The following is a 56,805-nucleotide window of genomic DNA, read 5'->3' on the forward strand; positions in this document are numbered from 1 at the left end:
GCGGGTTTCGGCCTGCAGGCCGAGAAGCATCCGGTGCCCGAGGCCGAGGTGCGCGCGGCGGGGCTCGAATCGATCTGCAACCTGATCGTGCGCCGACGCTACGCCGAGGGCGGCCCGGTGGTCGCGCTCAACGCGCACGGGGACGTGGTGCCACCCGGCGAGGGCTGGACGCACGACCCCTACGGCGCCGAGATCGTCGATGGGCTGCTCTATGGCCGCGCCGCGGCCGTGAGCAAGAGCGATTTCGCGAGCTTCACCTTCGCGCTGCGGGCGCTCGAATCGCTGGGCGCGCCGCTGCGCGGCGGTATCGAGCTGCACTTCACCTACGACGAGGAGTTCGGCGGCGAGCTGGGCCCGGGCTGGCTGCTCAAGCACGGCCTGACGCGCCCCGATCTGATGATCGCGGCCGGCTTCAGCTACGAAGTCGTGACCGCGCACAACGGCTGCCTGCAGATGGAGGTGACGGTGCACGGCCGCATGGCGCACGCCGCCGTGCCCGACACCGGCATCGACGCCTTGCAGGGCGCCGTGCGCATCCTGCAGGCGCTCTATGCGCAGAACGAGCGCTATCGCCAGGTCTGCTCCCAAGTGCCCGGCATTCGCCACCCCTACCTCAACGTCGGGCGTATCGAAGGCGGCACCAACACCAACGTCGTGCCGGGCAAGGTGGCGTTCAAGCTGGACCGCCGCATGATCCCCGAGGAAGACCCAGTCGTGGTCGAGGCCGAGATCCGCCGCGTGATCGAGGACGCCGCCGGCGGGGTGGCGGGGCTGCGCGTGGAAATCCGCCGGCTGCTGCTGGCCCGCGCGCTCAAGCCGCTGCCCGGCAACCGGCCGCTGGTCGAGGCCCTTCAGCGGCACGGCGCGGCCGTGTTCGGGGACACGCCGCCGGCCATGGGAACGCCGCTCTACACCGACGTGCGGCTGTACGGCGAAGCGGGCATACCGGGGGTGATCTACGGCGCCGGCCCGCGCACCGTGCTGGAATCGCACGCCAAGCGCGCGGACGAGCGCCTGGCGCTGGAAGACCTGCGCCGCGCCACCAAGGTGATCGCGCGCACCCTGCGCGACCTGCTCGCTGCCTGAGTGCCTCGAAGGGCCGCCCCGTCGAGCCGACGGGCAACGGCAAGAACCCCGCCGAGGCGGGGTTCCGGTTCGGTGCGCGGCGTCGGCGCTCCGCCGCCCCCGCGCAGGCGGGGACCCTGCGCCGGGCGCCGTGGTGCCTCAGCGCACCCGGCCGCGGCGGAACAGGTTGACGATGGCCAGCAGGATGATCGCGCCGACCAGCGACACCAGGATGGAGCCGATGCTGATGCCGTCGTTGATGGTGCCTACGCCCACCAGCGGCGAGATGATCCAGCCGCCGAGGAATGCTCCGACGATGCCCACCACGACATTCAGCAAGATGCCCTGATTGGCATCGGTTCTCATGACCAGGCTGGCCAGCCAGCCCACGATGCCGCCAATGATCAACCAGATCAGAAAGTTCATGCTCTCACTCCTATTCACGCCCTCGGCGCATTGTTGAAAGGGGGCCGCATCCCGGATGGAACCCGACCCACCTGCCACCTGACCCGGCAGCCGGTGGAACGAATATGGTGAGCGGTCCCAAGCGCGGGCGTAGTCGCCCACAAGGGCTCACCGTGCGTCCTTGGCGCGAGGCGCCGTCAGATACGCCCTACCTCTGCCACGGTCGGGGTGGGGATTCCTCCATGGATGGCCGGGCCGTGGCAGCCCACAATCTCGGCGCCACCGCAGTGCGCGCACAGGGTCGGCACCGAAATTGCTTTGCACTGCTGACTACGATCACCTGATTTCCGGAGAACACCGCATGACCAAGAGGCTCTTCCTCAAGACCACCGCCGCGCTCGCCTTCGCCGCCAGCCTGGGTGCCGCCCAGGCGCAGAACCTCACCCCGGTGAAGTTCCAGCTCGACTGGCGTTTCGAAGGCCCTGCCGCCCTGTTCCTGACCCCCGTGGCCAAGGGCTACTTCAAGGAGGCCGGTCTCGACGTGACGGTCGATGCCGGCAACGGCTCCGGCGGCGCCGTGACGCGCGTCGCCTCGGGCACCTACGACATGGGCTTCGCCGACCTTGCCGCGCTGATGGAGTTCCACGCCAACAACCCCGACGCGCCGAACAAGCCGGTGGCGGTAATGGTCGTCTACAACAACACCCCGGCCTCGGTGATGGCGCTCAAGAAGTCGGGCATCACCAAGCCGGCCGACCTGGCGGGCAAGAAGCTGGGCGCTCCGGTGTTCGACGCCGGCCGCCGCGCCTTCCCGATCTTCCAGAAGGCCAACAACATCGGCAACGTCACCTGGACCGCCATGGACCCGCCGCTGCGCGAGACCATGCTCGCCCGTGGCGATGTCGATGCCATTACCGGCTTCACCTTCACCTCGCTGCTCAACCTCGAAGCACGCGGCGTCAAGGCCGAAGACGTGGTGGTGCTGCCCTACCCGCAGTACGGCGTGAAGCTCTACGGCAACGTGATCATCGCCAACCCCAAGTTCCTGCGCGAGAACCCCCAGGCGGTGAAGTCCTTCCTGTCCGCCTTCGCCAAGGGCGCCAAGGACGTCATGGCCGACCCCGATGCCGCCATCCAGTACGTCAAGCAGCGCGACGGCATCATCAATCCCGCACTCGAGACGCGACGCCTCAAGCTGGCCATCGATACCGTGATCGCCAGCCCCGACGCGCGCGCCGACGGGTTCGGCCAGCTCAACCCCGGGCGCCTGTCGCTGATGGCCTCCCAGGTGTCCGACGCGTTCAACACCAAGACCCGGGTCAACCCCGACGCGGTCTGGAACGGCAGCTTCCTGCCGGGCAAGGCCGAGCTGAACGTGCTGCCGCCGGCCAAGCGATGAGGCTTGACGCGGGTGCCGCGGGGGCCACGCCCCCGCTTTTCGTCGATTTCTCGGACGTCTGGCTCGCCTACAACGAAGACATGCTCGCCCAGGGGCACTACGCGGTCGAAGCGATCGACCTGCAGGTGCGCCAGGGCGAGTTCATCGCCATCGTGGGCCCGTCCGGCTGCGGAAAATCGACCTTCATGAAGCTCGCGACGGGGCTGAAGATGCCCTCGCGCGGACGCATCCTGATCGACGGCCAGCCGGTCACGGGGCCGCTCAAGATCTCGGGCATGGCCTTTCAGGCGCCGTCGCTGCTGCCCTGGCGCACCACGGTCGGCAACGTGCTGCTGCCGCTGGAGATCGTCGAGCCCTACCGCAGCCAGTTCAAGCAGCGTCGGGCCGAGTTCGAGGAGCGCGCGCGCGCCCTGCTGCGCAAGGTGGGCCTGGGCGGCTACGAGGACAAGTTCCCCTGGCAGCTCTCGGGCGGCATGCAGCAGCGCGCGAGCATCTGCCGCGCCCTCATCCACGAGCCCAAGATGCTGCTGCTCGACGAGCCCTTCGGCGCGCTCGATGCCTTCACCCGCGAAGAGCTGTGGTGCATCCTGCGCGACCTCTGGACCGAGCAGCGCTTCAACGTCATCCTGGTCACGCACGACCTGCGTGAATCCGTCTTCCTGGCCGACACGGTCTATGTCATGAGCAAGAGCCCCGGCCGCTTCGTCGTGCGCCGCGACATCGCGCTGCCGCAACCGCGGGAGCTGGAGATCACCTACACCAAGGAGTTCACCGACATCGTGCTCGAGCTGCGCGGGCACATCGGCGCCATCCGCCGAAACGCCGAGGTGACGCCATGAACGCCGCGGGACGCAGGCGCCTGGAGCGCTGGTCGCCCTGGGCGCTGCTGGTGCTCACGGTGGTGGTGTGGCAGGCGATCTGCTCGGCCTTCAACGTCTCCGAGTTCATCTTCCCCAGCCCCGCGCGCATCTGGGAGCAGCTGCTCGAGTTCCGCGGCGTGATCGCCGCGCACGCGTGGCGCACCTACTGGGTGACCATGGCGGGCTTCGGCCTCGCCATCGTGGTGGGCCTGATGCTCGGCTTCCTGATCGGCAGCTCGCGCCTGGCCTACGCGGCGGTGTATCCGCTCATGACGGCGTTCAACGCGCTGCCCAAGGCCGCGTTCGTGCCGATCCTGGTGGTCTGGTTCGGCATCGGCATCGGCCCGGCCATCCTCACGGCCTTCCTGATCTCGTTCTTTCCCATCATGGTGAACATCGCCACCGGCCTGGCTACCCTCGAGCCCGAGCTCGAGGACGTGCTGCGCGTGCTGGGCGCCAAGCGCTGGGACGTGCTGGTCAAGGTCGGGCTGCCGCGTTCCATGCCCTACTTCTTCGGCTCGCTGAAGGTCGCGATCACCCTGGCTTTCGTCGGCACCACCGTCTCGGAGATGACCGCGTCCAACGAAGGCATCGGCTACCTGCTGATCTCGGCCGGATCGGCCATGCAGATGGGTCTGGCCTTCGCCGGACTGGTGGTGGTGGGCGCCATGGCCATGGCCATGTATGAACTCTTCAGCTATGTGGAGCGGCACACCACGGCCTGGGCGCATCGGGGCTCGCAGAACCAGTGAAGCTGGCATGCAGATGAGCCGGCGCGGGAACCCTGCGCACCCGAACGCTGCGCACCAGGACGGGGCGCCGGCCGTGCCGTGCACCACCTGCGCGCGCAGGGCACCATGAGCTGGCACGCGCGGCTGCAAGTGCACTACGAGAACGCGTCGGGCCGCACCCGGGCGCGCTTCGAACACGAGGGGCCGCTGCGCATCCTGCAAAGCCTCTACCCCGAGGGCGACGCCATCTGCCACAACGTGGTGGTGCACCCGCCGAGCGGCCTGGTCGCCGGGGACCGCCTGGACATCGAAGTCGATGTCGACAGCGGCGCCCACGGCCTGGTCACCACGCCGGGGGCGACGCGCTTCTACCGCAGCACGGGCGAAGTGGCCGTGCAATCGGCCCGCATCACCCTGCAGCCCAATGCGCGGCTCGAATGGCTGCCGCTGGAGACGCTGTGCTACAGCGGCTGCCGCGCCGAAAACCGGGTGGCGGTCACGCTCGCCTCCGGGGCCGAGCTGATGGGATGGGACCTCACGGCGCTGGGCCTGCCCGCGGCGGGCCGGCCGTTCGTCGATGGCAGCGTGCTGCAGCAGGTCGCGATCGACGGGGTCTGGCTGGAACGGGGCATCGTGCGCGCCGACGACCACCGGCTGATGGACGGGCCGCTGGGTCTCGCCGGCAACCGGTGCCTGGCCACGCTCTACTTCGCCGCCGGCGACGCCCTCCCCCGCGAGCGGCGCACGGCAGCCCTGGAGCTCGCCCGCGAACTGATCGAAGCGCACCCCCTGGCCGCCCAGGCCGGCGCCACCGCGCCGCACGAGAGAGTGCTGGTGCTGCGGGTGCTGTCGCCCCTGGTCGAGCCCGCGATGGACCTGCTCACCCGGGTGCGCAATGCCTGGCGCATGGCGCTGTGGTCGCTGCCGCCGAGCCTGCCGCGCACCTGGGCCCTGTAGCACGCAACGCCGCTCGGATGCAGGCGCGCCGGTCCGTGCCCGCACGTGGGCCCCATTCCGCGACCGCCAGGACCGACACGCATGCCACGGCGGCAACGAGCGCGACGGCGGCCCGCGCTCGCCGACGCGGGGTCTGTCCTACGCCCGCACCCGCCATTCGGCACTGCATGCCGCAACCCTTTCCGGCGTCCAGGCCGCGCTGCCGTTCCTAGACTGGTTCCTCGTCTCACCGGGAGTCCACGATGAAGCACGCACGTACCAAGAAGCACAGCGGGCGCCGCGGCCTGCTCGCATTCGGCGCTGCCGCCCTGCTGGCGGTCGCCGCGTCGGCACAGGTTGCGAACCTGGAAAACCAGAGCGCCCGCGAGCAGTTGCAGGCGTGCCGCAGCGGCGCCACCTGGCAGGCCCGCGAAAACTGCGTCCGCGAGGTACAGGCGGCGCAGCAGGCCCGCCGCGCCGGCACGCTCGCAAGTGCCGAGCAGTACACCGCGAACGCCCTGGCGCGCTGCAACATCTACCGTGAGCAGGAGGACGTGATGGCCTGCCGCGGGCGCGTGATGGGCCTGGGCGAGGTAACGGGCAGCGTCACCGGTGGCGGCCTGCTGCGCCAGTACGAGTACCTGGTGCCGGCCGAGCCGCAGGCGGGCACCCCGCGCGATGCGGAAGCCGCCGGCGCGGCCCGCCCCGCTGCCAGCAGCGCCGACGCCGCCGCAAGCTCTGCCGCGTCCACCAGCACGCCGGCATCCGGCGCGCAGCGCAGCGCCCTGTCGCCCGAGGAGCAGCGCTCGCTGCTGCGGCCCGAGGACCAGCGCCGCATCATGGGCGCGGGCATCGGCGGTCCGCCTTCGTCGCAGCAGGCACGCCCGCCCGAACCCGTCCGCCCCTTGCAGCCGATCCTGCCGCTGTCGCCGGCGTTCCCCATGCGCTAGTGAGGGGGCGGCCATGCAAGATGATTCAGACCCGAAACGCCGCCCGCCTGACAAGGCCGAGCACGGCTACCGCAACGAGGTGAGCTGGGACGGCGGAGCCGGCCGCCAGCCCTACGAAAACCAGGACGAGGACAACAAGAACATCCCGGGCAGCCCCGAATACGCCGAGGGAGACCGGGGCGCGCGCTCCGGCGAGAATCTCGACCAGCTCGAAGAGGTCAAGCGCAAGCCCTGAGCCTCGGCCGGCGAACGATCCTCGCAATCTCCGTCCGCATCGGCAACCGTGCTTGAGCCTGCCCGCGCCAGGGGCTGCCGGACCCTTCTCCAACAGACGCAACGCGCCTTCGCCTCAGGCGACGAAGAGAGGTGCGTTCGCAGGCGCACCGACCGACGCCCGCACTGACAAAGGCGGCGCTTGCCGTGGGCTGCAGCAGAATCGGCTTCTTCGAGCGTCAGCAGAGAAAGCCTCCATGAAAGTCGTCCGCAGCAAGACCTTCACCGCCCCGCGCGCCTGGGGCGCACTCGACATCGCCGAGCTGGACGGCACCAGCGTGCGGCTGCACTGGACCGACCAGCCCTATCGCTGGCACGTCAACGACGGCGCAGAGGTGTTCGCGGTGCTGGACGGAGCGGTCGATATGCACTACCGCGAGGGCGGCGTCGAGCACGTCGCGCACCTCGCCACCGGAGATGTCTTCTTCGCCGACGTGGGATGCGAGCACGTGGCGCACCCGGTCGGCGAGGCGCGCATCCTGGTAGTGGAAAAGGCGGGCTCGGTCTAGCGGCGCAGCGCGCGATGCTCACGCAGCACATGTCCACCCTGCAGCTGCGCACCCCGGGGCGCGGCCTGGTCGAGATCACCGCCATGCTGCGCGAGCGCATCGCCGGCTGCGGCGTGCGCGACGGCCTCGCGACGCTGTTCCTGCGGCACACGTCGGCCAGCCTGCTGGTGCAGGAGAACGCCGATGCGCAGGTGCGGCGCGACCTCGACAACTTCTTCGCGCGCCTGGTGCCCGACGGCGACGCGCTCTTTCGCCACCGCAGCGAGGGCCCGGACGACATGCCCGCGCATGTGCGCAGCGCCCTCACGGCCACGCAGATCGCCATTCCGGTGGTGGACGGCCACCTCGCGCTGGGCACCTGGCAAGGCGTTTTCGTCTGGGAGCACCGCCTGCAGGGGCATGCGCGCGAGCTGGTGCTGCACGTGCTGGGCGAGGCCGCGACGCGGTAAGCGCGGGATCCTGCGCACGCCGCCGGCTGGCTCTACAAAAGCCGCGCACGTCTTGCACCGTGCAACAGGTGTAAGCCGCAATCCCTCCCAAGAATGCACGACGCGCGCTGTTGAGCTCGCGCTGGAGGAGGAATTCATGCACAAGACACCCCTGCGTGCGCCCCGGGCGCGCGTCACTTTCGGCTGCGGCATCGTTGCTGCCATGGCAGCAGCCCTGGTCGCCTGCGGCGGCGGCGGGGCTGCCGGCGAGGGCCCCAGCGGCGCGGGCGCCGTCGATCTCAGCGCCCCGGCCCCGGGCGGCGCTCCTGCCGGCAACGACGCGGCGAGCGCACCGGCCCCCCCGGAGCATCCTGCCAACGACACCCCGGTCGTCAGTACCCGCGAGGCACCGCAGCTCGGCGGCTGCGAGCTGTTTCCGCCCGAGGCGGTGTTCAACACCCGCATCGACGACCCGCAGCGCTTTCCTGCGCACCCGCGCAGCGCTGCCTGGATCGCCTCCATCGGGGTAAACACCCCCTTTCGCGCCGACTGGTGGCGCGGCGAAGACCCCGACCGGCTCGACAGCTACTTCGGCATGCCGATCAACGTGCTGGACGGGCAGCCGCACAGCACCGACTGGGCCGTGCTGCAGTACGACTTCCGGCCCTCGGGCGTGAGCAGCGAAGTGGGGTGGCCGCACGAGAGTGACTGCGCGGTGGCGAGCGGCAACGGCTTCGACCTGGTGCGCGGCTGCAGCGCGGTGCCCGCCCCGGCGCGACTATTCCCTTTTCCCAAAGAGGCGCCCAAGCATGGCGGCGGCAACTGCAACGACCCCAACCGCTGCGGCGACCACCACCTCCTGGTGCTGGAACAGAACGCGTGCCGCCTCTGGGAGGCCTACTTCCCCTACAAGCTGGACGGGCAGTGGTATGGCCTCGCCACCGCCGGCTGGGACCTGAACTCGCTATCGATGCGGCCCGATACCTGGACCGCAGCCGGTGCCGCCGCCCTGCCCATCGCGCCCTTCATCGCCAAGGTGGCCGAGGCCGACACAGGCGAGATCCGCCATGCGCTGCGCGTGACCTTCCGCGACGCGGTGCTCTCGCGCGGCTACGACTGGCCCGCACGCCACGGCGCCGGCGGCGACACGCCCGGGGGCATTCCGTTCGGTGCGGTGCTGCGCCTGCGGGCGGACTTCCCCATTCCGGAGCACTGGGGCACACACGCCAAGGCGATCGCCACGGCCGCCAAGCGCTACGGGCTGTACGTGCACGACATCGGCGAAGACCTGTACGTGCCGGGCGAGCCCAGCGCCGGCTGGGACCCGGCGCTGTTCGGACAGCTGTCGACCATCCCGCTGTCGCAACTCGAGTTCGTGGACCTGGGCGCGATCACGCGCGACCCGCGCTTTTCGGTCGATTCGATGGCGGCGAGCTGGCGCTGAGGCCATGCGGGCACTGCTGCACCGCAGCGGAGCCTGCTGCCATTGCGGTCGCCCTCCTGCGGATGCGGCATTTACTGTTGAGCTGGCCGTCTTTTTTCTTGATACTGAATGCCAAATGGCTCGTTTTTGAAGAGCACTTGTTGACAGGGAGTTGCTCGGCGCGTTGCACACGCGTTCGCCGGAGGCTCTTTCATGCCCGTTTCCCTCGATGGTTCGCGTGCCGTCCTCCCCCACGCCGAAGGGCCTGCACCGGGAGCGGCGCCAGGCCCTGCGCCCGGCGCTATGGAGGTGGGAGGTCCGCCCGATCCTGCCAATGCCATGGCCGAAGCGCTCACGGATTGCTTGCTCCCGGGCTCCGAAGGTGCAGCGCTCGACGCCGCTCGGCACCTGCTGGCCTGTGTGTCGGGGAACTGCCTGCACCTGCAGGATCTCCCGGCGCATCTGGCCTTCCTTCCCTTCCACATGCCCGCGTCGGCATGGGGTCACCTGGAGGCGCATGCGCGCGATGCGGTTGCGGAGGGCCTCACCACGGTGCACCTGCCGCGACCGACCTCCGGCGAAGCACTGCAGGCGCTGTGCCTGGGGCTGAACGCCTTGCCCTCGTTGCGGCAGGCCGTCCTTCCGGTGCCCGCCCGCGGGCAGCACATCGACCTGAGCGGCCTTCCCGCGCGTGAGGGGGGCCTGTCGCTGCTGCTCGAGTGCGAGCACCCGGAGCCCCATGTACAGCAGCGGGGTGGTTGGCAGGTGCTGATTCCACCCGGCTGGGAGGCGCGTGCCTGCGGCGCGGCCGCTGGCACGGCGCACCTCGAAAAAGCGACGGTGCAGGTCGTTGCCGCCGACGGTGCGGTCTCTGCCGCGAAGACGCTGGCCGATTTCAACTATTTCCGCAGACCAGGCGATAGCAAGGGCGTCGTGCCCGACGGCCCCTTCGCATTCCTGATGTCCCCCGCCGAGGCCATGGCGAGCGTCAATCTCAATGGCGCAGCCGAGTTCTCCATCAGAGAGAGCAACGCGATCGGGCTGTGGGAGCCCCGAATCGTGTGCCGGCACCTGTCGGTTCAATGGCTGGCAGACCGCGCCGAGCACCTGCAGAACAAGACGGCGCACACTCCGGGCCGCTCGCATGCGGCGTCGGCCAAGCCGCAGCGTCACTCGATGGCGGCGTTCCGTACGAAGGCCGGCATAGAAGGCCACGTGCCCGTCTCCACCCAGACGCAGTTCGATGCCTGGTACAGCGGCCCGCCCGTCGCCACGTGCTCTCCGGCGGCGCTCGGCCGCAGCCTGCGCGCTCTGGCCATGGGCCTGCATGCGCCTGCCGCACGTCAGGTGCTCCTGGTCACCGCGACCCACGCAATGGGCGTCGAGTTGCAGGTGAAGGAAGGTGCCGGGGGACGCGCGGAATACGCGGTCCTGCTCTATGACCCCAACCGTACCGCCACACACCTGCGCCAGCGCTGCTCCAGCCTGGAGTCCCTGGCACGCGTGGACCTTGGCAAGCTCCTCACGCGGCCTGGCGCGCGGGATGCACAAGCGATGCTGGACGCGTACTGCGGACCGGACCAGCCACAGTTGGTGGCGCTGTATGAGCGCCCCTCGGCCGCTCGCGCCGAGTCGGCGGCTGCCACGGTGGTCGTCCTCGACGCACAGGAAGAAGCGCGGCTCTCGCCTGACTATCTCCATCAGATGCTCGAATTCGGCGTTCCCGACGAAATCCGCGCATGCGTGAGCGCAATGACGACGCAGCCGCCGCTCGATGCGGCCACCCTGAGCATGCGACTTGCCGCGGCGACGGACGGGTTGTCGGGCTACACCGTCATGATCAAGTCCCGTCGATGGACCGGCGCGGTCGGCTACGCACAGGCGATCATGCAAGCTCCCGGCCTTGTCGCCCGCCAGCGCTACTCGCTGCTGGCATCCCCACGGATGCCGTTCCTGCACAGAGCCCTCGACACTCCCATCGACCCGACGGCAGTGGCCGGCTTCGCCAGAGCCGTGCTGGGCGGCGAAGCGGGGGCCCTGGAATTCGCACAGCGCGTCAGTCTGCTCCAGATCCACCGCAGGCCAGCTCTACACGTCACTGTGCAGGCCGGGATGGATAGCGCGGACCGCGCGGCGGGCCGTCAAGCGGCGTACCACCTGGCACGGGAGATCGCGGCGTCCCCGGCGCTGGTCCTGCGGGAGAAATGTGTCTTGCTCGGCAAAAGGACTGGCGGCATTTTCAGCAAACGCAGCGCCGCCTCGGATGCCGTGCGCCAGGGCAATCCCGAAGCCGCGCTGGCGATGGTGGCGGGTGTTCTGGGCGCGGGTCAGGACCAGGCCACCACCCAGCGCCTGCTGTCCAGCCTTGGGCTCAACGTGCCGCGTCTGCTGCGCGCGCAGGTGCGGCAAGGCATCTCCATGGGCTCGCCGTGGCTTGGCCTTGTCTTGCAATCGCTGAACGACCGGCCAGTCGCAAGTGCGGCATACACCGACATAACAAGACTGGCGGCCAGCCAGGCGATCGCGCGGAGGACCCCAGCGCCCATCGACCAATGAGGGCTTGCGGCCGCAATCGCTGCACCGTGGCGCCCCGGCGTGTGCGGCGCACGATGCGGCCGTCGCTCGAGTGGGCAGGTGGTGCTCGCCAGACGCGCAAACGACGTCAGATGCCGACCAGCTGGCGGATGCCCTGCGCCTGCATCTGCGCGCCGGGGCCCCGGGCGACCACGGCGCCTCGCTCCATCACCGCGTAGTGGTCGGCGAGTTCCTCGGCGAAGTCGTAGTACTGCTCCACCAGCAGCACGGCTACCCGCTGGCCGTCGAGGCCCTCGCGCGCGAGCCTGCGGATCACGCGGCCGATGTCCTTGATGATGTTCGGCTGGATGCCCTCGGTGGGCTCGTCGAGCACCAGCAGCCGGGGCCGCGCAGCCAGCGCGCGCGCGATGGCCAGCTGCTGCTGCTGCCCGCCGGAGAGATCGCCGCCGCGCCGGTGCAGCATCTGCCTGAGCACCGGGAACAGCTCGAACAGCTGCGGCGGCACCGGCGTCGAGGCCGGCCGGCTGGCCAGCCCCATGCGCAGGTTCTCCTCGACGGTGAGCCGCGCGAAGATCTCGCGCCCCTGCGGCACGAAGCCGATGCCGGCGCGGGCGCGCTGGAACGGCGTCGCGCGGTGGATAGCCTGGCCCTGCAGCGTGATGCTGCCGGTCTTGATCGGCACCAGTCCCATGAGCGATTTGAGCAGGGTGGTCTTGCCCACGCCGTTGCGCCCCAGGAGCACCGTGACCTGCCCCTCGGGCACCTCCAGGCTCACGTCGCGCAGGATGTGCGAGCCGCCGTAGTACTGGTTGACGTTCTGGATGGAAAGCATCGCGTTGGATCTGTGATGGCGAAAGTTTCAGCGGCCGAGATACACCTCGATCACGCGCTCGTCGGCCTGCACCTCGTCGAGCGTGCCCTGGGCCAGCACCGAGCCTTCGCACAACACCGTGACGATGTCGGAGATGCGGCGGATGAAGCTCATGTCGTGCTCCACCACCATCAGCGAGTGCCGCCCCTTGAGCGACAGGAACAGGTCGGCCGTGCGCGCAGTTTCCTCGTCGGTCATGCCGGCGACCGGCTCGTCCAGCAGCAGCAGCCTGGGCTCCTGCATCAGCAGCATGCCGATCTCCAGCCACTGCTTCTGCCCGTGGCTCAGGGTGCCGGCCTGGCGCAGCTCGCTGCCGGCGAGATGGATGGTGTGCAGCACCTCGGCGAGGCGGTCGGCCTGGGCCGAGTCGAGCCGGTGGAACATCGCGGCGGCCACGCGCCGGTCGGCCTTGAGCGCGAGCTCCAGGTTCTCGAACACGGTGAGCTGCTCGAAGACCGTGGGCTTCTGGAACTTGCGGCCGATGCCGATCTGCGCGATGTCCGCCTCGCGGTGGCGCAGCAGGTCGATGGTGCTGCCGAAGAAGACGGTGCCGCTGTCGGGACGGGTCTTGCCGGTGATGATGTCCATCATCGTGGTCTTGCCCGCGCCGTTCGGTCCGATGATGCAGCGCAGCTCGCCCGGTGCGATGTCCAGCGACAGGCGATTGATGGCGCGAAAGCCGTCGAAGCTCACGCTCACGTCGTCGAGGTAGAGGATGCGGCCGTGGGTGAGGTCCACCTCGCCCGGCACCGCCGGCCTCGCGAACCCCGCCGCGCGCCCACCCGATGCGGTGGCAGGTTGCGCCCCGATGCTGCGGCCTGCCAGGCGTTGCGCGCCCAGGTCCATCAGGTGCGGCGTCATCGACTGCCCCCTTTGCCGCGCAGCAGCCCCATCACACCCTGCGGCATGAACAGCGTCACCGCGATGAAGAGCGCGCCCAGGAAGTACAGCCAGAACTCGGGCGCCGTGACGGTGAGCCAGCTCTTGGCGCCGTTGACCAGGAACGCTCCGACGATCGGCCCGATCAGCGTGGCCCGGCCGCCGACCGCGGCCCACACAGCGATCTCGATGGAATTGGCCGGGCTCATCTCGCCCGGGTTGATGATGCCCACCTGCGGCACGTAGAGCGCACCGGCGACGCCGCACATCACGGCCGAGATCACCCAGATCGTGAGCTTGTACTGCACCGGGTCGTAGCCGGAGAACATGACGCGCGTCTCCGCGTCGCGCACTGCCTGCAGCACGCGGCCGAACTTGGCGTTGACCAGCCATCGCGAGAACAGGAAGCAGCCGAGCAGCGTCACGCCGGTGAGCACGAACAGAACCATGCGCATGCCCGGGGTGGCGATGGCGATGCCGGCGATGCGCTTGAAGTCGGTGAAGCCGTTGTTGCCGCCGAAGCCGGTCTCGTTGCGGAAGAACAGCAGCATGGCCGCGAAGGTCAGGGCCTGCGTGATGATCGAGAAATACACCCCCTTGATGCGCGAGCGGAACGCGAAGTAGCCGAACACGAATGCGACCACGCCGGGCACCGCCACCACCAGCAGCAGCGTGGCGACCAGGCTGTCGCTCAGGGCCCAGTGCCAGGGCAGCTCCTTCCAGTCGAGGAACACCATGAAGTCGGGCAGCTCGCTGCCATAGCTGCCGTCGCGGCCGATCTGGCGCATGAGGTACATGCCCATGACATAGCCCCCGAGCGCGAAGAACAGTCCGTGCCCCAGCGAAAGAATGCCGGTGTAGCCCCAGATCAGGTCCATGGCCAGGGCACAGATGGCGTAGCACATGATTTTCCCGAGCAGGCCCACGGCGTAGTCGCTCAGGTGCAGCGGGTGCCCCGCGGGAACGACCAGGTTGGCGAGCGGCGCAAGGGCGCAGACCGCCACCAGCACGGCGAGCCATCCGGCCCAGCCGCGGCGCGAGAGCAATGGCGCGCGACCGCCGAGCGGGCTGGTCACGCCGGGTGAAGGAGTCCGGGTCAGGACATCGGGTGCGCGGTCCATGGAAGGCTCCGGGGCAGGTGCGGAACGGCCAGCGACCGCAGGGGGAATGTGAACGGCGCTCATGCGTCGGCGCTGCGACCGCGCACGGCGAAGATGCCCTGGGGACGCTTCTGGATGAAGACGATGATGAACACCAGCACCGCGATCTTCGCGAGCACCGCGCCGGCCCAGCCTTCGAGGAACTTGTTCAGCACGCCCAGGCCGAGGGCCGCATAGACGGTGCCTGCCAGCTGGCCGACGCCTCCGAGCACCACCACCATGAAGGCATCGACGATGTAGCTCTGGCCGAGATCGGGCCCGACGTTGCCCACCTGGCTCAGTGCGCAGCCCGCGAGCCCCGCGATGCCCGAGCCGAGTGCGAAGGCCCAGGTGTCGATGCGCGCGGTGTTGACGCCCATGCACGAGGCAATGGGCCGGTTCTGCGTGACGCCGCGCACGAACAGGCCCAGCCGCGTGCGGGCGATGAGCCACGCCATGGCCGCCAGCACGCAGGCCGCGAAGCCGATGATGACGATGCGGTTCCAGGGCAGCTGCAGGCTGCCGAGCACGACCACGCCGCCGCTCATCCAGCTGGGGTTCTCGACGCCCACGTTCTGGGCGCCGAACACGCTGCGCACCAGCTGCATCAGCATCAGGCTGATGCCCCAGGTGGCCAGCAGCGTCTCCAGCGGCCGGCCGTAGAGGAAGCGGATCACCCCGCGCTCGAGCACCGCGCCCATGAGCGCCGAGGCCGCGAACGCCGCCGGCACGGCCGCCACGAGGTACCAGTCGAAGGCGCCCGGCAGGAAGCGCTGGAACAGCCCCTGCACGACGTAGGTGGCATAGGCGCCGATCATCATCAGCTCGCCGTGCGCCATGTTGATCACGCCCATGAGGCCGTAGGTGATCGCCAGGCCGAGGGCCACCAGCAGCAGGATCGAGCCGAGGCTGATGCCGGAGAAAACCTGGCCGGCGCGGTCGGCCCAGGCCAGCGACGACTCGACGCTGCGCAGCGCCGAGCGGATGGCTGCCTTGATGGCCGGATCGTCTTCGACGTCCAGTCGCGACAGCAGCAGGGTCTTGGTCGATGGGTCGCGGCTCTCCGAGAGCGCCCGCGCCGCTTGCAGACGCCGGGCAGGCTGGTCGCTGGTGAGCATGATGGCCGCGCGCAGCAGTTCGAGCTGGCTGCGCAGGGCGGCTTCGGTCTCCTGCTTGAGCGCCTTCTCGATCAGCGGCAGCCGGGCCTCGTCGGGCTCACCGGCCAAAGCCTGGATGGCACGGGCCCGCAGGGTCGCGTCGGGGCTGGACAGGCGGATCGCCGCGACGGCGGCATCGATCTCGCCGCGCAGGCGGTTGTTGCTGATGACGTCCTCGGCACCATCCGGCAGCGTGGCTGCGGCTGCGGTGACGGCATCGAACACCTGCTCGCCGCGCACGATGAACACGCGCTCGCCGGCGGTCTTCACCGCATCGTCGGCCAGCGCCTGCAGGAAGTCGGCCGTGCGCGCATCGGCCGCGCCCGCGGCCTTGTGCAGCGCCTCGATGCGCGCGTCGGTCTCGCCGACGGCGATGGCGCGCGCTTCGTCGATCGTGAGCGCGTGCGCCACGCCGAACGACAGGAGCGCCGACAGCAGTAGAAGTTTCCGGAGCATGAAGAAGGTACGCAAGAAGAGGTGCGCCCCAGGGCCACCGCGGAGCCGGCTTCGCCGGGCCGCAGGTGCCGCCCCTTGGGGGGGAGGCGGCCACAAGGCCGCTTCGCGGGGGGTCAAAGGCTTGATTTGCCTGCCGGCTCGTCGGGCTTCTTGTCGTTGCCTGCGATGAAGGGCGACCAGGGCTTGGCCTTGACCGGGCCGGGCGTCTTCCAGACCACGTTGAACTGGCCGTCGGCGCGCACTTCACCGATGAACACCGGCTTGTGCAGGTGGTGGTTCTTCTCGTCCATCTTGGCGGTGAAGCCCGAGGGAGCCTTGAAGGTCTGGCCCGCCATGCCTTCGATCACCTTGTCGACATCGGTGGTCTTGGCCTTCTCCACCGCCTGCTTCCACATGTAGATGCCGATGTAGGTCGCTTCCATCGGGTCGTTGGTCAGCGGCTTGTCCTTGTGGCCGGCGATGTTCTTGGCCTTGGCATAGGCCGCCCACTTCCTGGTGAACTCGTCGTTGGTCGGGTTCTTCACGGACATGAAGTAGTTCCAGGCGGCCAGGTGGCCAACCAGCGGCTTGGTATCGACGCCGCGCAGCTCCTCTTCACCCACGGAGAAGGCGACCACCGGCACGTCCTTGGCCTTCAGGCCCGCGTTGCCCAGCTCCTTGTAGAACGGCACGTTGGAGTCGCCGTTGATGGTGGAGATCACGGCCGTCTTGCCGCCGGCGGAGAATTTCTTGATGTCCGCGACGATGGTCTGGTAGTCGCTGTGGCCGAAGGGGGTGTACTTCTCGTCGATGTCCGCGTCCTTCACGCCCTTGCTCTTGAGGAAGGCGCGCAGGATCTTGTTGGTGGTGCGCGGATAGACGTAGTCGGTGCCGAGCAGCACGAAGCGCTTGGCGCCGCCTCCGTCCTTGCTCATGAGGTATTCGACCGCAGGGATGGCCTGCTGGTTGGGCGCCGCGCCCGTGTAGAACACGTTCTTGGAGAGCTCCTCGCCTTCGTACTGCACGGGATAGAACAGCAGGCCATTGAGCTCCTCGACCACCGGCAGCACCGACTTGCGCGACACGCTGGTCCAGCAGCCGAACATCACGGCCACCTTGTCCTGTGTGAGCAGCTGGCGGGTCTTCTCGGCGAACAGCGGCCAGTTGGAGGCCGGATCGACCACCACCGGTTCGAGCTTCTTGCCGAGGACGCCGCCCTTGGCGTTGATCTCCTCGATGGCCATGAGCGCCGTGTCCTTGAGCACGGTCTCGGAGATCGCCATGGTGCCGGACAGGCTGTGGAGGATGCCCACCTTGATGGTGTTGCCCGATTGGGCGAAGGCGGCGGGCACGCCGGACAGCGCGGCGAGCGCAGTGGCGGCGGTGATCGCCTTGAGGGTGGAACGACGTTGCATGCGCACTCCTGGGGGTGGAAGAAATGGGGAGTCGCCGGAGCAGCGGACGGCTGCATTTCAGCGATGAGCCATCGTAGGAACCGGCCGGCACGCGGCCAATACGCCGCATGGCGTACGGCCCTCGCCGACGGACGCCGCCGCAGGTTCCCCGTGCCCTGTAGGAGGACGGCCTGACCTACGTCGGACGATGCGTCTGAAACACCTGGAATTGGTGCATTTGATTAGAGTTTTCCCTTGGATTCACGCTTGCTGCCTCTAGCGGCGAGCGAGGGCGACTGCACTCTGAAGGGAGGCGCGGGCTGCGGCCCGCGGGTTGCAACTCGATGGACAAAAGGATGGACATGGAAACGCTCGTCGTCTTCTCACACTTGCGCTGGAACTTCGTCTACCAGCGGCCCCAGCACCTGCTGTCCCGGCTGGCCCAGCGATGGCGGGTGGTCTTCATCGAGGAGCCGCTGCCCGGCGCCGACGAGAACCGGCTCGAACGCATCGCGCCGTGCCACGGCGTGCAGGTGTGGCGCCCGCATGTGCGCGGCGAGGCACCCGGGTTCCACGACGACCACCTGCCGGCGCTGCATCGCCTGGTGACCGAGGCGATGCGCGAGGAAAGGGTGACGGACTACTGGATCTGGTACTACACGCCCATGGCGTATCCGGTCGCCTCCGTCCTTTCCCCGCGCGGCGTGGTGTATGACTGCATGGACGAACTGAGCGCCTTCAAGAACGCACCGCGGCAGCTGCTGCAGCGGGAAAACGCGCTCTTCAAGGCTGCCGACCTGGTGTTTACCGGTGGCCCGAGCCTGTACAACGCGAAGCGCAGCCGGCACCCCAGCGTGCACTGCTTCGCCAGCAGCGTGGACGCCCTGCACTTCTCGCAGGCGGCGAACGACCATCCGCTCCAGGCAGGCCTGCCGGGCCCGCGCATCGGCTGGGCCGGCGTCATCGACGAGCGCGTGAATCTCGACCTCGTCGCCGCCGTGGCGGACGCGCGGCCGGATTGGCAGCTGGTGATGGTGGGGCCCATCGTGAAGATCGACCCCGCCAGCACGCCCAAGCGGCCCAACCTCCACTGGCTGGGCCAGCAAAGCTACGACGACCTGCCGGAGTTCATCTCGGGCTGGGACGTGTGCATGCTGCCGTTCGCGCTGAACGAGGCTACGCGCTACATCAGCCCCACCAAGATCCTCGAGTACATGGCCTGCGGCCGGCCCTCGGTCAGCACGTCGATCCGCGACGTGGTCGAACCCTACGGCCACTGCGTGGCGATCGCCGATACGCCCGAAGCGTTCGTCGCAGCGTGCGAGGAGATCCTCGCCCGCGACGAGCCGCAGCGCGCCGCACACGTCCGCGTGCTGTCGGAGGTGGTGGCGCGCACCTCCTGGGACAAGACGGTCCACGCCATGGCGTCGCTGATCGAAGAGGTCGAGGCGCGGCGGATGCCCGACGAGGCGGAGATCGAGCAGCCGTCCGTCGCGGTGCAGGGACAGCGCGCGCTCGCGGTCTGAGGGTGCGGGACGGCGCTTCCGTCACGCCGGGGTAGCGCCGGGCAGCGCCGCCAGCCCGTGCTCCGGTGCGCGCCGGTCAGGTCGCGTCCGGCGGCTTTGAGCACCCGGCGACACCGCGCAACTACGTGCACGATCGCCGCCCACGCGCGCTGCTTTCGCAGTGCAGCAGCCTGTCCCTGGCTGCTGCATCGGGCCGGCCGGCCGGCGCTGCGGGAACGCGTCGTCAACCTAGCGCAGCGAGATCCTGGTGCGGAACCGTCCTCTGTCCACTTCGTGGTCCGCCAGCTCGTCGAGCCTGGCGTAGGTCGATACCGCGACGTCGAACCGCACACCGTCCTTGTGAGCGCCTCCTTCGCGAAAGAATCGTCCTGCTGCGCGCCGACCTGGGCCTTGTCGATCCGCTGCAGGCGATCAGGCCGTCTGGCGGGCGTGGCCGATGGACTTCGCCGCCCATGACTGCAGCAGAACGCAGGTGATGGGGTGGCGTTTCTCGTTCACGAACCGCACCTGTCGCAGGAACTCGTCTCGCGCAATGACGCGTTGGTCGCAGGACATGGTGCGCGCTTGCGGCTCATCGAGGGCCAAGCGCATGAGGTGGTGCGCAATCCGCATGACTTGGTCGCCGCCGATGACCTTTTCCGGCTCGAGCGCCTTGACTGCCGCGTCGAGCTCGTCGTCGAGCTGTGTGCATACGGCTGCGACCTCCTGGCGGGCGGCTTCCAGCTCTTCATTCGACAGCTTCACGATATCGACGGCGCCGGACACCATCTTGCAATCGCGCAGGCGCTCGGTGGATGCCGCACTGCCGTACTGCCGCAGCATCGACAGGCGCAGTGCCGAGAGCCACCGGATGCGCTCGTCGCGGGCCGTCGCGATGGCGAGGTCGTAGGGCGCCGGACCGGAACACCAGCAGCACAGCACGGCGAGACAGCGGGCCGACCGTGATGGCTTGCTCGTCGCCGGTGGATGGCGCAACGCGTCCGTTCGCGAGGGTGACAGAAGCTCGGCGACGGAACTCCTGCGAAGCGATGGGGCGCCCGACAGTCCGGGCGCTGGGGCGAGGTGGCTCGATGCGATCATGATTTCTCCCTGGGGCGTGTACAGCGTCGAAGCGTGAGGCGCAGGTGGCGTAGTGCCCTGCGCGACGCCAACGCGTCGATCTGCCCACGTGAGGAACGCGCAGAGCTGCGCTGCGCCTGACCGCAGCTGACGGTGTGCGCCGACGGGCGGGAACGTGGTGAGGCCGGGCGCGCGGGCCCGGCTCATCGCCCGGGGCTGGGGCTCCCCTGCCGGCCCGCCGCGGCCGCGTCCGGCATGCGGGCTCGAAGCCAGAGAGCAAGACAGTCAGCGGCCAGGCGCGGCCTGGCCCAAGGCTTCCACCTGCACCATCAGCAGGCGGAGGTGTTCGAGCAGGACCGGACGGCCTCGTGTGCCAGCGCCGGAGTGCGCGCCGAGCGCCGCTTTCCAGTGCCCTTCCCACTCGCCGTCCGCGATTCCGAGCTCACGCAGGCTGGACCTGAAGGCTTCCTCCAGGCGCGTGCGCACGTGCAGCGCCGCGCGGTCCGTGTTTGCCCGGCCCGCGAGGACGAACGTTCCCGAACGGTCCACCGAGAGTTCGCAATAGCGCGCCGCGAAGGCGCTGGCGGACAGGCTCTCCAGGGAGGCGACGGGCAGCAGGCGTGCGCCCCGGCTGTGAAGAGACTCGGCGTTCGGTGCAGACGCAGGGTGTGGCGGCGCTTCACCCCACGCCATCACCGGACGAACGCTCCTCGAACGAATGGAGACTGCCTGCGGTTCCGCGGCGACCCGCTCTGGCCGCCGCACGCCTGCGAGGAAGCAACGGACGCGGGTCGCCCAGCTGCGTTTACCGACCACGGGCGCTGGGCCGGTCGGCTCCGCGCGCGGGCGGCTACCCGGCTCCAGCCCGGCGAACCTGCGGTATTGGGAAGAATGGATTGCATGCATGTCGGTCACCTTGAGAGGAAGAGAGTTACAAAGACCGAGGAGAGTGAAGCGAGACAGGTGCACCGGAGCGCAGCGCATCAAGCGGCGCCGCTGCGGTTCGATGCAAGCGCAACGGTACGGGAGTCGCGAGAAGAGGACGTGTCGCAAGCTGACGGCGCGCCGCGCGTGGATAGCGCGGCACCGCGCCGCAGGAGCCGTGCCGCGCAGAGCCGTGCCGTCATGCACCATGCATCGGACGGCGCAGCGATGCGCCCCCGCCCGTCGATCAGGGCAAGCGACTCACCGCCCCCCCTTGTTGTCGTCCGTACCGATCGCGTGGATCTGCACGGCCGGGCCTGGCATGTCCACCCCTGCGTTCTCCAGGACTGCCCCCACCACGTCCAGCACGTCCAGGAGTGCGGGAGCGCGATACCAAGCCGCCTTGCTGTCGGGCGGCGGTTGCAGGCGCATCATCAGCGTATCGACAAGCTCTTGTCGACGGGCGGCCCGCAGGACCCGATGGCCTGCAAGGCGCTCGATGCCATCGCTCGCATTGGCGGCCAGCGAGCTCGCCGCGTCGAGGCGTTCATTGAGCAGCTTGAGCGCAACGTCTGGAAGATCCTCTTCGTCGATCGACAGATCGCCGTTGGCACGCCAGTGTTCAACCGCGCGCAACTGCTTCGTGTCCTGCTCCTGCGCCCAGCCCTGTACAAAGCGCGTGCGTTCCTCCAACGCTTGCTGGCCGAGCCGGGCGATGTTCTCGCGCTCCAGGGCCAGGAGCTGAAGACGAGGGTCCGCACCACCCGAGGCCCCATAGCGCGCCTCCAGCTCGCTGCGCAGCCCGGAGAGCCAGCGCGCCCGCTCCTCGATGACGGCTGCGGCCGGCGCGGAGCGCGCACCGGTGCCGCCTTCGTCTGCACCTGCCACGCACCGGAAGCAGCACAGGGCGATCAAGCGCTGCCATCGGGATGCGACGGGGGCGGACGGGCGCGGCAAGGCCGCGACTTGTTCGAAGTAGATGGGCAGCGCGGGGCGCAGCGCAGGAGGGTTGGCTTCGGAGTGCATCGTTTCCAGGTAGATGCGGCACGACCCGGCGCACGGCGCGGCGGCTCGCCGCGATCGGGAGGCTAGATGCCGTTCCGGATCACGCTTGTCGCGACGCTGACGCAGCAGTGGCGCACTTCGTAGGGTGGCTCGGTAGCGGGCCCGCCTTTCTTCTGGAACCGGGCCTGTGTGGCCGGTACAGACAGTCGCACTGCCGGCACGAGGCCTTCAGGCCCGGACAGGGAGCCGCCCCAGGGCGGCGGCGGGCAAGCGGGTCGCCGCTTCACGCAGCGACATGCCTAACAACCCCCGTCGGGAGCACCTGCCCATGTCGGTTCACGCTTTCAGCCATCACCCCACACCCGCCTTCCCGCAGCTGACCCTGCACGACAAGAAGTCACGTCACGACGGGCCGAGTGTGGAGGCAGTGATCGGGTTCGACTCACCCAGCTCGGAGATGCGCAAGAAACTGGCTGCGAGCGCGAAAGCGTTGACCCAGCCTGTCGCCAAGAACGTGCGGGCACGTGCAACCGAACAGGCATCGCCGGCACGTTCGTACCTGTGCAACCTTCGCAGGACCCTCCTGCAGGAGGTCGATCCGAAACTGCTCGAATCGGCCATCCTGGACAAGAAGTCAGCGGCACCCCTAATCGTTCTTCTGCGACGCGATCCGGAGAATGCGGAGGACCTGCCTGGCGTCGATGCCAGCTTCATCGAAGAAGCCACCGCAGGCGCAGGCAAGGCCCTGCGCGACCTGCATGAGAGGGCCCACAAGGTAGCGGACCGTTATGCGTCCAAGGCGAAGCGCGAGGAACCCATTGCGGCGGCCGACCTTCCTCTATGCGCATACGGTGTGATCACCTACGCGATGGACGAAGTCGATACCGTCGCCGAGCAGCACCTGGGCAAGAACCACGCGGAAATGGTCGAGCTACTCCCGTCCGTCCGCGCCGACATCATCCAGCGCTACAACGCTTTCGTCGCCGCCATGGAAAACCCCAGCCACACGCAGCTGCAGCACGCTGCAGAAATGGTCATGACGCTGTACAGCCGATAAGGCGACGACTGAGTGCGGCGTGCGGCGTGCCGGTGCGCGGTGCCCCGCCCCTCAGCCCCCGAACTGCGGATGCAGCGATCGGACCCGGCGCATCGCCATCGCGGCGGCGGCCGTGCGGGTCTCCACGCCCAGCTTGGCAAACACGCGCTCCAGGTGCTTCTTCACGGTGGCGGGGCTCGCGCCCACGATGTCGGCGATGTCGCGGTTGATCTTGCCCTTGACCACCCAGTACAGGATTTCGGCTTCGCGCGCGGTGAGCCCGAAGGACAGGCGCATGGCCTCGATGGCGGCAGCGTCAGATTCCTCGCGCATGACGACCAGCCATTCACCGCCAGCTTCATCGTCGCCGGTCTGGCGGTGCAGGCGGAACGTCAGGCGGCGCGCGCCTCTTTCCGCCGTCAGGCGCGGCGGCTCGATGGAGCGGGCCGCGTCGGCGAGGTGCCGCTGCAGCCATTGCACGACCTCGCCCGGAGCGTGCGCCGGCCGGCGGCCCAGGTCTTCTGCGTAGTACGCGTGCAGCAGCGTGCGCGCCAGAGGGGTCTGCCACATCAGGCGCCCGTCGCTGGCGCGCAGGGTGATGCTGGCGTAGCCAAAGGCATCGAGCGCGTTGCGCGTCTGGCGCGCAAGCCGGGCGCCCTGCATGTGCACGTCCATGCGGGCAAGCACTTCCCTGGGCCTGATCGGCTTGGTGACGTAGTCCACGCCGCCCGCCTGCAACGCGGCCACGAGATGTTCGGTTTCGGTCAGGCCGGTCATGAAGATGATGGGGATATGCGCGGTGGCGGGCGAGCCCTTGAGCCGGCGCGCCACCTCGAAGCCATCCATCCCCGGCATCACGGCATCGAGCAGGACCACATCGGGAACCGCCTGCGCGGCGCGCTCCAGGGCCGCTTCGCCGCCGGTCGCCACCAGCACCGTGTAGCCCGACTCTTCGAGTGCATCGTGCAGCAGGGCCAGGTTGTCCGGCACGTCATCGACGATCAGGACCACGTCGGTATGAGAGCGGTCCATCACCTGGTCGAGTGCGTTCATCGGTGCGCCTCCTGCGCGGCATCGAGCCGGCGTGCCAAGGCATCGAAATCGAATCGGCGGGCGAGCGTGCGCAGCTGCTCGCAGAAGTCGGCGCTGCCCGGCTGCGCCGCCTCGATCTCGTCCAGCCGGTTCAGCACGCCCCGGCAGTAGCCCAGTTGCACGAGCGGTCGCAGGCTGGCCAAGGCGTGCGCGTCGGGCACGCCGGCCTGTGGCGCGAGGACAGCGTCGCGGTACTGGGTGCCCTGAGCAGCGGAATCGGGTGGTGCGGCGCTGCAAGACGAGGACGCGCTGGCAGGCGCAGGGTCGGCGGCAAGGGGTGCCTCGGCGCCTTCGGCCGCCGGCGGCGTCCAGCGCAGGTCCAGCGCATGCTGCAACCAGTCGAGCAGTTCGCCATGCCGAACCGGCTTGAGGATGAAGTCGCGCGCCGTGATACCGAGCGCGTTCTCGGCGCCGCGCTCGAACGCGTTGGCCGAGACGATGGCGACCTTCGGCGTGCGCGCGAGCGGCCGTTCGCGCAGCCGCCGCAGGGTCTCCCATCCGTCGATGCCGGGCATCGCAAGGTCCATCAGCACCACGTCGGGCTCCGGGCCGGCAGCGAGCATGTCCAGCGCATCCTGGCCGCTAGCGGCCGTGCGCAGCTCGAAGCCCAGCGGCTGCAGCAGCCGCACGAGCAGCTCGCGGTCGGCCTGCTCGTTGTCCACCACCAGCACCCGACGGCGGTTTCCGGCGTAGCCGCGCGGCATCGCACGGGGTCTAGCGCGGGGCGGCATCTGCGCGGCTTCGACCTGCGGCAGGAACAGGCGGACGCGAAAGGTGGCGCCCTGCCCGGGCGTGCTGGAGACGCCGAGCTCACCACCCATCAGGTCGGTGAGCATCTTGGCGATGGTCAGGCCCAGCCCCGCGCCGGGCGCGGACGGCACGACGCTCTCACCCCGCGCGAACGGCTCGAAGACCCGCTCGATCTCCTGCGCAGACATGCCGGGGCCGGTGTCCTCCACCTCGATCGACGCCATCTGGCGACGGTGCCGGATGCGAAAGCGCACCTGCCCCTGCGCGGTGAACTTGATGGCGTTGCCCAGCAGGTTGATCAGGATCTGCCGCAGCCGCTTTTCGTCGGCGCGCACCACCTCGGGCAGTGCGCCCTGCGCCTCGAACCGAAACGCGAGGCCCTTGGCCGCGGCCTGCAACTCGAACAGATCGGCGACCTCGTGGACGCAGTCGGCGAAGCGCATCGGTGCCGCCTCCAGCCGCAGCTTGCCGGCCTCGATGCGGGCGATGTCGAGCGTGCCGTCGATCAGCGAGAGCAGGTGCTCGCCGCCGCGGCGAATGACCTGCACCGCCTGCTGCCTGTGCGGCGGCACCTGCGTGTCTTCGGCCATGAGCTGTGCATAGCCGAGGATGCTGTTGAGGGGCGTGCGCAGTTCGTGGCTGATGGCGCTCAGGTAGCGGCTCTTGGCCTGGTTGGCCTGTTCGGCCGCGCGCTGCGCCGCTTCCGCCGTGCGGCGCGCCTCCTGCAGTGCCTCGTCGGTCTGGCGATGCGAATCGATCTCGCGCATCAGCAGGTGCGTCTGGCGATTGCTTTCCTCCTGTGCGACCTGGCGGGTGCGATGGGCCAGCACCAGCCACCAGGCCAGGATGCCCGCCACCACCAGCAGCGCGAGGTAGGCCTTGAGGAAGCCGGCGCCCAAGACCGTGGCCAGCGCCTCGGCCGCCTCGCCGCCCGCATCGAGCGCCGCCAGTTCCTGGCGCCACAGGAGCGCGAACACCGCGGCCAGCAGCGGCGCGATGACCAGCATCAGCAGCACGAAGTGCCCCAGCCCGGCGTCGAGGAAGGGCCAGGCTCGCCGCGGCAGCAGCCAGCGCAGCGTGGCGCGCCACTGCGCGGCCAGGCTCGCCTGCGGCTTGCACGCGTCGCCGCAGCGCGCGTCCAGCGTGCAGCACAGCGAGCAGATGCTGCCCTGGTAGGCGGGGCAGTGCGCCATGTCGGGCGTTTCGTAGTCGCGCTCGCACACCACGCAGCGCGCCGTGCGCGTCGGTTCCGCATCGACAGCCGCGGTGCGGGCGAGGTAGTAGCGCCCCCTGGTGGCCCACGCGATCAGCGGCGCGCTGACGAAAGCCACCACCAGCGCGATGAGCGCCGAGAAAGCCTGCGCACCCGGGCCGAACACGCCCAGCCAGGCCGCGACCGAGCAGGCCGAAGCCAGGCCCATGGCGCCCACCCCCACGGGGTTCACGTCCCACAGGTGCGCGCGCTTGAACTCGATACCCGGCGGGGACAGGCCCAGCGGCTTGTTGATCACCAGATCGGCGACCACCGCCATGAACCACGCGATGGCGATGTTGGCGTACAGCCCCAGCACTTCGCCGAGCGCGTCGAACACGTTCATCTCCATGAGCATGAAGGCAATGAGCGTGTTGAAGACGACCCAGACGACGCGCCCGGGATGGCTGTGGGTCACGCGCGAGAAGAAGTTCGACCACGCGAGCGAGCCCGCGTAGGCGTTGGTCACGTTGATCTTGAGCTGCGACACGATCACGAACAGCGCCGTGGCCGCGACGGCCCAGCCGTAGTGCGGGAACACGTATTCGTAGGCGGCCAGGTACATCTGGTTGGGATCGACCGCCCGATCCGCGGGCACCATGTGCGAGAGCGCCAGGTAGGCCAGCATGGCGCCGCCCAGCATCTTGAGCACGCCCAGCAGCACCCAGCCGGGGCCGCCGGCCAGCACGCCCGCCCACCAACGCCCACGGTTGCCAGCGGTGCGCGCCGGCATGAAGCGCAGGTAGTCGGCCTGTTCGCCCATCTGGGTGATGAGCGCGATACCTACGGTGAGGGCGGCACCGAAGTGGTGCAAATCGAAGCCAGCCGGGCGTCCCTTTTCACCACCGTAGTGCCAGATGCCGTCGAACGCACCAGGATCGCGCAGCCAGACGAAGACAAAGGGCACCACCAGCATCACCAGCCACAGCGGTTGGGTCCAGGTCTGCAGCCGGCTGATCGCCGAGATGCCGTGCGTGACCAGGGGAATCACCACCAATGCGCAGATCAGATAGCCCCAGACGGGCGGAATGTCCAGGGCGAGTTCGAGCGCATAGGCCATCACGGCGGCCTCTAGCGCGAAGAAGATGAAGGTGAAGCTGGCGTAGATCAGCGAGGTGAGCGTCGAGCCGATGTAGCCGAAGCCGGCACCGCGTGTGAGCAGGTCCATGTCCACACCGTGGCGTGCCGCATAGACGCTGATCGGCAGGCCCGCCAGGAAGATGATGAGGCCCGTCGCCAGGATCGCCCAGAACGCATTCAGGAAGCCGTGCTGCACCAGCAGCGTCGCGCCCACCGCTTCGAGGATCAGGAAGGAGGCCGCGCCGAAGGCCGTGTTGGCGACCCGGAAGATGGACCAGCGGCGAAAGCCCTGCGGGGTGTAGCGCAGCGCATAGTCCTCCAGCGTCTCGCGCGCCACCCAGCGGTTGTAGTCGCGGCGGACCTTCACGACGCGCTGGGGCGCGTCGCCGGCGGCACCATGTCGCGGCGCATCGCCGCAGCGCCGGGGGTGGATCGGGATGGTCGCGTTCACGAGCGGCAGGGTGCAAGTTCCGCGCCACTGGCGCACCGTGCGCCGCCGCGGGCGCCGCCGCGGGCGCCGCCGCGGGCGCCGCGGCAGAACCGCCGGACGGCTCCTCCCAGGTGAGCACTGGCATTGCATGCGGATCAAACTGAGTGGGCACGCGGCTTGCTCTATGGACTGCCATGGACCTCACCCCTCGCGAAAAGGACAAGCTGCTGCTGTTCACCGCGGCGCTGCTCGCCGAGCGCCGCATGGCACGTGGGCTGAAGCTGAATCACCCCGAAGCCGTCGCGCTGATCTCCGCCGCCGTGCTGGAAGGCGCGCGCGACGGCAAGACGGTCGCGCAGCTCATGAGCCAGTGCCGCGGCATCCTGCGGCCCGAGGACGTCATGGAAGGCGTTCCCGAAATGATCCCGGACATCCAGGTCGAGGCTACCTTCCCAGACGGCACCAAGCTCGTCACGGTCCACCAGCCCATCACCTGATCCGCACCACCACCTTCCCTGTTCAGAAAGCATTTTCATGAAGCATGCAATCCGCAGCCTCGCCACCTCGCCGCTGGCGCTGATCGCCACCGGAGCCTTCGCGCACGAGGGCCACGGCCTGCTGGGCGCGCACTGGCACGCCACCGACGCCTTCGGCCTGCTGCTGGTCGGCGGCCTCGCGGCGCTGGCGATCTGGTGGGGGCGTGGCGGAAAGAAATAACGCGAATAACGCGCTCCTTTCGCACGCCCGCCCACCCCGCCCACCCCGACGAAACCACAGGCCCCCATGCCCCTCCATCCCGGCGAACTCCTGGCGCAGCCTGGCGAGCTCACGCTCAACCCTGGCCGCCGCACCGCGACGGTGGTGGTGTGCAACACCTCACAGCGGCCGATCCAGGTCGGCTCGCACTACCACTTTGCCGAGACCAACGCCGCGCTCGATTTCGACCGCGAGGCAGCGCGCGGCATGCGCCTGAACATCGCCTCGGGCATGGCGGTGCGCTTCGAGCCCGGCCAGCAGCGAACGGTGGAACTGGTGGATTTCGCCGGCGCCCGCGTCGTGCACGGCTTTCGCGGCCTCGTGCAGGGAAGGCTCTGAGATGGCCACCATCACACGCCGCGCCTACGGCGAGATGTTCGGCCCCACCACCGGCGACCGTGTGCGGCTGGCCGACACGGCGCTCGTCGTCGAGGTCGAGGACGACTACACGCTGCGCGCCGGCGGCTGGGGCGAAGAGGTCAAGTTCGGCGGCGGCAAGACCATCCGGGACGGCATGGCGCAGAGCCAGCGCAGCCGCGCCGAAGGCGCGATGGACACGGTGCTGACCAACGCGCTGGTGCTGGACCACTGGGGCATCGTCAAGTGCGACATCGGCCTGAAGGACGGACGCATCGCCGCACTGGGCAAGGCCGGCAACCCCGACACGCAGCCGGGGGTGGACATCGTCATCGGCCCGGGCACCGAGATCATCGCGTGCGAGGGGCACATCGTCACCGCCGGCGGCATCGACAGCCACATCCACTTCATCTGCCCGCAGCAGATCGAGGAGGCGCTGGCCTCGGGCATCACCACCATGTTCGGCGGCGGCACCGGGCCGGCCACCGGAACCTTCGCAACCACCTGCACGCCGGGCCCCTGGAACCTGCAGCGCATGCTGCAGGCGGCGGACGCCTTCCCGATGAACCTGGGCTTCATGGGCAAGGGCAACGCGAGCCAGCCGCAGGCACTGCGCGAGCAGGTGGCGGCGGGCGCCATCGGGTTGAAGCTGCACGAGGACTGGGGCACCACGCCCAGCGCCATCGGCAACTGCCTGGACGTCGCCGACGAGATGGACATCCAGGTGGCCATCCACTCCGACACGCTCAACGAGTCGGGCTTCGTCGAGGACACGATTGCCGCCACGCGCGGCCGGGGCATCTGCGCCTTCCACACCGAAGGCGCCGGCGGCGGCCACGCGCCGGACATCCTGCGCGTGGTGGGCGAGGCGAACTTCCTGCCCTCGTCCACCAACCCCACCATGCCCTACACGGTGAACACGCTCGACGAGCACGTCGACATGCTCATGGTGTGCCACCACCTCGACCCCGCCATCGCCGAAGACTTGGCCTTCGCCGAGAGCCGCATCCGCAAGGAGACCATCGCGGCCGAGGACGTGCTGCACGACCTGGGTGCGATCAGCATGTTCAGCTCCGATTCGCAGGCCATGGGCCGGGTGGGCGAAGTCATCCTGCGCTGCTGGCAGACGGCGCACAAGATGAAGCTGCAGCGCGGCGCCCTGCCCGGGGACAGCGAGCGCCACGACAACGCGCGCGCCCGGCGCTACGTGGCCAAGTACACGATCAACCCGGCCATCGCGCACGGCATCAGCCACGAGGTGGGCAGCGTGGAGGCGGGCAAGTGGGCCGACCTGGTGATCTGGAAGCCCGCGTTCTTCGGCATCAAGCCGACCACCATCCTCAAGGGCGGCTTCATCGCCATGGCCGCCATGGGCGACCCCAACGCCTCCATCCCCACGCCGCAGCCGGTGCATTTCCGCCCGATGTTCGGCAGCTTCGGCGGCGCGCTTGCCCGCGGCTCGATCACCTTCGTGTCGCAGACCGCGCTCGATGCCGGCGTGCCGGCACAGTACGGCCTGGCCAAGACGGTGTCCGCGGCGCGCGACATCCGGCGCGTGCGCAAGCAGCACATGGTGCACAACGCCTATCTGCCGCAAATGGAGATCGATCCGCAGACCTATGCCGTGCGCGCCGACGGGCAGCTGCTGACCTGCGAGCCGGCGAGCGTCCTGCCGATGGCGCAGCGCTACTTCCTGTTCTGAAGGAAGCGCGCGATGCTGCTGGTAAACAAGCGCCTCCCGGGAGGCCAGGGCCTGGCGCCCGCGCTGGTGCGCCGCGCCCCGGCCATCGAACTCGACTGGGACCTGCGCCAGAAGAGCCGCTTCGACTGCACCGACTCGCAGGGGCGCGCGCTCGGCGTGTTCCTGCCGCGCGGCACCGCGGTGCGCGGCGGCGATGTGCTGGTCGCACAGGACGGCTCGCTGGTGCGCGTGCTCGCCGCGCCGCAGCCGGTGCTGGTGATCACGCCCTGCGCCGAGCACGGCAGCGCCTTCGATCTCACCCGCGCGGCCTACCACCTGGGCAACCGCCACGTGGCCATCGAACTGCGGCCCCACCTCCTGAAGATCGAACCCGACCACGTGCTCGCAGACATGCTGCGCGCCATGCACCTGCAGGTGCGCGAAGCGCTGGAGCCGTTCGAACCGGAAGGCGGGGCGTATGGCGGGCACGGCGCGCACGGGCACGGGCATGGACATGAGCATGGCGAGCACAGTGCGCACGGGCACCGGCACGGCTCGCACGGTCACGGGACCGAACACGGGAGCGGCCACGAGGACGGGCATGGACACGTACATGCTCTGCAACATGGCCGCGTGCACCAAGGCGCACAGGCCGCGACGCACGGGCCGGGCCCGGTCCGGCCGCCGGAACATCCCGACGCCGACCCGAGCGAGCACCCCGGCGAGGACCGGCCGCATCCCGGCGATTCACCGCACGAAGAGGTCCAGCCACAGGACCACCTCCATCCGCACGCGCGGCCGGGGCATGCACCGCACCGCCCCTGAAACGGCGGCCGATGCCGCCCTTCTGCAGCTGATCTGGCTCGCATCGCCCGCGCTGCCGGTCGGCGGCTTTTCCTACTCCGAGGGGCTGGAAGCCGCCGTCGATGCCGGGCTGGTGCGCGACGAAGGCACGGCCTGCGCGTGGCTGGCCGACCAGCTGCACCTGACGCTCGCGCGCAGCGACCTGGCCGTCGTCGCGCAGGCCGTGGCGGCGTGGCGCGGCGACGATACGCTGCGCATCGGCGAGCTCGATGCCTGGGTGCTGCGCACCCGCGAGAGCGCCGAGATGCGCCTGCAGGCCGAGCAGATGGGGCGCTCGCTGGTGGAGTGGCTCAAGACCGTGCAGCCCGCCGCGGCCACGCGCGCGGTGGCGCTCGGCCCCCTCACCTACCCCGTCGCCTTCGCGCTGGCGGCCTCCGCCGGAGCGGCCAGCACGCGGCACGTCGTGCTGGCCTTCGCCTTCGCCTGGGCCGAGAACATGACCCAGGCCGCCATCAAATCGGTGCCCCTGGGCCAGAGCGCGGGCCAGCGCATCCTGGCGCGGCTCGCAGCCGAAGCCCCCGCCGCCACCGACCGGGCCATGGCGCTCGGCGACGGCGAGCGCCAGGCCTTTTCCCCCATGCTGGCCATCCTCTCGGCCCGGCACGAACACCAGTACTCAAGGCTTTTCCGATCATGACCCACCTGCACCATGTCCCCCATCGCACCCGCACCCTGCCGCCGCTTCGCGTAGGCATCGGCGGTCCCGTCGGCTCGGGCAAGACCACCCTGCTCGAGATGCTGTGCAAGGCCATGCGCGCGCGCTGGGACTTGGTGGCCATCACCAACGACATCTACACCAAGGAAGACCAGCGCCTGCTCACCGTGAGCGGCGCGCTGCCGGCCGAACGCATCATGGGCGTCGAAACCGGCGGCTGCCCCCACACGGCCATCCGCGAAGACGCCTCCATCAACCTCGAAGCCATCGACCGCATGCTGGCCGAGTTCCCCGACGCCGACGTCGTGTTCGTCGAGTCTGGCGGCGACAACCTGGCCGCGACCTTCAGCCCCGAGCTGAGCGACCTCACCATCTATGTGATCGACGTGGCGGCCGGCGAGAAGATCCCGCGCAAGGGCGGCCCCGGCATCACCAAGAGCGACCTCTTCGTCATCAACAAGACCGACCTCGCGCCGCACGTCGGCGCCGACCTGGCCGTAATGGAAGCCGACACCCGCCGCATGCGGCAGGGCAAGCCCTACGTCATGACCAACCTCAAGACCCAGGCGGGACTCGCGCAGGTCGTCGAATTCATCGAACGCAAGGGCATGCTGCTCGCCGGCACGGCACAGCCGTCCTGAGCCGCACGCCCTGGCCCTGGCCTAGAATGCCGGCTCCGGAGGCGTGGCAGAGTGGTCGATTGCACCGGTCTTGAAAACCGGCAACGGGCAACCGTTCGTGAGTTCGAATCTCACCGCCTCCGCCACCAACCTCCGCCAAGTCATTGTCCGCAAAGCGATTTCCACGGTCGGGCTCGAGCAGTCCCACACACGATCCCCCGCTCTTGCAGTGGGACAGTGCGAGGTGGAACCGACTGCTCAAGCTCGCGGCCTGGCGGTTTCCTGCGGCCATCGACGCTTGCGCGCCGACTCCTGCGAACTGAACCTTGCCCCGTTCTCGCCTGTCACGGAACGCCGCTGCCCTGATACGAAGGCCGCGAACACTCAATCAGGTGTTCGGGTGGTCGCTTGCCACGGTGATCGTTCCGCTTCTCGTCGGCTCGCTGGTCCTGCTCTATGTCCAGGCGCGGCACGAGCAGCGCACTTCCCAGCACCAACTGCGAGTGCTCGCGAGGACGCTCGTGGCCGCGCTGGAGCGCGAACTCGACATAGAACGCGAGCAGTTGCAGGTCCTTGCTGCGGCCCCGATGGTGGACTCGGAGGAATGGCGCCAACTGCATGCCTTCGCCGTCAGAGTAGCGCAGCGGGACCCAGGCAGCGTGATCGGGCTCACCGGCCCCGATGGGCAGCAGATCTTCAACAGCGTCACGTCGTTGGATGCTCCTCAACCGAACCTGTGGCAACTCGGTCGCCAACAAAAGGAGGTTGAGTGGGAAGGTCGGACGTTGCCGCTCAGCTCCCAGTTGCTGTCGAAGCAGGTTTTCGAACGCAGAGAGGTGGCGTACAGCGACTTGTACTATGGCCTGAACACGCGACATCCAGCGTTGGCTGTATCGGTCCCTGTCGTGCGCGACGGACAGGTGCGATATGCCTTGACCCTGTCTTTTCGTCCTGAGCGGCTAGGGCGTCTGGTGGAGTCTGCCGTGGTAGAGCCTGGGCTTCGCGCAGTCATTGCGGACCGGCGTGGCATCGTGGTCGCAGCGAACTCCGCTGCGGCATCGAGATTGGCCGACAGAATCACGCCCATCTCGACCCCGTCCGGCTCGTTGGCCGGCACGTACGACGGAACCTCTCGCGACGGCACGAGTGTGCGAGGAGCTTACGCGGTGTCAACGAAGAACGGGTATGTGGTTCGCGTTTCGCGGCCCCGCGAGAGCGTTGCGGATTTCCTCCGTTCTTCAACGGCAGGCTGGGTCATCCTGGTCATGGCCGCACTGGGTGCAAGCATCTATATGGCAGCCGGGCTGGCTCGCCGTATCGGGCAACCGCTACGGGCCTTGGGTCAGGCGGCGAGCAGCGGCAGTGAGCCCACGCTCGGTGAGACGAAGGCGAACATCATGGAAATCAGGGTGCTCGCTCAAGCGTTGAAGCTGGGCGCGGACGCCGAACAGCATCGCCGCGAAGCCCTGATTCGCGAAGCCAAGCGAGCCGAAGCGGAACTTGCCTTGCGGCGTGCAGACCGACAGAAGGATGAGTTCCTCGCGACGCTCGCACATGAGCTGCGCAATCCGCTTGCGCCGGTACGCAGTGGAGTCTTCATCCTCAGACACCGCACCGCAGACGGTGCAAGCAAGAGAATCCTGGATGTCATGGAGCGTCAGCTCCAGCAGCTCGTACGCTTGCTTGACGATCTGCTCGATGTGGCTCGCATCAGCAGCGGGAAAATGGCGCTTCGGACGGAGCTGACCAGCCTCGCGACCGTAGTGGCGGCTGCGAAGGAGGCGACGCACGACCTGCTGCAGACCCGCAAGCAGCGCGTGCTCCAGGAAGGTCCATTCGACGGCGTACTGCTAAGAGCCGACCCAGTCCGCCTCGCGCAGGTCATCACCAACTTGCTCACGAATGCGGCTCACCACTCCCCTGCTGCCTCCGACATCAAGGTGGCGGTTCGGTGTGATGAGGACAAGGTCGTGGTGTCAGTCATGGATACAGGCATCGGCATCACAGCAGACCGGCTCGGCTCCATCTTCGAGATGTTCGCGACGACCGGTGCGCGCTCCGGTGACGGCAGCCACGCAGGCCTGGGAATCGGTCTGGGCCTCAGTAGAAAAATCGTCGAGATGCACGGCGGACGGATCTGGGCCGAGAGTGACGGGCCGGGACGTGGGGCAAGCGTGCACGTGCAGCTGCCTCGCGTACAGAACAGTTAGCCAACGCCACACGCACCGGCTTGTACGCACGGTGGACCGTGCATATTTGCGATTGGCGCCGCGACGTTCAGACCAGGCGCCGAGCGCCGAGTCCTACGAGCCACGGACCGGCATCGACATACAGTTCCCCAGCCGCCGTTGATCGGCTGTATGTACCTCATGGAGGGGGTCATGTCCTTCCCGCGCTGCCCTGCTGTCCGATCGCGTCGCACCATCGTTCGTACGCCGGACCTGCAATCCGATGTGGCAATGGATTGAACTCGTCCTGGGGGGCGCGGTGATCGCCGTCACCTTGCTGCCCTTGGTGCGCCTGAAGGTGTGGTGGGTGCGCATGTGGAGCTTTCCGCGGCTGCAGATCGGGGTGCTCGGCGCATTGGCACTTGCGGCTTTCCTGCACGGGCCGAAACAGCTCGCGCCTTGGCCGGCTGTCGTGTACGGCATGACCCTGGCACTGTGTGTCGCCTTCCACGCGGCCATGGTATGGCGCTATTCGCGATTCGCGCCGCGCGAGGTGCAAGCCAGCACCCTGGAAGACAGCGGGCAGCGGCTGACGATCGCCATCAGCAACGTGTTGCAGACCAACCGGCGTGCGGACCTGGTGTTGCGCGAGCTGAAGGCCGCCGGTGCGGACGTGGTGCTGTGCGTCGAGGTCGATGACTGGTGGCGCAGCCGCCTCGATGCGCTGTTGGAAACGCATCCGCACACGCTGCAGTGCCCTTTGTCCAACATGTACGGCATGGTGCTGTATTCGCGCCTGCCGCTGCTGCGGCCCCGGCTGGAGTTCCTGGTGCAGCCGGACATTCCATCCATGCAGGCTGTTGTCGTGCTTCGCAACGACGGCCGCGTGTGGATCAACTGCGTTCATCCGCGACCGCCGGCGCCGCAGGAGAGCCATACGTCCCTGCCGCGCGATGCCGAGCTGCTGTTGGTGGCGCGGCGGGTGCGTGGTGCCAGGCTGCCCGTCGTGGTTTGTGGCGACCTCAATGACGTTGCGTGGTCCCGCACCACGCGTCGCTTCCAGAAGATCAGCCGCCTGCTCGACCCCCGCAAGGGACGGGGCATGTTCAGCACCTTTCACGCGGGCCTGCCAGGGCTTCGGTTTCCGCTGGACCACATCTTCCACTCCGACTGCTTCCGCCTGGTGAGCTTGCGCAGGCTGCCGAATGTCGGCTCGGACCACTTCCCGGTCCTTGCCACGCTCAGCCTGGAGCCAAGTGCCGAGCGTGAACAGGAAGCGCCAGAGGCCGACGAGGAGGACATGCGCGAGGCGCGCGACACCATCGCCGCCGCCGGGCAGGCCGAGCGCCAGGCGGCGCCGCCGCAGCCACCCGGCGGCACGTCCCGGGTGTGAGAACCGGCGGTCGATTCCGGGGGCTTTCAGGACCTGTTGCGGTGTTTGACGGACACGATCGCACAGGCAAGGCGCCCGACGACCGGGCCGGTCGAACGTGCACCCCAACGGCACCTCCCCTTGGCCTCCACTGCGGCAGGGAGTGGGCTGTCGCGCGGGTAGGAGGCCGCGCACCAGGATCCGAGCGCCCGCCGGATACCTGGCGTACACGTGCTGCACGACAGTGTTCCTGAACATCCGGTCAGGCCGAACGCGAGCCGCCGACACAAGGAACCTCATGCACATCGGACCCCAGGAGTGGAAGCAACTACAGGACATGCGTCGCCCGGACGCGTCCGCGTCCGCCTCCGCCTCGGCTCTCGGCCCACTGGCGAGCCTGCACCATCGGCTGGCCAGCGCCCGCCCGGACGAAGCCACGCGCCACGAAGCTGCGCAGTTCTTGCAGGCGCAGATGCCAACCGCGGAACACGCGCCTTCGGACCTCCCCGACTCGCCCGGAGACCTGCTGCCCTGGATGGAGGCGAACACGCGGGACGTGCACGCGCGCTACGCCGACTACCTGGCCCGACGCAAGGCCGGTGGTCCCCGTCACTACTTCAGAACGCGTGCGCATGCGCTGTTCGTGCTTCGGAACATCGCGCCCACCAAGCTGGTGGACGGCGCCTGGCTCTACGGCCTGGTCCGGCACTGGCGCAACCCTCGCCTGTCGGACCTCGTGCGCACCTATGTCGAGGAACTGGGCGAAGGTTTGCCCGACAAGAACCACGTGCTGCTATACCGAAGCCTGCTGGCCCGGAACGCGCTCGACCCGCTGGACGACCTGCCAGACGAGCTGTGGCGGCAAGGTGCCATCCAGTTGGCGCTGGGCTGGAACGCCGAGGCGTTCCAGCCCGAAGTGATTGGCTTCAACCTCGGCTACGAGCAACTGCCGCTGCACCTGCTGATCACCGCGTACGAGCTGAACGAGCTGGGCCTCGACCCCTACTACTTCACCTTGCACGTGACGGTGGACAACGCGGGCACCGGGCATGCGCGGCGCGCCTGCCAGGCTGCGCTGGACCTGCTGCCGCGCATGGGCGACGTGAGCGCCTTCTGGCAACGCATGCGCACCGGCTTCCAGCTCGCCTGTGTCGGGCCCGGCACCGCCGACGTGATCGAAAGTTTCGACGTGGAGCAGGAAACGCTGCGCATCCTCGCGCGCAAGTCGGGCGCCGGGCACGGCGCGCACTCCGAGTATTGCCGCTTGCGCGGCCGCAGCATCAACGAGTGGCTGCGCGACCCCGCACAGATGCCTGATTTCCTGCAGGCGCTGGAATCTGCCGGCTGGATCGCCCGCGGGCGCCCGCCGGGCGAGAGCCGTTTCTGGCAGCTGCTGCAAGGCGAACGCGCCGAAATGTTCGGTGTTTTCTCCAGCTACGAAATGCAGGTGATACACGACTGGATCCGCGCAGATGGTGCGAGCGACGGCCGCGCCTGGAACGAAGCCGCAGACGAAGGCGCAACCCGCCGCCGTGCCACCTTTCGGGCGCTGGCGCGCAACACCCACTGCCCTCCCGTCGATGGGGGCGCCGACCTGCTGGACCCCGACCTGGCGGCACTGCGCGAGCGGCTGGCGGCCTCCGATGCGGCTGACCGCACCGCCGTGCTGGTCGAGGCCATGTCGCCCGCGACGCACTGGTCTCCAGCCGGGCTTGAAGCCACCCGCCAGTTCTGGGCCACGCTTTAGATTCGGATCGCCGCTTGAGGGTTCGCGAGTGACGCATGACGGCACCCGATGCCCGCGATCATCAGAAGAGTTGGATGGGGAATCGAAGGGCTGCCGATATCGTGCGACGGCTAGACTGATCCCATGAACCCCCGCGATCTTCTGGCGTGCGCCTCGGAGCCCATTCACCTACCCGGAGCAATCCAGCCTCATGGCTGCCTTCTTGTCTCGGACAGCGCTGGTCTGGTCTGCCAGGCCAGTGCGAACTCTCAGAGCTTCCTCAGGCTGGAACACGCTCCCCTTGGCCAGCACCTGCGGGCCATCCTGGGGGCACAAGTTGCTGATCGCTTGTCGCAGGGAGCACGTCACGACGCTGACGAGGGATTCCAGATCACGCGCGGGACAGGATCCTACTGGGTGACGCCGCACGACAGCGCCCCACTGACCCTGATCGAGATCGAGCCTGCGCAACCACAACTCGATGAGCACAAGGCCCGGGTGGCGCTGCGTCAAGTCGCGACGGTCACCTCGCACGAGCAGCTGCTACACGCGGCGGCCGACACCGTACGAGCCCTGACCGGTTTCGATCGGGTGATGGCGTACCGGTTCGATGAGGATGGCCACGGTGCGGTCGTCGCGGAATCTCGCGACCTAGACATGGACCCTTACCTCGGGCTGCATTACCCCGAGTCGGACATCCCGCGTCAGGCTCGCGCTCTCTACCTGCGCACCCCAATCCGATGCATTCCCGACGCTGCTTATCAGCCCGTCCCCATGGAGCCCACCATCCGACCTGATACGCAGCAGCCGCTCGACATGAGCGACGTGCTCCTGCGCAGCGTTTCGCCCGTCCACCTGGAGTACCTGCACAACATGGGGGTGCGAGCGTCCATGAGCATCTCGCTGGTAGTGGACGGCAGGCTGTGGGGGCTGATCAGCTGCGCCCATCGGACGGCAAAGCCGGTTTCGCCGGCGCTGCGCGCGGCCTGCGAGACGATCGGCAGGCTCGTTTCCCTGCAGCTGGGAGCATTCGCGGCTACCCGCCTCCAGCGGAGGATCGCCAGCGGCCGCGAGGTACTCGCGTCGCTGGATTCCACTCTCCGGGCAAGCGAAGGGAATGTCCTTACACGCATCTTCGCAGACCCGGTGAACTTGACTGAACTCGTCGGCGCGTCGGGAGCGGCGGTCGTGTTGGGAAGCTCCGATGTGCGCCGATACGGGCTCTGCCCGGCGGACGACGAGATCCGCGAAATCGCCGCCGCGAGCGCCAGAGCGGCACAAGAGGGAATCTTCGCCACGCGGCAGCTCACGACGCTCCTACCTACCGCGGGGCCGCTGGCCGAAACAGCGAGCGGCGTCCTGGCGATCCACCTGCCGGAGAAGGAAGGCAGCCTGCTGTGGTTCCGCCCTGAGGAGGTTCAAACCGTGAATTGGGGCGGCGACCCTCACAAATCTGCGGAGGTTGACCTGGATGCCGCCGGCGTACCAAGGCTGCATCCGCGCAGGTCCTTCGCCGTGTGGACGCAGCAAGTGCGCGGCCGCTCCCTGCCGTGGGATGAAGGGGACGTGACGCTCGCGGCCGATGTCCGTCGCACCCTCCTCGAGCACGATCTTCAGCGACAGGTCATGCTCCAGACAAAGGCGGTGCGAGCGCGTGATGACCTAGTTGCGGTCGTATCGCACGACCTCCGCACACCCGTGTCCATCGTGGCGATGCAGGCGGCCGTGCTACTGCGACTGGCGAACCAGGATAGCGGCGATCGCGCGGCGCGGCTGCTGGCAAGCGTTCAGGTCATCCAGAGATCTGCGGAGCGCATGACAACCCTGCTGCGCGACCTGCTCGATCTTGGAAAGATCGAGGCCGGCCGTTTCGAGCTTGTACCGTCACCCCAGACCGCATCCTCGCTGGTATCCGAAGCATGCGAACTCATGGAGCATTTGGGTACGGCGAAGGGTGTCAGCATCTATCGCGCCCAGGCGCCGCAGCTGCAGGTCCTCGCCGATCCTGAGCGCATCTTCCAGGTGTTTGCCAACCTGATCGGCAACGCCGTGAAGTTCACCCCAGGCGGAGGAACGGTGACGGTCGGGGCACAGAAGTCGGGCAGCGGTTGCGAGTTCTTCGTCAGGGATACGGGCACGGGGATGTCGCCGGAGCAACTTGAGCACGTCTTCGAACGCTACTGGCAGGGCCGGGCGTCCGCACCATCCTTGGAAGGTGCCGGTCTGGGACTCTACATCTGCAAGGGCATCGTCGAGGCGCACAGAGGACGAATGCGCGCTGAGAGCATCCAGGGCAGCGGCAGCGCGTTCTACTTCTGGCTTCCAGCTGCGTAAGGCGAAGGGCAGCCCAAGCAACCTGGCTCAGCTTCTCGGTGCCGCGCCGAAAAACAGATCCTCGGCGCGGAGTGCGTCGGACGTGACGAAACCAGCGGAGTTGCCAGCGCGGCTCAGCGTCGCCGCTGCTTTACCCATTCCTCGACCGCATCGCTGCCGCCGATCAGCTCCCCGTTTGCGAACAGCTGGGGCACCGTCTGCGCCTTCGCGATCGCGCCTAATGCGCGGCTGCGGATGCTGTGTGGCAACGGCACCTCCGCATAAGTGATTCCAGCCTCGGCGAGCAACCTCTTGGCCTTGGCGCAGAAGGCGCAGCCCTCGCGCGTGAGCAGCGCCACCTGGTCGGGCTCGCGCGCATCCTTGTTGACATAGCGCAGCAGCGTGTCGGCGTCCGACACCTTGAACGGGTCTCCTGGCTCCTCAGGCTCGACGAACATCTTCTCGACGGTGCCGTCACGCACCAGCATCGAGTAGCGCCACGAGCGCTTGCCGAAGTTCAGGTCGCTCTTGTCGACGAGCATGCCCATCTGCTCGGTGAAGGATGCGTTTCCGTCGGGCAGCATGAAGATGTTGTCGCACTCCTGGCTCTTGGCCCACGCCTCCATCACAAACGGGTCGTTCACGGAGATGCAGACCACCTCGTCCACTCCGTTCTGCCTGAACGTCGAGGCCAGCTCGTTGAAGCGTGGAACGTGGGTACTCGAACACGTTGGCGTGAAAGCGCCAGGCAACGAGAACACCGCCACGGTACGTCCCTTGAAGAGGGTGTCGGAGGTGATCTCCTTCCAATCGTCGTCCGCTCGGTAGCGGAACTTGACATGGGGGACGGGCTGGCCCTCGCGGGTAGGCTGTGGCATGGCTACGCTCTGGGGCGATGAAGGAGCTCGCATTGTGCGCCGGACGCGGCGCCCATGCCTGTCCACGCGCAGCCCACCGGCGGACCCGCCGGGCTCGGACGTCCCTCTAGGAGTGCTGCAGGGAATCCGGGAAAGCCTGGCTGTCGGTCGCCGCGTCGGCGGGACGCACCTGCCGCTCCAGGTCGGATCCCTGCCAGCTCGCTCCGCAGTCGAGGCAGGTGCAGGTCCGCGACCAATCGCGCAGGGCCCGCGCGTGGTGGCGACGCTCGACGGTGTGCGAGGTAAGCGATGCCAGTCCGAGCACCGCCGTGCCGGCGAGCCACCAGCCGGAGACCACGATGCCCGGAACGGCGCACAACAGCGCCGACACTCCCAGGTGATAGGCGCCTTGTGGCTTCTGTGGCGGCACGGCTTCGGGCGCCGCCGTGCGGCGCCTGGCATGCACCACGCTCATGAGTTCGCAGTTGTCACCGTGGCAGGAAGGACAGGTCATGGCGTGAGGGGGTCTAACCCCTGAGCTTGGACACTTGCACTGTGCCACCGTAGAGCAGCCGATGCCAGCCCTCGCGGCCGCCGGAAGTCTCTGCGTCGTCGCGAAACCAACGGTGGCGCCGGTGCGGCCTGCGCATGCTGCCGATGCCGATGCCGGCCCGCCGCGTGGCGCCGCATCGGTTCGGCTCCTGCGCCGTCGCGCGGGCCGGCCTGCCGTGCGGGAGCGCTACGGCCGCGATGCCCGCCGTTCACCCCGCCGTTCACCCCGGCGTGAACGCCTCGTGCACCGCACTCTGCACCCCGCCTCCTACCACGGGGCCGCCGCCGGCCACGGAGGCGGTCCCTTCGCGCCCACTGATCCTAGACGAGTGACTCTTCGGAAGCGGGAGCCACAGGCGCCGACGCCTCGGGTGCCAGCCGCACGCCTTCCCAGCGTCCGCCGGCGACCAGGTCGCGCACGAGTTGCTTGAATTCCAGCCGGACCGCGGCAGCACACGGCGACAGCTTCTCGGGCGGCAGCGCATAGAGGTAGTTGGCGCGGCTCATCTGCGCGTCGGAGATGCGCAGGGCGCGCCAGTCCTGCGGGTTGCCCAGCGCGTGGATGGCCGCCATGGGCTTGATCGTGGCGCCCATGCCGTCGGCCAGGCAGTGCATCAGCAGCGGCAGCGAATCGATTTCGGCCACCGCATCGATCACCTGGTTGGTCCGGTCGAACTCCACGGCGATACGGCGGCGCAGCCCGTGCCCCGGACTGGGCAGGACCAGCGGCAGCGCAGCAGTCTCTGCCATGGTCAGCGACTGGCGGTCCGCGGGAACCAGCGTGCTGCGCTTGGGCAGGACGACGAACAATTCTTCATCCAGCAGCGGTTCGACACTGAGCTCGGCGGCGGCCCGCGGGGCGAACAGCACCGCCAGGTCGAGCTGTCCGACACGCGTCATGTGCTCCAGGTGCCCGCTCAAGCCTTCGACCACGTTCACCATCACGCCGGGAAGCCGGGCGCGCATGTGCCGAATGAGCGTGAGGCCGAGCTGGCAGTTGGTGGTGGGCGCCAGCCCGAGCGTGACGCGGCCACTCAGCGCAGCCGTGTCCTGGCGGGCGACGGACACCGCCTGGTCCAGTTGCCGGAGGATGAACTTCGCGTGGTGGTACAGCGCCACCCCGTTCTCGGTGGCGCAGACGCCGCGCGACGAGCGCACCAGCAGCGACTTGCCGACCTCTTCCTCAAGCCGGGCGATGTGCTGGCTCAGCGCAGGCTGGGCGATGAAGAGCTGGCGCGAGGCCTTGGCCAGGCTGCCGCTCTCCACGATCTGAACGAAATAGCGCAACTGGCGCATGTCCATGGTGTTGTCTCCCGCCCCGGCCGCAAGGGCCCGGGCAATAAGCGCAAGTTATCGCCGGTGTCGCGAAACAGTATTTTCGCTGCAGCCTGCCGATCTCCACAATCGTCCGACCCCCTCACGTCCGGGCCGCGCCTGCCGCCCGGTCGGCGCTCGGCCGCAGGCGCGCGACGCGTCCTGAGGCGAACAGATCCTGCGTCTGCGAGGCCATTCATGTTGTACAGGAGCAAGAGATGAACGACAGCAGGCGCCGCGAGGCGGCGCTGGTGCAAACGATGGCCCGGCTGCCCTGGCGCGAGTACCCCGGTCACTTCGGCGGTGCGCTGTCCAAGGCCCTGGTGGACCCCGCCAACACCGGCACGAGCCGCATGGACTTCCGCATATCGCGTTACGCCCCGGCCGCGTACGTCGAGGAGCACACCCATCGCGTTCAGGAGCAGATCTATTACGTACTCGAGGGCGAGGGCGTGCTGACCACCGGCGCCGACAGTCACCTGATGCGCCCGCACGACTACGTGTACGTGCCTCCTGGCGTGCCCCACAGCTTCAGCAACACGGGCACCGCGGGCCTGGTGTTCCTCGTGATCACCACACCGTCGGACGACAAGGAGGAAGTGCAATGACGAATGCCGCCGCAACCACCGGTGCGGTCGCGCCGTCTGCCGAGCGCGTGCGTCACCTGATCGCAGGTGAATGGGTCGCCGGCGAAGGTGCCGACATTCCGGTGCTGGACAAGTACACGCTGCAGCCCTTCGCCAGCGTCAGCGAACCCTCCCCGCGCCAGCTGCAGCAGGCCGTCGATGCCGCCGCAGCGGCCTTCGGCCGGGGCGTTCCCAACGGGCACGATCGCGGCGCCGTCCTGGAGCGTGCCGCCGCTGCCTTGGCGGCACGCGAGGAGGAATTCATCCGGACCATGCGGCGCGAGGCGGGCTTCACCCGCAGCGACGCGAGCAACGAGATCCGCCGCAGCGTGAACACGCTGCGGCTGTCGGCCGAAGAGGCGCGGCGCCTGAGCGGTGAGGTCATCCCCATGGAGGGGGTCGCCGGACAGGCGGGTCGCATGGGATTCACGCTGCGCGTGCCGCTGGGCGTGGTGCTGGCCATCACGCCGTTCAATGCGCCACTGAACACCGTGTGCCACAAGATCGGCCCGGCGCTGGCCGCGGGCAACGCGGTGATCCTCAAGCCGTCGCTGCACACGCCGCTCACGGCCTGCCTGCTGGCCGACGTACTGATCGAAGCAGGCGTTCCGCCGGGCTTCCTGTCGGTGCTGCACGGCGCGGGCGAGACGGTCCGGCTGCTGCAGCTGGACCAGCGCATCCGCTTCTTCGCCTTCACAGGCAGCACCGAGGTGGGCCGCATCATCCAGCAGCAGGCCGGCCTGCGCCGCACGCAGATGGAGCTGGGCTCGATCGCCTTCACCATCCTGTGCGACGACGCGAATCTCGACAGCGCCCTGCCCAAGGTCGTCAACGCCGCCTACCGCAAGGCGGGCCAGGTGTGCACCTCGATCCAGTTGCTGCTGGTGCACGAGGGCATCGCCGCGGAAGTGCAATCGCGCCTGGAGACGATGGTGCGCGCGCTGCCCTTCGGCGATCCCGAAGACGCGGCCACCGTGGTGGGCCCCGTCATCAGCGAGCAGGCGGCGCGCCGCATCGAGGAGTGGATCGAAGAAGCCGTCGCGGCAGGCGCGCGGCGGCTGGTCGGCGGCCCGCGCCGTGGCGCCGTCGTGCCGCCGACGCTGCTCGCCGGCATCCAGGACACCATGCGCGTGGGCTGCAGCGAGGTGTTCGGGCCGGTGATGTGCATCGTGCCGTTCGCCACCTTCGACGAGGCCATCGCCCGCGTGAACGCCACGCCGTACGGCCTGGCCACCGGCCTGTTCACCAACCGGCTCGCCGACGCGTTCCGCGCCGCGCGCGTGCTGCAGGTCGGCGGCGTGCACATCAACGAAACCTCGAGCTCGCGCGTGGACGTGATGCCCTACGGCGGCTCCAAGGACAGCGGCTTCGGCCGCGAAGGCCCGCGCTACGCGGTGCACGAGATGACCGAGGAGCGGGTCGTGTCGATCGCGACCTGAGCCGGCAACCAGGCCGCCAGACAAAGGAAAGACCATGAGCAGAATGAAGGGTGGCGAACTGATCGCCGACTATCTGGTGCAGGAGCAGGTGCCGTACATCTTCGGCATCTGCGGCCACGGCAACGTGGGCATCCTCGACGCGCTGTACGACCGCCGCGACAGGATCCAGCTGATCTCGCCACGCCACGAGCAATGCGCCGGCCACATGGCCGACGCCTACTTCCGGGTCAAGCACAAGCCGGTCGCGACGCTCACCTCCACCGGACCGGGCTCGGCCAACATGGTGATGTCGCTGGCGACGGCGCTGTCCGACTCGTCGGCCTTCATGGCGATCACCTCCAACGTGCCGACCTCACAGCACAACCGCGCGCCGTTCCAGGAGCTGTACAAGCACAACCAGGCCGACTTCGCGCAGGTGATGCGCCCGGTCGTCAAGCGCGCATTCCAGCCCTCGCGCGTGGACATGCTGCCGCTGGCCCTGCGCCAGGCCATGGACACCATGGTCACGGGCCGGCCCGGTCCGGTGAACCTGGACATTCCCTACAACGTCTACCAGGAAGAAGACGAGGTCGAGCTGCCGCCGCCGTCGCACGTGCACCGTGCACACCGGCCGGGCGCCAGCGCCGAGGACATCGATGCCGTGCTGGACCTGCTCGCGCAGGCGCAGCGGCCGGTGATCTTCATCGGGCACGGAGCCACCCTGTCCGAGGCGGGCGTCGAAGTCACCGAACTGGCCGAACGCCTCGGCATCCCGGTGATCACCTCCCCCAACGGAATGGGCTGCATCCGCGGCGACCACCCGCTCGCCCTGGGCTTCATCGGCCGCAATGGCGCCTACCCGGCCAACGAGGCGGGCCGCCGCTGCGACCTGGTTCTCACGCTGGGCACCCGCTTCGACGACCGCAGCGCCTCCAGCTGGCACGCAGGCTACTCGTGGAACTTCCCGTCCACGCGCCTCGTGCACGTGGATATCGACCCGCAGGAGCTGGGGCGCAACTACGCCCCCACGGTGGGCCTCATTGCCGACGTCAAGGTCTTCACCCGCCAGCTGCTGGTGGCGCTCGATGCGCGCCCGTCCATCACGCCCGCGCAGTTCGGAGCCTGGGGCGAGCAGGTGCGCGGCTGGCAGCGCGAGTGGGAAGCCTTCGTGCGTCCCCACTTCGAAGACTCGACCAGCCCGCTGCGCCCCGAGTTCGTGGTCGGCACGCTGCAGAAGCTGCTGCCCGAAGACGTGATCCTGGCGCTCGATTCGGGCGTGCACCACAACTGGTTCATGCAGTTCTGGCAGGCCCGGCGGCCGCAGAGCATGCTCAACAGCTGGGGCTATTCGAGCATGGGCTTCGGCGTGTGCGGCGTGATGGGGGCGCAGCTGGCGGCGCCCGACCGGCCCTGCGTGGCCGTGGTGGGCGACGGCGGCTTCACGATGGCGCCTTACGTGCTGTGCACCGCCGTCGAATACAACCTGCCGGTCGTCTGGATCGTCTGGAACAACTTCGCCTGGGGTGCCATCCGCGACCTGCAATACGGCCTGTTCGACGGACGCGAGATCGGCACCGCCTTCTACAAGGGCGCTACCGGCGAGCGCTACAACCCGGATTTCGCGGCCTGGGCCCGCGCCTGCGGCGCCGACGGATACACGGTCACGCGTCCGCAGGAGCTGGGCGCGGCCGTGCAGCAGGCCCTGCGCAACAAGCGCCCCTGCGTGATCGACGTGCATGTGGACGCGGACGTCCGCCCACCCTCCACCGGCACCTGGCAGCTGCCCCCCATTCCCTACAAGGAGCCGGCTTTCGGCAAGCCGTGGCGGCCTTGATCGACAAGCAGGAAACGAACGCGATGGACAAGAAACTCGCCGTGGTCTTCGGCGGCTCCCGCGGCATCGGCGCCGCCTGCGTGCAGGCGCTGTGCGCGGACGGCTTCGAGCTGGCCTACACCTGCACCGGCGCGGCGCCGGCGCCGTCGCGGGTGGCGGGCCGGCAGGTGCGCGCCTACACCGCGGACATCCGCGATCCGCAGCAGGTGGCGCAGGTCTTCGAGGCGGCGGCACGCGACTTCGATGCGCGCCCGATCTGCGTGGTGGCCAATGCAGGCATCAACGTGCCGCCCGCACCCCTCGCGCAGTTCGACCCCGCGCGCTTTCGCGAGCTCGTCGAGGTCAACATCGTCGGTGCCTTCAACATCCTGGCCGAGGCGGCGCGGCAGGTCGCGGACGGCGGCAGCATCATTGCGCTGACCACCTCGATGGTGCGGGTCGCGATCCCGAACGTCGGGCCCTACACCGCGACCAAGGCGGCGGTGGAATCGCTGGTGCGGGCGCTCTCGCGCGAGCTCGCCGCCCGCAAGGTCCGCGTCAATGCCGTGGCGCCCGGGCCGGTCGATACCGACCTGTTCCGCGCCGGCAAGGACGAGGCGGCGGTGCAGCGTTCTGCCGCGCTGAGCCCGTTCAACCGGATCGGCACTCCCGACGAGGTGGCCAGCGTGGTGGCATTCCTCGCGTCCGGGAAGGCGTCGTGGATGCACGGCCAGGTGGTGCAGCCCAATGGCGGACAGGTCTGAGGCAGCGATGCGCCTTGCCGTCTTTACCAAGAACCGCAGCAACCCGGCATACGGCGCGGCCCGTCTCGGCGCCGATCGCGCCGCGGCGGCCGTGGGAGCCGAGGTGCGCCACTACGTGCCCGACACGCCGGACGATCCGGTGCAGCAATCGGCGCTGATCGAGCGCGCGCTGCAAGACCCGCCCGATGCGTTCGTGATTTCGCCGGTGCACGCGACGCGCGTGAACCCTGCCCTCGAGAAGATCGCGCGTGCCGGCATTCCCATGGTGGGCTTCGTCAATCCCATTCCGGTGGGCCCGAGCGTGAGCTACATCGGCGCCGACGATGTGCGGCTGGCCGATGCGTTGGCCGAGTACCTGTTCACGCACATCGCCGGCGACGGCAGCGTGCTCGTTGTCACCGGCCCGGCCGATTCGGTGACCAGCCGGGACCGCCTGAGCGGCTTCATGCAAGCCACTGCGCGGCACGGCGGCATCACCATCGCCGGCACGCTTGCGGGTGACTACGACCGTGCCGTGGCGCGTGCACGCACGGCCGCGTGGCTGCTGTCGCATTCGCCGCCCAAGGCGTGCCTGGTGGCCAACGACATCATGGCCGTTGGCGTGCTGGAGGCGCTGGACGACGCGGGAGCGCGAGCGGACGTGGTCGGCGTGAACGCGATCCCCGAGGCCATCCGCGCCATCGCGGACGGACGGATGCTGGCCACGGCCAATTTCAATGCCATGCAGATGGCAAACCTCGCCACCGAATGCGCCATACGGCACCTGCAGGGCAGGCCGGTACCGCAGTCGCTCGAGCTGCCGGTGGAAATCGTGGACGGCTCGAACTGGTCCGACCTGGACCGCCCCTACGAGGATCGGCCGGTGCTGCCCCTCGAACACTTCTGGAGACACGCATGAACCACCGCACTTTCCCGGCCTATTCGATCGCGCGCCGCACGCTGCTCGCGGGTGCACTGGCGGCGCTTTCCGGCGGCGTCCTGGCGCAGCAGGGCTATCCCGACAAGCCGATCCGCATCGTCGTGCCCTTCGCGCCCGCCGGCGCGGCCGACATCCTGGGCCGCATCCTCTCGGAGAAGCTGGGCGCGATGTACGGCCAGACCGTGGTGGTGGACAACCGCCCCGGTGCCAGCGGCCATGTCGGCGCGCAGCTGGCGGCCAAGTCGCCGGGCGACGGCTACACGCTGATGGTCGGCACCATCGGCATCCATGCGGCCCACGCCAGCTACCGCAAGCTGCAGTACGACCCGGCCGCCGACTTGCAGCCGATCGCGGTCCTGGGCGAGTCGCCCAACCTGGTCGTGGTGCCGGTCAATTCGCCCTACAAGACCTTCGGCGACCTGCTCGCCGATGCCAAGGCGAACCCCGGAAAGATCAGCTACGCCACGGCGGGTGCCGGCTCCTCGGTGCACATGGTCACGGCGCTGTTCGAGCTGAACGCGAACGTGAAGATGAACCACATCCCCTACAAGGGAAGCGGCCCGGCGCTGATCGACCTGATCAGCGGGCAGGTCAACGTCATGTTCGACAACATGTCGTCGTCGATCCCGCACGTGCGCGGCGGCAAGCTGCGCGTGCTGGCCGTGACAAGCGGCCAGCGCGATCCGCTGCTGCCGGACGTGCCCACCATCGCCGAATCGGGTGTGCCGGGCTACAGCGGAACGTCGTGGTGGACGCTCGCGGCGCCCCGCGCCACCCCGCCAGCCCTGATCGAGAAACTCAGCCGCGACCTGCACAAGGTGATGGCCACCCCCGACGTGAAGGCCAAGCTCACAAGCCTGGGCATCGCGTTTACCCCGCACACGCCGCAGCAGGCAGCCGCCTTCTTCGAGAGTGAAACCGAGAAGTGGAACCGCGTCATCGAAGCGGCGAAGGTCCAGCTGGACTGAATGCACCCCAACGAAGTTCAAGGAGACTGTGATGCTCAAGATTCTCACCAAGGCGCTCGCCTCGACGCTGATGCTCACCGCCGCTGCATGGAGCAGCGCACAGGAGGCCTACCCCAGCCGACCGGTCAAGATCGTCGTTCCCTACGCGGCGGGCGGCCCGGCCGACCTGATCGCGCGCATCGTCGGTGAACGGCTGTCGCCTCGCATCGGTCAGACGGTGGTGATCGAGAACAAGCCCGGGGCCGGCGGCCATACCGGCGCCGAGCAGGTGGCCAAGGGCCCGGCCGACGGGTACACGCTGGTGCTGACCACGATCGCGCACAACGGCGCCGTGAAGCTGTACAAGAACCTGCGCTACGACCCGACCACCGAGCTGGTGCCGGTGGCGCTGCTGGCCGAAAGCCCCAGCGTGCTGCTGGTGAACCAGACCGTCGCCGCGAACGACGTCAAGGAGTTGCTGGCGCTTGCGCGCAGCAAGCCCGGCACCATCAACTACGGCTCCGCCGGCAACGGCTCGGCGATGCACATGGCGGCCGAGCTGTTCAAGCACATGACGAAGATCGACTACGTGCACGTGCCCTACAAGGGCGGTGCGCCGGCCATGGCCGACCTGCTGGGCGGGCAGATCAACATGCTCTTCGAAAGCGTCGGCACGGCGCACCAGCACCTGAAGACCGGCAAGGTCAAGGCGCTGGCGGTGACCAGCACCCGCCGCAACCCGAGCCTGCCGGACGTGCCCACCATGGCCGAGGCCGGCGTGCCGGGCTATGCGTCCGTGCCCTGGTACACCCTCTCGGCGCCCCGCGGCACGCCGCCCGCAGTGGTCGCCAAGCTGAACACCGAGGTGAACGCGGTGCTGCGCATGCCCGACCTCGCCCAGCGTCTGGAGAAGCTCGGCGTCGAGCCACTGCCCGGAACGCCCGAAGACGCTGCGCGCCGCAATGCGCAGGAGACCGAGCGCTGGTCCGCGGTGATCCAGGCGGCGGGCCTGCAGGTCGAATGAGCGGACGCGCCGGCGACGCGGATTTCGACGTCGTGGTCGTCGGCGGCGGCGGCGCGGGACTCGCCGCCGCGATCGAAGCGCGCGTGGCGGGCGCCCAGGTGCTCCTGCTCGAGAAGAACCCTGCGCTCGGCGGCTCCACCGCCTGGTCCATCGGCTCCATCACCTCCACCGGGACGCCGCACCAGAAGCGCAAGGGCATCGTGGACTCACCGCAGGCGCACTGGGAAGACATGCCGGGATTCGCCGGCGATCTCGCGCCGCGCGACAACGCAGCGCTGCGGCGCATCCTGTGCGACGAGATCCCGGGCACCTTCCAGTGGCTTCTGGATGCGGGCGTCCGCTTCATGGGCCCGATGCCGGAGCCACCGCACCGGCAGCCGCGCATGCACAACGTGCTGCCGAATTCCCGCGCCTTCATCTACCACCTGGAGCGTCGCGCCCGCGCGCTGGGGGTGGAAGTCCGCACCGGTGTGGCCGTCGTGCAGCTCGAGCAGGATGCGAACGGGCGCGTCACCGCCGTCGAGACCGCCGCGGGCCAGCGCATCGCTGCGCGCCGCGCGGTGGTGCTGGCGGCCGGCGACTTCACGAACAGCCCCGAATTCAAGCGCCGGTTCATGGGCGAACAGGAAGCCCGCGTGCAGGGCGTGAACTCCACCGCCACCGGAGACGGCCAGCGCATGGCCGAAGCGCTGGGCGCACGCATCGTCAACGGAGACCTCGCCCTGGGCCCCGAGCTGCGCTTCGAGGCACCCGCGCGCGAGACCATGTTGCGCCGCCTGCCCCCCTGGCGCGCGCTGGCCGGGTTCCTCGCGTGGTCGGTCGATCACCTGCCTGCCTGGATGCTCCGTCCGATGATGATGAAGTTCCTCACCACCGCGCTGGCGCCTTCCACGGCGCTGTTCGAGGCGGGTGCGCGCCTGGTCAACGCGCGCGGCGAGCGCTTCGGCGATGAGCGCCACCAGCCCGCCTGGCGGGTGCCGGAACAGCCCGGCGAGCGCGCCTGGATCATCCTGGACGCCGCCCTGGCGCGCCGCTTTTCCGCCTGGCCGGATTTCGTGTCCACTGCGCCAGGGGTGGCCTACGCCTACCTTTCCGACTACCTGCGCAACCGGCCCGATGTGGCCACGCGGGCCGCCACCCTCGACGAGCTGGCCACCATGCTCGGAATGGACCGCGCGAACCTGCGCGCGAGCGCGCAGGCCGCACCGCAGGCGCTGGGCGCGGGGCCCTTCGTGGCCCTGGGGCCGGTGCGCTCGGTGTTCGTGCACGCCGAAGGCGGTCTGGTCGTGGACGCGCAGCACCGCGTGCTCGACCACGACGGGCGGCCCATCGACGGGCTGTATGCTGCGGGCTCGACGGGCCAGGGTGGCCTGCTGCTCAAGGGCCACGGCCACCACCTCGCCTGGGCCTTCGTCTCCGGACGCAGGGCCGGGCGCATCGCCGCGCAATCGCGCACCCGCGAGCAGCCCGCCCTGCCCTGCACCGCCGACGCACAAGAGCTTGTTCCTTGATGTCCTGAAAGCCTTCCGATGGTGAACCGACGCCCAGCCTGTGCCGGGCTTGTGGCCGGCCCGCAGGGCCTGCATGGGCTGCACGCGCAGCCGTCCTCCCGTCCCACCGGGCCTCTGAAGATCGCGGTGGCCTTCACGCCCGGCGGCTCGTCCGGCGTGCTGGCCCGCGCCATCGACTGAGGACGGGTCGCTCCGATGGAACTGCGGCAGCTGCGCTACTTCGTCCGGGTGGTGGAACTCGGCAGCTTCAGCCAGGCCGCCGCGTCGCTCGGCGTGGTCACCTCGGCCCTGAGCCAGCAGATCGCCCGGCTCGAAGGCGAACTCGCCACCCGGCTGCTCACCCGCTCTTCCACGGGCGTGCAGCCCACCGACGCCGGCGTGGCCTTCTGGCGCCAGGCACAGCTGGCGCTGCGGCATGCGGACGATGCCAAGCTCGCGGCGCAGCAGGCGCGCCTGTCGGGCCACGTCAGCGTGGGCCTCGCGCCGACCACATCGGGCGTGCTCGGGGTCCCCTTCATGCAGGCGATGCGCGAGCGTTATCCCGAGGTGCGCCTGCACCTGGTCGAGAGCCTCACCGGGCACCTGGTGCGCATGCTCCATGCCCGGCAGCTCGATCTGGCGCTGGCGTTCCGGCCCGACCTCGGCACCGCCTGGAGCGTCACGCCGCTGCTCACGGAGCAGCTGTTCCTGGTCGCCGCGCGCACCCTGCCGGGCCTGCCCACCGGCGCAAGCGTCCCGCTCGCCGAACTCACCGAGCTGCCCCTGGTGCTTCCCAGCGCCCACCACAACCTGCGCACGGTGGTGGACACCGCCTTCCAGCGGGCGCGCTGCCAGCCGCGCGTGCTTGCCGAGATCGACGGGCTTGCCATGCTCATGGACACGGTGCGTGCCGGCCTGGCGGCCACCATCCAGCCCGGCGCCGCCACCGCGCGCCTGCCGCGCGAGGAACTGATGCTCGTGGAACTGGACGATCCGCACGCGCAGCGCACCAGCTACCTCCTGGGTCTTGCGGAGGACGAGCTGTCGCCGGCGGCCCTTGCGGCGCGCCTCGTGCTCAAGGATGTCGCGCAGCGCCTGGTGCGCGATGGTGCATGGCTCGGCGCACGTCTTCACGATTCGTGAAAGCCCTGTGACCCAGCCGGGCTGGCGGCCGCGCGCGCCCGGGCCTACAGTGCGGCACCCCCGGTACCGAACCGGCCGGAGTGCGAACACAAGGAGTGCTGGCAAGGTGGTCGATGTCCTGGTGATCGGCGGCGGCAACGCCGCCCTGTGCGCCGCCCTCATGGCGCGGGAGGCTGGTGCCAGCGTGCTGCTGCTCGAAGCCTCTCCGCGCGTGTGGCGCGGCGGCAATTCGCAGCACACGCGCAACCTGCGGTGCATGCACGACGCGCCGCAGGACGTGCTGGTCGAGGCCTATCCTGAAGAGGAGTTCTGGCAGGACCTGCTCAAGGTCACCGGCGGCCAGACCGACGAGGAACTCGCCCGCCTGGTGATCCGAGCCTCCTCCACCTGCCGCGACTGGATGCGCCGGCACGGCGTGCACTTCCAGCCCTCGCTCTCGGGGGCGCTGCACACCGCGCGCACCAACGCGTTCTTCATGGGCGGCGGCAAGGCCCTGGTGAACGCCTACTACCGCAGCGCCGAGCGCCTGGGCGTGCAGGTGCGCTACGACACGCCGGTGGACCGCATCGAACACCGCGACGGGGTCTTCCACGCGGCCTGGTCGGGCAGCGAGCGCTTCACCGCGCGCAGCTGCGTGCTGGCGGCGGGAGGGTTCGAGTCGAACCTCGCCTGGCTGCGCGAAGCCTGGGGGCAGAACGAACGGGGCGAGTGGCCGGCCGAGAACTTCCTGATCCGCGGCACGCGCTTCAACACCGGCACCTTGCTGCGGCACATGATCGACACCGGCGCCGATGCGATCGGCGATGCGACGCAGGCCCACATGGTCGCGATCGACGCCCGGGCACCGCTGTTCGACGGCGGCATCTGCACGCGCATCGACTGCGTCTCGCTCGGCGTGGTCGTGAACCGCGAAGGCCAGCGTTTCTACGACGAAGGCGAGGACTTCTGGCCCAAGCGCTACGCGATCTGGGGGCGCCTGGTGGCGCAGCAGCCCGGCCAGATCGCGTATTCGATCATTGACGCCAAGGCGCCCGGGCGCTTCATGCCTCCGGTGTTTCCGGGCGTGAAGGCCGGCTCGCTCGCCGAACTCGCGCGCAAGCTGGAGGTGCCCGAAGCGGCGTTCCTGGACACCTTGGCGGCGTTCAACGCTGCCTGCCGGGTCGGAAGCTTCGATCACACCCGACTGGATGACTGCCACACCGAGGGCCTGAGCCCCGCCAAGACGCACTGGGCGCGACCCATCGACACGCCGCCTTTCTACGGCTATGCGGTGCGCCCCGGCGTGACCTTCACCTACCTCGGGCTGAAGGTGGACAGGCAGGCGCGGGTGCATTTCGGCGGGCGGGTGAGTCCGAACCTCTTCGTGGCCGGCGAAATGATGGCGGGCAACGTCCTCGGCAAGGGCTACACCGCCGGTGTCGGCATGTCCATCGGCACCGCCTTCGGCAGGATCGCAGGCACCCAGGCGGCAGCGGCAGCGGCCGCTGGCGTCGCGGGTGCGACGCACAAGGAGCAGCAGCATGTGGCGGCCTGAAACCCTCGACGCCCCACCGGGCGCACCGCAACGGCGGGTGATCCCGATCCAGGCGCTCACGCCCGCGGAGGACGAGGTCGCGCGCCAGATGCAGATCTGCAATGCCTGCCGCTACTGCGAAGGCTTTTGCGCGGTGTTCCCGGCCATGACGCGGCGGCTCGAGTTCGGCAAGGCCGACGTGCACTTCCTGGCCAACCTGTGCCACAACTGCGGCGCCTGCCTGCATGCCTGCCAGTACGCACCGCCACACGAGTTCGCCATCAACGTGCCGCAGGCCATGGCCCGCGTGCGCGGCCAGACCTACACCGACTACGCCTGGCCGCCCGCCCTGGGCGCGCTTTATCGCCGCAACAGCCTGGTGCTGGCCACCGCGCTGGCTGCGGGGCTGGCGCTGTTCCTGGCGTTGGCGGCGGCGTCCCATGGAGGGCTGTGGCACACGCCTGGGGCGGCGGGGTTCTACGAGGTCTTCCCGCATGGGCTCATGGTGGCGCTGTTCGCGCCCGTGTTCCTGTTCGCCCTCTTCGCGCTGGGCATGGGCGTGCGCAGCTTCTGGAAGGACCAGTCGCCCGGCGCGATCAGCCCGCCTGCGGCCGGCGAAGCAGCGCATGACGCACTGCGCCTGAAGTACCTCGACGGCGGCCACGGCGAAGGCTGCAACAACGAGGACGACCGCTTCACGCTCGCGCGGCGGCGCTTTCACCACCTGACCTTCTACGGCTTCCTGCTGTGTTTCGCGGCGACCGTGACGGGCACGCTCTACCACTACGCCTTCGGCTGGGTCGCGCCCTACGGCTTCGACACGCTGCCGAAGATCCTGGGCACGGTCGGCGGCGTGATGCTGGTCGCAGGGACCGCGGGACTGTTCCACCTGCACCGGCGGCGCCACCCGGAGCACGGCGCCCTCGAGCAGCGCCCCATGGACCTGGGCTTCATCGCCCTGCTGTTCCTCACCGGCCTGACCGGCCTCGCGCTGATGCTCGCGCGCGGCACGCCCGCGCTCGCGCTGATGCTCTCGCTGCACCTCGGGGCGGTGATGGCCTTCTTCCTCACCATGCCCTACAGCAAGTTCGCGCACGGCGTCTTCCGCAGCGCGGCCCTGCTGAAGTGGTCCATCGAAAAGCGCCAGCCCAGCCGGCTGGCCCTGGGGGACGACTGAATCCCGGCGCGCGGCCGCCAAGCGCGCGGCACGCGCTCACCTGGGCGGCACGCGCTCACCTGCGCGGAAGTCCGGTGACCGGCCGCTCCTCGAGGTGGACTTCCGAAGCAGTTGTGCCCGGAACGCCCCGGCGCAGGCTGAACCGCAGCCGCAGCCGCAGCCGCAGCCGCAGCCGCAGCCGCAGCGGCAGTGTGGTGGCGCAGCTGCCTTACCTCGTGGCAAACGCCTGGCGCGCGGCGGCGCGCAGCTGGTGGAGCCCCGGCAGATGGGCTGCCGAAGCGCGCCGGTAGATCAAGGCCAGCGAGGAGGCAGGAAGAGGCTGCTGCAGGCGCAGCACGTGCAGTCGCGCCGCAGCCAGGTGCTCCCGGGCAAGTTCGAGGGGCGCGATGGTCAGCCCCAGTCCGGCCGCGCTCAAGCGCACGTTGCCGTCGAGATGGGTCGCCTCGATCGCAGGCTGCGGCGGCTGGACACCCGCCAGATGGAACATCCCGTCCACGGCACGCCGCAGGTGGGTGGACGCGGGCGGCAGGATCCAGGGCAGCGCCAGCAGTTCACTCCAGGGAAGTCGGCGGCGCACAGGCGGGCAGAGCGCAGGCGCAGCCAGCACCACCACCTCTTCCTCCCGAAGCCGCTCCACCACCAGCGGCTCGGTGTTGGTGCCGGCGAAGTCGCCCGCCGCGTACAGCGTGATCAGCGCCTCGATCTGCCCAAGGAGAAGTTGCTCCAGCAGCAGCGAGAGGTGGCCGTCGCTGACTCGCACGACCAGGGGCAGCCGCGCCGCATCGACGCGCGGCAGCGCCGAAAGCAGTTGGGGAAGTACCCGCGCCACGATGTACGGCGAGGCCCCGAGTGCCAGGCGAGCACCTGGCAGCGGCTTCGCGTCGCCTCCGTCGGCGGCAAGTCCCTGCAGTTCCTGCAGCAGCAGGCGCGCATGGGCGATCAGGCGTTCGCCCCGGGACGTGGGAATCATCCCGCGCGGAAGGCGCTCGAACAGCACCGCGTCGAGCAGGGATTCAATTTCCCGCAGGGCCTTGCTCACGGCCGCCGCGGAGAGGTGCAAGCGCGTGGCGGCGAGGCGCACGCTGCCGCAATCGGCCACCGCACAGACCATTTCCAGTTGGCTGAAGCGCAGCCGCGCATAGCGCTGGTAGTGACTCATGAGGCAGGCGAAGTGTCAACCGAAGGTGAACGCA

51 protein-coding genes and 1 tRNA gene (1 of these 52 cut by a window edge) are annotated in these 56,805 nt (G+C 69.0%); 37 read left to right on the forward strand and 15 right to left on the reverse strand.

Features of this window, described 5'->3' with window-relative positions; genetic code table 11:
- On the forward strand, nt 1-1,086 hold the 3' portion of the coding sequence (locus tag WG922_RS04785) for a M20 family metallopeptidase (protein ID WP_340281041.1). 147 nt of this gene lie to the left of the window's left edge; only the last 1,086 of its 1,233 coding nucleotides appear in the window; the start codon falls outside the window, past its left edge; it ends in the stop codon at nt 1,084-1,086.
- A gap of 138 nt (nt 1,087-1,224) precedes the next feature.
- Here the strand turns inward: WG922_RS04785 and WG922_RS04790 are convergent, their stop codons facing one another.
- Complete coding sequence (locus WG922_RS04790) at nt 1,225-1,491, reverse strand: GlsB/YeaQ/YmgE family stress response membrane protein (protein ID WP_340281042.1); 267 nt, start codon at nt 1,489-1,491, stop codon at nt 1,225-1,227.
- 340 nt (nt 1,492-1,831) lie between these two features.
- Here WG922_RS04790 and WG922_RS04795 point away from each other — a divergent pair, with 340 nt between their 5' ends.
- The 10 genes from WG922_RS04795 to WG922_RS04840 all read left to right on the forward strand — a co-directional run bounded on the left by WG922_RS04795 (nt 1,832) and on the right by WG922_RS04840 (nt 11,535).
- On the forward strand, nt 1,832-2,869 hold the full coding sequence (locus WG922_RS04795) for an ABC transporter substrate-binding protein (RefSeq protein ID WP_340281043.1): 1,038 nt from the start codon (nt 1,832-1,834) through the stop codon (nt 2,867-2,869).
- The gene (locus WG922_RS04800; RefSeq protein WP_340281044.1) at nt 2,866-3,708 is read left to right on the forward strand and encodes an ABC transporter ATP-binding protein; all 843 of its coding nucleotides are present in this window, start codon (nt 2,866-2,868) and stop codon (nt 3,706-3,708) included. The genes WG922_RS04795 and WG922_RS04800 overlap by 4 nt, the downstream gene beginning before the upstream one ends.
- Nucleotides 3,705-4,481, forward strand: coding sequence for an ABC transporter permease (locus WG922_RS04805; protein WP_340281046.1), 777 nt, complete (start codon nt 3,705-3,707; stop codon nt 4,479-4,481). Before WG922_RS04800 ends, WG922_RS04805 begins: the two co-directional genes overlap by 4 nt.
- Nucleotides 4,482-4,586: 105 nt before the next feature.
- The gene (locus WG922_RS04810; RefSeq protein WP_340281178.1) at nt 4,587-5,417 is read left to right on the forward strand and encodes an urease accessory protein UreD; all 831 of its coding nucleotides are present in this window, start codon (nt 4,587-4,589) and stop codon (nt 5,415-5,417) included.
- 242 nt (nt 5,418-5,659) lie between these two features.
- Entirely contained in the window at nt 5,660-6,346 is a 687-nt protein-coding gene (locus WG922_RS04815; protein WP_340281047.1) for a hypothetical protein, read from the forward strand.
- A gap of 13 nt (nt 6,347-6,359) precedes the next feature.
- A complete protein-coding gene (locus WG922_RS04820; RefSeq protein ID WP_340281048.1) occupies nt 6,360-6,581 on the forward strand; it encodes a hypothetical protein in 222 nt (73 codons plus the stop codon).
- Nucleotides 6,582-6,816: 235 nt separating this feature from the next.
- Nucleotides 6,817-7,128 (forward strand): cupin, encoded by a 312-nt coding sequence (locus tag WG922_RS04825; RefSeq protein WP_340281049.1) that lies wholly within the window; start codon nt 6,817-6,819, stop codon nt 7,126-7,128.
- Between the two features lie 14 nt (nt 7,129-7,142).
- The gene (locus tag WG922_RS04830; RefSeq protein WP_340281050.1) at nt 7,143-7,577 is read left to right on the forward strand and encodes a secondary thiamine-phosphate synthase enzyme YjbQ; all 435 of its coding nucleotides are present in this window, start codon (nt 7,143-7,145) and stop codon (nt 7,575-7,577) included.
- A 136-nt stretch (nt 7,578-7,713) separates the two neighbouring features.
- Entirely contained in the window at nt 7,714-9,000 is a 1,287-nt protein-coding gene (locus WG922_RS04835; protein ID WP_340281051.1) for a hypothetical protein, read from the forward strand.
- A gap of 318 nt (nt 9,001-9,318) precedes the next feature.
- Nucleotides 9,319-11,535, forward strand: a complete 2,217-nt coding sequence (locus WG922_RS04840; RefSeq protein WP_340281052.1) for a ShET2/EspL2 family type III secretion system effector toxin — start codon at nt 9,319-9,321, stop codon at nt 11,533-11,535.
- A gap of 106 nt (nt 11,536-11,641) precedes the next feature.
- On the opposite strand, the gene urtE is transcribed toward WG922_RS04840, so the two are convergent.
- The 5 genes from urtE to urtA form a co-directional block, all read right to left on the reverse strand.
- Nucleotides 11,642-12,346 carry an urea ABC transporter ATP-binding subunit UrtE gene (gene urtE / locus WG922_RS04845; protein ID WP_340281053.1) on the reverse strand — a complete coding sequence of 235 codons (705 nt, stop codon included), beginning with the start codon at nt 12,344-12,346 and terminating at the stop codon, nt 11,642-11,644.
- Between the two features lie 27 nt (nt 12,347-12,373).
- Nucleotides 12,374-13,246, reverse strand: coding sequence for an urea ABC transporter ATP-binding protein UrtD (gene urtD / locus WG922_RS04850; RefSeq protein WP_340281054.1), 873 nt, complete (start codon nt 13,244-13,246; stop codon nt 12,374-12,376).
- On the reverse strand, nt 13,243-14,385 hold the full coding sequence (urtC, locus tag WG922_RS04855; RefSeq protein WP_340281055.1) for an urea ABC transporter permease subunit UrtC: 1,143 nt from the start codon (nt 14,383-14,385) through the stop codon (nt 13,243-13,245). Before urtC ends, urtD begins: the two co-directional genes overlap by 4 nt.
- 59 nt (nt 14,386-14,444) lie before the next feature.
- Nucleotides 14,445-16,016 (reverse strand): urea ABC transporter permease subunit UrtB, encoded by a 1,572-nt coding sequence (urtB, locus tag WG922_RS04860; protein WP_340281057.1) that lies wholly within the window; start codon nt 16,014-16,016, stop codon nt 14,445-14,447.
- 113 nt (nt 16,017-16,129) lie between these two features.
- The gene (gene urtA, locus WG922_RS04865) at nt 16,130-17,410 is read right to left on the reverse strand and encodes an urea ABC transporter substrate-binding protein (protein ID WP_340281059.1); all 1,281 of its coding nucleotides are present in this window, start codon (nt 17,408-17,410) and stop codon (nt 16,130-16,132) included.
- Between the two features lie 341 nt (nt 17,411-17,751).
- On the opposite strand from urtA, the gene WG922_RS04870 reads away from it, so the two are divergent.
- Nucleotides 17,752-18,915, forward strand: coding sequence for a glycosyltransferase (locus WG922_RS04870; protein ID WP_340281060.1), 1,164 nt, complete (start codon nt 17,752-17,754; stop codon nt 18,913-18,915).
- A 411-nt stretch (nt 18,916-19,326) separates the two neighbouring features.
- On the opposite strand, the gene WG922_RS04875 is transcribed toward WG922_RS04870, so the two are convergent.
- The 3 genes from WG922_RS04875 to WG922_RS04885 all read right to left on the reverse strand — a co-directional run bounded on the left by WG922_RS04875 (nt 19,327) and on the right by WG922_RS04885 (nt 21,813).
- Complete coding sequence (locus WG922_RS04875; RefSeq protein ID WP_340281062.1) at nt 19,327-19,836, reverse strand: hypothetical protein; 510 nt, start codon at nt 19,834-19,836, stop codon at nt 19,327-19,329.
- 423 nt (nt 19,837-20,259) lie between these two features.
- Nucleotides 20,260-20,880 carry a hypothetical protein gene (locus WG922_RS04880; RefSeq protein ID WP_340281063.1) on the reverse strand — a complete coding sequence of 207 codons (621 nt, stop codon included), beginning with the start codon at nt 20,878-20,880 and terminating at the stop codon, nt 20,260-20,262.
- 279 nt (nt 20,881-21,159) lie between these two features.
- On the reverse strand, nt 21,160-21,813 hold the full coding sequence (locus WG922_RS04885) for a hypothetical protein (protein WP_340281064.1): 654 nt from the start codon (nt 21,811-21,813) through the stop codon (nt 21,160-21,162).
- 418 nt (nt 21,814-22,231) lie between these two features.
- Here WG922_RS04885 and WG922_RS04890 point away from each other — a divergent pair, with 418 nt between their 5' ends.
- Nucleotides 22,232-22,960 carry a hypothetical protein gene (locus tag WG922_RS04890; RefSeq protein ID WP_340281065.1) on the forward strand — a complete coding sequence of 243 codons (729 nt, stop codon included), beginning with the start codon at nt 22,232-22,234 and terminating at the stop codon, nt 22,958-22,960.
- Nucleotides 22,961-23,011: 51 nt separating this feature from the next.
- On the opposite strand, the gene WG922_RS04895 is transcribed toward WG922_RS04890, so the two are convergent.
- Complete coding sequence (locus tag WG922_RS04895; protein ID WP_340281066.1) at nt 23,012-23,992, reverse strand: response regulator; 981 nt, start codon at nt 23,990-23,992, stop codon at nt 23,012-23,014.
- A complete protein-coding gene (locus tag WG922_RS04900; RefSeq protein WP_445322790.1) occupies nt 23,989-27,564 on the reverse strand; it encodes a hybrid sensor histidine kinase/response regulator in 3,576 nt (1,191 codons plus the stop codon). Before WG922_RS04900 ends, WG922_RS04895 begins: the two co-directional genes overlap by 4 nt.
- A gap of 173 nt (nt 27,565-27,737) precedes the next feature.
- On the opposite strand from WG922_RS04900, the gene WG922_RS04905 reads away from it, so the two are divergent.
- The 12 genes from WG922_RS04905 (at nt 27,738) to WG922_RS04960 (ending at nt 40,076) form a co-directional block, all read left to right on the forward strand.
- The gene (locus tag WG922_RS04905) at nt 27,738-28,040 is read left to right on the forward strand and encodes an urease subunit gamma (protein ID WP_340281067.1); all 303 of its coding nucleotides are present in this window, start codon (nt 27,738-27,740) and stop codon (nt 28,038-28,040) included.
- A 37-nt stretch (nt 28,041-28,077) separates the two neighbouring features.
- Nucleotides 28,078-28,260 carry a hypothetical protein gene (locus WG922_RS04910; RefSeq protein WP_340281068.1) on the forward strand — a complete coding sequence of 61 codons (183 nt, stop codon included), beginning with the start codon at nt 28,078-28,080 and terminating at the stop codon, nt 28,258-28,260.
- A gap of 66 nt (nt 28,261-28,326) precedes the next feature.
- Complete coding sequence (locus tag WG922_RS04915) at nt 28,327-28,638, forward strand: urease subunit beta (RefSeq protein WP_340281069.1); 312 nt, start codon at nt 28,327-28,329, stop codon at nt 28,636-28,638.
- A gap of 1 nt (nt 28,639) precedes the next feature.
- The gene (gene ureC / locus WG922_RS04920; protein WP_340281070.1) at nt 28,640-30,358 is read left to right on the forward strand and encodes an urease subunit alpha; all 1,719 of its coding nucleotides are present in this window, start codon (nt 28,640-28,642) and stop codon (nt 30,356-30,358) included.
- A gap of 12 nt (nt 30,359-30,370) precedes the next feature.
- Nucleotides 30,371-31,162 (forward strand): urease accessory protein UreE, encoded by a 792-nt coding sequence (gene ureE / locus WG922_RS04925; protein ID WP_340281071.1) that lies wholly within the window; start codon nt 30,371-30,373, stop codon nt 31,160-31,162.
- Entirely contained in the window at nt 31,143-31,838 is a 696-nt protein-coding gene (locus WG922_RS04930; protein WP_340281073.1) for an urease accessory protein UreF, read from the forward strand. Before ureE ends, WG922_RS04930 begins: the two co-directional genes overlap by 20 nt.
- The gene (ureG, locus tag WG922_RS04935; protein ID WP_340281180.1) at nt 31,832-32,497 is read left to right on the forward strand and encodes an urease accessory protein UreG; all 666 of its coding nucleotides are present in this window, start codon (nt 31,832-31,834) and stop codon (nt 32,495-32,497) included. The genes WG922_RS04930 and ureG overlap by 7 nt, the downstream gene beginning before the upstream one ends.
- A gap of 37 nt (nt 32,498-32,534) precedes the next feature.
- Nucleotides 32,535-32,622 (forward strand) — tRNA-Ser (locus WG922_RS04940).
- Between the two features lie 246 nt (nt 32,623-32,868).
- Nucleotides 32,869-34,686, forward strand: a complete 1,818-nt coding sequence (locus WG922_RS04945; RefSeq protein ID WP_340281074.1) for a sensor histidine kinase — start codon at nt 32,869-32,871, stop codon at nt 34,684-34,686.
- A gap of 241 nt (nt 34,687-34,927) precedes the next feature.
- On the forward strand, nt 34,928-36,037 hold the full coding sequence (locus WG922_RS04950) for an endonuclease/exonuclease/phosphatase family protein (protein WP_340281075.1): 1,110 nt from the start codon (nt 34,928-34,930) through the stop codon (nt 36,035-36,037).
- A 277-nt stretch (nt 36,038-36,314) separates the two neighbouring features.
- The gene (locus WG922_RS04955) at nt 36,315-37,763 is read left to right on the forward strand and encodes an iron-containing redox enzyme family protein (RefSeq protein WP_445322791.1); all 1,449 of its coding nucleotides are present in this window, start codon (nt 36,315-36,317) and stop codon (nt 37,761-37,763) included.
- Nucleotides 37,764-37,886: 123 nt separating this feature from the next.
- Complete coding sequence (locus tag WG922_RS04960) at nt 37,887-40,076, forward strand: ATP-binding protein (protein WP_340281076.1); 2,190 nt, start codon at nt 37,887-37,889, stop codon at nt 40,074-40,076.
- 113 nt (nt 40,077-40,189) lie between these two features.
- Here the strand turns inward: WG922_RS04960 and WG922_RS04965 are convergent, their stop codons facing one another.
- From WG922_RS04965 to WG922_RS04975, 3 genes are all read right to left on the reverse strand, one after another.
- Nucleotides 40,190-40,933 (reverse strand): glutathione peroxidase, encoded by a 744-nt coding sequence (locus WG922_RS04965; RefSeq protein ID WP_340281077.1) that lies wholly within the window; start codon nt 40,931-40,933, stop codon nt 40,190-40,192.
- Between the two features lie 106 nt (nt 40,934-41,039).
- Nucleotides 41,040-41,426 carry a hypothetical protein gene (locus WG922_RS04970; protein ID WP_340281078.1) on the reverse strand — a complete coding sequence of 129 codons (387 nt, stop codon included), beginning with the start codon at nt 41,424-41,426 and terminating at the stop codon, nt 41,040-41,042.
- A gap of 359 nt (nt 41,427-41,785) precedes the next feature.
- The gene (locus tag WG922_RS04975; RefSeq protein WP_340281079.1) at nt 41,786-42,766 is read right to left on the reverse strand and encodes a LysR substrate-binding domain-containing protein; all 981 of its coding nucleotides are present in this window, start codon (nt 42,764-42,766) and stop codon (nt 41,786-41,788) included.
- Between the two features lie 230 nt (nt 42,767-42,996).
- On the opposite strand from WG922_RS04975, the gene WG922_RS04980 reads away from it, so the two are divergent.
- The 12 genes from WG922_RS04980 to tcuB all read left to right on the forward strand — a co-directional run bounded on the left by WG922_RS04980 (nt 42,997) and on the right by tcuB (nt 55,612).
- Entirely contained in the window at nt 42,997-43,386 is a 390-nt protein-coding gene (locus tag WG922_RS04980) for a cupin domain-containing protein (RefSeq protein WP_340281080.1), read from the forward strand.
- Nucleotides 43,383-44,843 (forward strand): aldehyde dehydrogenase family protein, encoded by a 1,461-nt coding sequence (locus WG922_RS04985; RefSeq protein ID WP_340281081.1) that lies wholly within the window; start codon nt 43,383-43,385, stop codon nt 44,841-44,843. The genes WG922_RS04980 and WG922_RS04985 overlap by 4 nt, the downstream gene beginning before the upstream one ends.
- A gap of 34 nt (nt 44,844-44,877) precedes the next feature.
- Entirely contained in the window at nt 44,878-46,656 is a 1,779-nt protein-coding gene (locus tag WG922_RS04990; RefSeq protein WP_340281082.1) for a thiamine pyrophosphate-binding protein, read from the forward strand.
- A gap of 23 nt (nt 46,657-46,679) precedes the next feature.
- On the forward strand, nt 46,680-47,399 hold the full coding sequence (locus WG922_RS04995; protein ID WP_340281083.1) for an SDR family oxidoreductase: 720 nt from the start codon (nt 46,680-46,682) through the stop codon (nt 47,397-47,399).
- A 7-nt stretch (nt 47,400-47,406) separates the two neighbouring features.
- Nucleotides 47,407-48,297 carry a sugar ABC transporter substrate-binding protein gene (locus WG922_RS05000; protein ID WP_340281084.1) on the forward strand — a complete coding sequence of 297 codons (891 nt, stop codon included), beginning with the start codon at nt 47,407-47,409 and terminating at the stop codon, nt 48,295-48,297.
- Nucleotides 48,294-49,286: a Bug family tripartite tricarboxylate transporter substrate binding protein gene (locus tag WG922_RS05005; RefSeq protein ID WP_340281085.1), complete on the forward strand. Its 993-nt coding sequence runs from the start codon at nt 48,294-48,296 to the stop codon at nt 49,284-49,286. The genes WG922_RS05000 and WG922_RS05005 overlap by 4 nt, the downstream gene beginning before the upstream one ends.
- A 31-nt stretch (nt 49,287-49,317) precedes the next feature.
- The gene (locus WG922_RS05010; RefSeq protein WP_340281086.1) at nt 49,318-50,289 is read left to right on the forward strand and encodes a Bug family tripartite tricarboxylate transporter substrate binding protein; all 972 of its coding nucleotides are present in this window, start codon (nt 49,318-49,320) and stop codon (nt 50,287-50,289) included.
- A complete protein-coding gene (locus tag WG922_RS05015; protein WP_340281087.1) occupies nt 50,286-51,800 on the forward strand; it encodes an FAD-dependent oxidoreductase in 1,515 nt (504 codons plus the stop codon). Before WG922_RS05010 ends, WG922_RS05015 begins: the two co-directional genes overlap by 4 nt.
- Nucleotides 51,801-51,821: 21 nt before the next feature.
- Nucleotides 51,822-51,980 (forward strand): hypothetical protein, encoded by a 159-nt coding sequence (locus WG922_RS05020; protein ID WP_340281088.1) that lies wholly within the window; start codon nt 51,822-51,824, stop codon nt 51,978-51,980.
- Between the two features lie 15 nt (nt 51,981-51,995).
- Nucleotides 51,996-52,922 carry a LysR family transcriptional regulator gene (locus tag WG922_RS05025; RefSeq protein WP_340281089.1) on the forward strand — a complete coding sequence of 309 codons (927 nt, stop codon included), beginning with the start codon at nt 51,996-51,998 and terminating at the stop codon, nt 52,920-52,922.
- Nucleotides 52,923-53,028: 106 nt separating this feature from the next.
- The gene (tcuA, locus tag WG922_RS05030; protein ID WP_340281090.1) at nt 53,029-54,456 is read left to right on the forward strand and encodes an FAD-dependent tricarballylate dehydrogenase TcuA; all 1,428 of its coding nucleotides are present in this window, start codon (nt 53,029-53,031) and stop codon (nt 54,454-54,456) included.
- Nucleotides 54,443-55,612 carry a tricarballylate utilization 4Fe-4S protein TcuB gene (tcuB, locus tag WG922_RS05035; RefSeq protein ID WP_340281091.1) on the forward strand — a complete coding sequence of 390 codons (1,170 nt, stop codon included), beginning with the start codon at nt 54,443-54,445 and terminating at the stop codon, nt 55,610-55,612. The genes tcuA and tcuB overlap by 14 nt, the downstream gene beginning before the upstream one ends.
- A 208-nt stretch (nt 55,613-55,820) precedes the next feature.
- Here the strand turns inward: tcuB and WG922_RS05040 are convergent, their stop codons facing one another.
- A complete protein-coding gene (locus WG922_RS05040; protein WP_340281092.1) occupies nt 55,821-56,771 on the reverse strand; it encodes a LysR family transcriptional regulator in 951 nt (316 codons plus the stop codon).
- Nucleotides 56,772-56,805 lie beyond the last annotated feature (34 nt).

The organism is Ramlibacter sp. AN1015 (assembly GCF_037726105.1).
GTDB lineage: Bacteria > Pseudomonadota > Gammaproteobacteria > Burkholderiales > Burkholderiaceae_C > Ramlibacter.

What these genes read in the sequence shown, in the direction of transcription:
- WG922_RS04820 (WP_340281048.1), top strand. Translation starts at nt 6,360, where the DNA reads ATGCAAGATGATTCAGACCCGAAACGCCGCCCGCCTGACAAGGCCGAG.
- ureE (WP_340281071.1), top strand. Translation starts at nt 30,371, where the DNA reads ATGCTGCTGGTAAACAAGCGCCTCCCGGGAGGCCAGGGCCTGGCGCCC.
- WG922_RS04985 (WP_340281081.1), top strand. Translation starts at nt 43,383, where the DNA reads ATGACGAATGCCGCCGCAACCACCGGTGCGGTCGCGCCGTCTGCCGAG.
- WG922_RS05040 (WP_340281092.1), bottom strand. Translation starts at nt 56,771, where the DNA reads ATGAGTCACTACCAGCGCTATGCGCGGCTGCGCTTCAGCCAACTGGAA.
- WG922_RS04915 (WP_340281069.1), top strand. Translation starts at nt 28,327, where the DNA reads ATGCCCCTCCATCCCGGCGAACTCCTGGCGCAGCCTGGCGAGCTCACG.
- WG922_RS04970 (WP_340281078.1), bottom strand. Translation starts at nt 41,426, where the DNA reads ATGACCTGTCCTTCCTGCCACGGTGACAACTGCGAACTCATGAGCGTG.
- urtD (WP_340281054.1), bottom strand. Translation starts at nt 13,246, where the DNA reads ATGACGCCGCACCTGATGGACCTGGGCGCGCAACGCCTGGCAGGCCGC.
- WG922_RS05000 (WP_340281084.1), top strand. Translation starts at nt 47,407, where the DNA reads ATGCGCCTTGCCGTCTTTACCAAGAACCGCAGCAACCCGGCATACGGC.
- WG922_RS04815 (WP_340281047.1), top strand. Translation starts at nt 5,660, where the DNA reads ATGAAGCACGCACGTACCAAGAAGCACAGCGGGCGCCGCGGCCTGCTC.
- WG922_RS04800 (WP_340281044.1), top strand. Translation starts at nt 2,866, where the DNA reads ATGAGGCTTGACGCGGGTGCCGCGGGGGCCACGCCCCCGCTTTTCGTC.
- WG922_RS04880 (WP_340281063.1), bottom strand. Translation starts at nt 20,880, where the DNA reads ATGCATGCAATCCATTCTTCCCAATACCGCAGGTTCGCCGGGCTGGAG.
- WG922_RS04870 (WP_340281060.1), top strand. Translation starts at nt 17,752, where the DNA reads ATGGAAACGCTCGTCGTCTTCTCACACTTGCGCTGGAACTTCGTCTAC.
- WG922_RS05015 (WP_340281087.1), top strand. Translation starts at nt 50,286, where the DNA reads ATGAGCGGACGCGCCGGCGACGCGGATTTCGACGTCGTGGTCGTCGGC.
- WG922_RS04830 (WP_340281050.1), top strand. Translation starts at nt 7,143, where the DNA reads ATGCTCACGCAGCACATGTCCACCCTGCAGCTGCGCACCCCGGGGCGC.
- WG922_RS04895 (WP_340281066.1), bottom strand. Translation starts at nt 23,992, where the DNA reads ATGAACGCACTCGACCAGGTGATGGACCGCTCTCATACCGACGTGGTC.
- urtA (WP_340281059.1), bottom strand. Translation starts at nt 17,410, where the DNA reads ATGCAACGTCGTTCCACCCTCAAGGCGATCACCGCCGCCACTGCGCTC.
- ureC (WP_340281070.1), top strand. Translation starts at nt 28,640, where the DNA reads ATGGCCACCATCACACGCCGCGCCTACGGCGAGATGTTCGGCCCCACC.
- WG922_RS04950 (WP_340281075.1), top strand. Translation starts at nt 34,928, where the DNA reads ATGTGGCAATGGATTGAACTCGTCCTGGGGGGCGCGGTGATCGCCGTC.
- WG922_RS04840 (WP_340281052.1), top strand. Translation starts at nt 9,319, where the DNA reads ATGGCCGAAGCGCTCACGGATTGCTTGCTCCCGGGCTCCGAAGGTGCA.
- WG922_RS04980 (WP_340281080.1), top strand. Translation starts at nt 42,997, where the DNA reads ATGAACGACAGCAGGCGCCGCGAGGCGGCGCTGGTGCAAACGATGGCC.
- WG922_RS04810 (WP_340281178.1), top strand. Translation starts at nt 4,587, where the DNA reads ATGAGCTGGCACGCGCGGCTGCAAGTGCACTACGAGAACGCGTCGGGC.
- WG922_RS04825 (WP_340281049.1), top strand. Translation starts at nt 6,817, where the DNA reads ATGAAAGTCGTCCGCAGCAAGACCTTCACCGCCCCGCGCGCCTGGGGC.
- WG922_RS04890 (WP_340281065.1), top strand. Translation starts at nt 22,232, where the DNA reads ATGTCGGTTCACGCTTTCAGCCATCACCCCACACCCGCCTTCCCGCAG.
- WG922_RS04795 (WP_340281043.1), top strand. Translation starts at nt 1,832, where the DNA reads ATGACCAAGAGGCTCTTCCTCAAGACCACCGCCGCGCTCGCCTTCGCC.
- urtC (WP_340281055.1), bottom strand. Translation starts at nt 14,385, where the DNA reads ATGGACCGCGCACCCGATGTCCTGACCCGGACTCCTTCACCCGGCGTG.
- WG922_RS04990 (WP_340281082.1), top strand. Translation starts at nt 44,878, where the DNA reads ATGAGCAGAATGAAGGGTGGCGAACTGATCGCCGACTATCTGGTGCAG.
- WG922_RS04965 (WP_340281077.1), bottom strand. Translation starts at nt 40,933, where the DNA reads ATGCCACAGCCTACCCGCGAGGGCCAGCCCGTCCCCCATGTCAAGTTC.
- urtE (WP_340281053.1), bottom strand. Translation starts at nt 12,346, where the DNA reads ATGCTTTCCATCCAGAACGTCAACCAGTACTACGGCGGCTCGCACATC.
- tcuB (WP_340281091.1), top strand. Translation starts at nt 54,443, where the DNA reads ATGTGGCGGCCTGAAACCCTCGACGCCCCACCGGGCGCACCGCAACGG.
- WG922_RS04955 (WP_445322791.1), top strand. Translation starts at nt 36,315, where the DNA reads ATGCACATCGGACCCCAGGAGTGGAAGCAACTACAGGACATGCGTCGC.
- WG922_RS04790 (WP_340281042.1), bottom strand. Translation starts at nt 1,491, where the DNA reads ATGAACTTTCTGATCTGGTTGATCATTGGCGGCATCGTGGGCTGGCTG.
- WG922_RS04905 (WP_340281067.1), top strand. Translation starts at nt 27,738, where the DNA reads ATGGACCTCACCCCTCGCGAAAAGGACAAGCTGCTGCTGTTCACCGCG.
- WG922_RS04835 (WP_340281051.1), top strand. Translation starts at nt 7,714, where the DNA reads ATGCACAAGACACCCCTGCGTGCGCCCCGGGCGCGCGTCACTTTCGGC.
- WG922_RS05005 (WP_340281085.1), top strand. Translation starts at nt 48,294, where the DNA reads ATGAACCACCGCACTTTCCCGGCCTATTCGATCGCGCGCCGCACGCTG.
- WG922_RS04930 (WP_340281073.1), top strand. Translation starts at nt 31,143, where the DNA reads ATGCACCGCACCGCCCCTGAAACGGCGGCCGATGCCGCCCTTCTGCAG.
- WG922_RS04805 (WP_340281046.1), top strand. Translation starts at nt 3,705, where the DNA reads ATGAACGCCGCGGGACGCAGGCGCCTGGAGCGCTGGTCGCCCTGGGCG.
- urtB (WP_340281057.1), bottom strand. Translation starts at nt 16,016, where the DNA reads ATGCTCCGGAAACTTCTACTGCTGTCGGCGCTCCTGTCGTTCGGCGTG.
- WG922_RS05025 (WP_340281089.1), top strand. Translation starts at nt 51,996, where the DNA reads ATGGAACTGCGGCAGCTGCGCTACTTCGTCCGGGTGGTGGAACTCGGC.
- WG922_RS04995 (WP_340281083.1), top strand. Translation starts at nt 46,680, where the DNA reads ATGGACAAGAAACTCGCCGTGGTCTTCGGCGGCTCCCGCGGCATCGGC.
- WG922_RS04975 (WP_340281079.1), bottom strand. Translation starts at nt 42,766, where the DNA reads ATGGACATGCGCCAGTTGCGCTATTTCGTTCAGATCGTGGAGAGCGGC.
- WG922_RS04960 (WP_340281076.1), top strand. Translation starts at nt 37,887, where the DNA reads ATGAACCCCCGCGATCTTCTGGCGTGCGCCTCGGAGCCCATTCACCTA.
- WG922_RS04910 (WP_340281068.1), top strand. Translation starts at nt 28,078, where the DNA reads ATGAAGCATGCAATCCGCAGCCTCGCCACCTCGCCGCTGGCGCTGATC.
- WG922_RS05010 (WP_340281086.1), top strand. Translation starts at nt 49,318, where the DNA reads ATGCTCAAGATTCTCACCAAGGCGCTCGCCTCGACGCTGATGCTCACC.